The sequence below is a fragment of the Companilactobacillus nodensis DSM 19682 = JCM 14932 = NBRC 107160 genome, from assembly GCF_000615905.1.
Classification (GTDB): Bacteria; Bacillota; Bacilli; order Lactobacillales; family Lactobacillaceae; genus Companilactobacillus; species Companilactobacillus nodensis.
Map to the genome: position 1 here is coordinate 1 of NZ_BAMN01000008.1, position 57,671 is coordinate 57,671.

A 57,671-nucleotide genomic window follows, 5' to 3' on the forward strand; every position below is an offset into this window, starting at 1 on the left:
CGTAATTGCTGTACCAATGGCTGCAGAAGAACCTAAGCCGCGTTCTATCGGCAGGCTGCTGTCAATACTGATTGCGTAACTTACATGTTCAACATTTAATTCTTGGTCTAGTAGGTTGATCAAGTATTTAACTCCGGATAATGAATCTGGGAGTTGGTGAATTTTACCAACGTAGTACTTAGATGATAAAGTACTTTCTTTTTGATCATTAATTTCATTGATGCGAACAATGACTGGAATACTGACCAAAGGGATGGCGATTGCGGGATATCCGTAGACTACGGCATGTTCTCCCATAATAATTGTTTTTCCATGACTTTTTCCGATTCCTTTAAGCATATGCACACCTCAGTTTCTCTAAAATTATATTTTATACATCTCAAGCTTTGATTTCCACTGTGATTACCTCAACTATGATAGAATTTTTTCAGGAGAATGATTATGACATTAAATTTTGTACTCGGTAAAAACAAACTCGACCATCAAAAGAAAATGATGGAATTATTCAAAGATGATTATCAAAAAATCCCAATGGACAGTTCTTTTTTCTAGTTCCTAACCATATTAAATTCGAATCTGAAATTAATACGTTAAAGGCACTAGGGCAGGATAATGGAAATGAAGATGAACTAATTGCGACAAGCAATGTTCAGACGTTCTCATTTTCACGTCTAGCGTGGTATTTTTTGCGTGGCCAAAGTATTTATAACACAGATTCCTTAACGGAAACTAAATCAGCCATGTTATTACGCAATATTATTTTACAACATAAAGCTGAATTAAAAATATTTTCAGGAATGGTCGGTAAACCTGGATTCATTGATCAATTGTCGACACAGTTCACTGAACTACTGAATGGACAGGTGGAGCCAGATGACTTGGAATCCGTTTTGAGTCAAGATGATCCCGAAGTATTTACAGATAAGATTCAAGAATTAGATATTATTTATCAAGATTATTTTAACCAAATTCAAGGTTTAGCAACTAATACTTTTCAATTGGATGCTTTAAGCCAGTTTTTTGATGAAGATTTACATACAAATAATTATTATTTTTATATATCCGGTTTCTCATCCTTTACCGCCGCAGAATTAAATCTGGTTAGATCGATGATCCTGAATTGTCAAAATGTGACGATTTCCTTTGCATTGGAACAACCTGCCATGAAGATGGATGAAGTTTCAGATTTTTATTATCGTTCAGCGAATACTTACAATCAGCTGTATCAAATTGCCCAAAAGGGACAAATTGTGTTTCATAATTTCTTTGCGGGTCGATTAAGAGTCTCCGAAGATATTGGCAAACTAGAAGATTATTGGATTCAATCTAGTGAATATAGTGAGAGAATTCAAAATACTTCATTGAATGATAAAAGTTCCGTGCAGATTTGGAAATGTACTGACAAACAAACAGAAGTTTCATCGATCAGCACTTATATTCGTCAATTAGTCGCTAATCAAGGTTATCGATATAAGGACTTTTTGATTTTGACGCGAGACTTAGGCCAGTACAGTTCATTTATTGAATCGTTTATGGAAAACAATGAAGTTCCATATTTCATTGATCTTCAAAACAAAATGACTGATCATCCCTTCAAGAAAATGGTCGATCTACTATTTGCCTGGGTCAATCGGGGAATGCAGAGTAGCGACGTTATTGCCTTGTTGAGAACAGAACTATTGATACCTGAAGTATTTGAAAAAACTGACATTTCGATTTTTCGTGAAGCAGTCGATTTAACTGAAAATTACGCACTCGCTAACGGAATTACTAGACGTGTATGGTTGGGTAAGAATTTCACTCCTGATGCCAGGCTTGATAGTAAGGTCGATGCTGAAAAAATTCGTAGTTATCGCTTAATGAATGCCATCAAGGACTATGTTTCAGCACTCTACACCGAGTTAAATGATTTCTTTGAACACACACATACAACTGTCGAAGCAGCTGCTTTTATTTATAACTTCTTGGTTGATCATGGAGTATTTAAACAATTAATTGAATGGCAAAAGTTGTCAACAGAGCATAATGATTTATCACAAGCAGATCAACCGCAACAAGTCGTCAATAAATTTAATGAAATACTGGATGAATATGTCAATGTCTTTAGGGATGCTGAATTCAGTAGTGAAGACTTCATTGAGATACTGGATGCTGGTTTTGAGACTGCCACGTATTCGCAAGTTCCGTCGACATTGGATGCTGTAAGTATTTCTGAAATTGGTATGATTCAACCTAATGATCGTAAAATCACGATTATTCTTGGTTCAACGGTCAATAACATGCCAGGGACATCCGTTTCAAACAATATTATTTCGGACGATGAACGACAAGCCATTTCTGGAGCATTGGGCGAGGGTAAGTATTTGAAAGATTCAGACGAAGTTGTTAATAATTCAGAGCCGTTCCTGCATGATGTGGTCTTCACCACGGCTAAAGAACGACTGATCTTCACTTATCCCAACTTTACCGACGATAATAAGCAACAAGAATTATCAAGCTACGTTGTTCGTATCATGAACCATTTTGAATTACCTGAACAAAATGTTCTACTTAATCCAGATTCTAAAGACGCTGAAGAGAATCAGGTCATCAGATATATTGGTTCGAAGACGTCTAGTCTTAATTATTTGATTCGTGTATCACGTTCAGCGTTGGATAATAAGATTGGCTTGTCCAGTCAATGGAATTATGTTCGCAATAGTTTGCTGAACGATGATCCTGATCAGACAAAGTTTGTTATGAGTTCGTTAGACTATAAGAATATTCCACACGATCTGCGTCCTGAGACAGTTGAACGTCTATATGGCAATGATATGAATATTTCTATTTCACGACTCGAGACATTTTATGAGAACGAATACCAGTATTTCTTGAAGTACGGATTACGTTTGAAACCGAGACAATTATTTGAGATAACACCAGCACAGACTGGTTCACTATTCCATGCTGTTCTGGATGGTTTGGTTAAATATACCAACCAGGAAAAGGTCAAGATTCAAGATTTGACTGATGAGCAATTGTCGAAACTAGTTAGTGATATTTTTAAGGAAAAAGTTAGTTATCCTGAAAATAAAGTATTTCTAGCTTCCGCAAGAATGGAGTTCATTGCCGGTCAGATCGAAAAGACTTTGCGTCAGCTGGCTTTGGCTATTAAACGTCAATTGTCACGAAACAAATTTATTCCGAGAGCTTCTGAAGTCACTTTTGGCCGCATCAATAACCAAGAGAACTTGCCAGGATTGTCGTTCAGAATTCTCGATAAGCATTGGATCAATGTTCGTGGTAAGATCGACCGAATTGATGAGATGCTGGTAGATGGCACTGATTATTTAGCTATTATTGATTACAAGTCTAGTGAGAGAGATTTTAATTTTTCAAACTTTCTTGAAGGACTAACGATGCAGATGCCAACGTATCTAGAGAGTCTCAATCAGAATTTGGACATCTTAAAGTCCGAAGCAGGTGCCGGTGAAGCCAAAGTGGCTGGAGCCTTTTACTCACAGATTTTAAATCCAAAATTAAAATTAACTCGTAGTGCTATCACCGACACAGACTTGTTAAAAGAATTTAAGCTCAAAGGATTAGTTATTGATGATGAACAGTTGCTTCAGAACATTGATACTAAGCTGATCGGTAGCGGTAAGTCACCAATCGTACCAGTGAAGTATAAGAAGGATGTCGGTGTGCTGGGTGAACCAGACAGCATCTTGAGTCAGTCGGACTTCTTCAAAATATTAAATTATAATCGTCATTTGATCACCAAGGCTGGTGAAAAAATCTATTCTGGAAAATTGAATCTTAATCCATATCGTGATTATCAATTGAAGACTGGTTTGACGTACAGTGATTACCAATCGATTTTCCAATTCGATGCGATGTTACCAGAAAATGATTATCATGAGATTATTAAATATAAAAAAATCGATGTATTAAAACGTATAGCAGATATCTTAGAGGATGGTGAAGAAGATGCCTAAATGGACTGATGATCAAAACAAAGCTATTTTTCATCATGGACATGATATTTTGGTTTCAGCCGCAGCAGGTTCTGGTAAAACGACGATTTTGATCGAACGAATCATTGAAATGTTAAAGAACGGTGAAAATATTGATAATCTCTTGGTGTCGACCTTTACTGAGCTGCAGCCATGGAGATGAAGGACCGTCTAGTCGCTCGTATCAAGGAGTTATTGCAGGATAAGGAATTGAATAAGGAAGTTCGAGAACATCTTCAGAAACAAATTTTCAAGATTCCTATCGCTAATATCAGTACGCTGCATGCTTTTTGCCTGAGCGTTATTCAGAAGTTCTATTATGTGATCGACCTTGACCCTAATTTCAGATTGATCAGTGATGATACTGAGAAGTCAATGTTGCAGGAACAGGCTTTTGATAATGTTAGAAATAAATACTATGAAAAAAATGACGAAGAGTTCATGCGAATGACTGAGAACTTCTCCGATGACCGAAGTGATGACGGCTTAGTTGATGTTGTATTTAAGTTGTATGATTTTGCAATCACTAATGCTAAGACTGACGAATGGCTGGATGGCTTGAGCTCAATTTACAAACTTGATGCGCCATTCAATCAGACTGAGTTTTATCAAAAGAAGTTTTTACCTCAATTCAATAAATCATTAGACCAAATTATTTCTATGTCACAAGGTGCTATCAATACAGCATTGGACGATGAATTAGGATCACTGTATATCAAAATGTTCAAAGAGATGATTGAGCAAGTTGAACTAGTTAAAAAAAGTGCAGCTGAAAAATCATTTGATGATCTAAAGGAAAGTGTATCTAAACTTAAGTTCACATCGGTTCCACGTGTCTCCGCTAAACAAAAAGAAGGATTGGATACTACTATTCTGGATTTTGTTAAAGGGGTTAAAGACAACATCACTAAGAGGATTAGAGATGGTCTGATCAATGATTACTTTATTCAAAATGAAACTGACACATTAGCCTCAATGAATACTTCTGCTAAGATCATTGATAAATTGGTTGAAGTTGAACGTCGATTCATGAAGGAATTCACACGAATTAAGTTAAGTAGTCATGCTTTGGACTTCAATGATTTGGAACACCAGGCAGTTCAGATTTTGTCAGCCAAAGTTGACGACAAACAAATTGCTTTGGACTACTACCAAAGTAAATTTCATGAAATCATGATCGATGAGTATCAAGATGTGAATGCAATGCAGGAAAATATCATTCAATTATTGTCGAATGATGACAATAATATTTTCATGGTGGGGGATATCAAGCAGTCGATCTATGGTTTCCGTCAAGCTGCACCATATATTTTTGCCCACAAGTATGACGAGTTTCAAAAGGACGATAATCCTAATGAATTGATCAATCTTTCGATGAATTTCCGTTCATCGGGATCAGTTGATACATTCGTTAATGATATTTTTAAGAAGATATTTGATCGAACAATCGGTGACATTAATTATGATAAGAATTCTCAACTGGTTGAAGGAACTGATTTTCCGGATGATGCAGATACGCAGAATGAGTTGTATATTTTGACCAAAGAACACAATATCAATCAAGTTACTAAACGTCAGTCACAGATTGAATTTGCGGCCAAGCGGATCAAGAAATTAATGGATTCTAAGTTTCAAGTCTATGACAACAAGCATAAGGAATATCGTGACTTGAAGTATTCAGATATTGCTATTTTATCGAGAACTAAAGGCAATAATACCGATTTAATCTCGTACTTTTCAAAGGCTGAAATACCTTTGATGGTTACGGATGCACAAAATTATTTTCAAACAACTGAGTTACAAATTATGATGGCGATGTTACAAATCGTTGATAATCCTCGACAGGATATTCCTTTGGTAGCTGTATTACGCTCACCGATCGTTGGTTTGAACGAAGAAGAATTAGCCAGATCCGTCTAGCTGATAAGGGTGATGATTACTACACTGCAATGAATCTTTATGTTGAAGCTGACACTAGTGATCAAAAACTAGCTGAACGACTCAAAGCATTCTTCATTCAACTTGAGACTTATCGTGACTTTGCTAATAAAAATAGTATTGCACGCTTGATTTGGAAGATTTATCAAGAGACTGGTATTTTGGAGTATGTTTCAGGGATGCCCGGTGGTAAGCAACGTGCAGCTAATCTTCATGCCTTGTACCAGAGAGCAAGTGGCTATGAAGAGACTAACTTCAAAGGACTACATGCCTTTATTGATTTCATTCAACGAATGGAAAAAATGAATAAGGATCTTTCACAGCCTAACAGTATTGAAGTTGTCGATGATACGGTCAAAGTAATGACCGTACACGCATCTAAAGGATTAGAGTTTCCAATCGTTATCTTCTTGGATCTCAGTCACGGATTTAATAAGCAGGATTATATTGGCGGGACATTGTATGATGTTGACCTCGGTATAGGTGTGACACTGCTCAACACTGACAGTCGAATTACGATTCCCACCATTCAGAGAGCATTGATTGCTACTAAGAAGAAAGTTGCAACTGTTTCTGAAGAAATGCGGCTATTGTACGTTGCATTAACACGTGCTAAGCAAAAGCTGATCATGATCGGCTTCGAAAAAGATACTGGCAAGATGTTCAGCAATTGGGACAGTACGATTGTTCAAGATAGTGGTGTGATCGATGAGGCCTCACGTTTGGGTGCAGGTACCTATCAGAACTTGATAGGGATGAGTACTCTATCAGATAATGAGCGTTTGCTGGCAGATGGAACAGATCATTATGAGAATCGTGATGCGCACGTTGAATTAAAAGCTGTCCAAGAAGATGAAACTCAAAAGACTTCTACAAATAACAAAGTGATTCAAATTGCAACGGAGCAGCCTTCGAAGCTATTCCGTGATACTGTCAACAATATTTTGAACTTCAAATATCAACATCAAGAAGCTGTTGAAACCACAGCTTATCAGTCAGTTTCTGAAATCAAAGGACTGTTCGCTGATCCCGATGACGATGAGATGGCAGATGACTTGTTGTCAGATAAGGGAAAATATATTCAAGATAGTTTTGCTAAGCCAAAATTCATGGCTGAAACTAAGTCAGTATCTGCTGCCGAAGTAGGTAGTGCCACTCACTTATTACTTCAAAAAATAAGCCTTGAACAAACACCAACGCTTGAAACGTTTGATAAGTTATTAACTGACTCAATCACTGATGGAACGATCGAAGAAAATGTCGGCAAACGAATTGATCTGCAAAGTCTGGCAGACTTCTATCAGAGTGATTTAGGACAATTGATTTTGGAACATCAAGCAACAGTTTCACGAGAATTTCCATTCTCAGTGCTGATGCCAGCAAAAAGATTGTTTAAAAACACAGGAAAAAGTGATTCGAGTGAGGATAAGATTTTGGTTCATGGTATTATTGATGGAGTGATTGAACTAGAGGACGGAATAATTCTCTTTGACTATAAGACCGACAATGTGAATAATAACAATCTCGATGAAGCAATCGAGAAATATTCAGGACAATTGAATCTTTATGCGCAAGCAATATCAGTTATCCGTCACAAGCCAGTCAAAGAAAAATATCTGTACTTCTTGAAAATTAATCAAGCAGTAAATTTAAGTAAAAATATTAACTAGGATTAGTGGTGAACTATATTGAAAAATTCCTACGCTGTTGTTGACCTTGAGACAACTAATGCCAATTGGCATGACAACGGGCGTATCATTCAATTTGGCTGTGCACTCATAGAAGATGGCGAGATCGTAAAGATCTATAATCAGAAGATCAATCCGCAGGTACCGATTCCAAGTCGAATCACAGCCTTAACGGGATTAAGCGACGAAGATGTTCGAGATTCACCCACTTTTGAAGAAATGGCACCAAAGATTTTTAAATTATTGAAAAACAAAGTATTTATTGCTCACAATGTTAATTTTGACTTTACATTTTTGAATCGTGAGTTTAAGCGGATTGGTATGAATGAATTGAATATCAAAGCAATTGATACGGTTGAATTATCACAAATACTTTTTCCGACTATCAGTAGTTATAAGCTACAGGATCTGACGGGATATTTGAGTATTCAACATGACAATCCGCATAGTGCCGATAGTGATGCTTTGGTTACAGCTAAGTTATTTTTGATAATTATTAAACGATTAGAAGAATTGCCAATTCAAACTTTGAAGTTGTTGGCTGATTTTGGCAAAGACACGATCCGTGATACGAATATGGTCTTCAAACAAGTAGTTCATGAAGTGGAAGGTAAGAATAATGTCTTACCGGATTACTTGTATGAACGAAATGGTTTGATCCTTCGTAAAAAAGATCTCCATGTTAGTGAAACTATTGATCGGACATCGAAGTATCCTGACACCAAACTTGATAAGCAAAAGATGCTGGAAGGTGTCTTGGATTATCGTAAGAATCAGGCTAAGTTGATGGACGACATTTATCAAACTAGTCAACATCGCAATAAGCATAAGAAATGGAACTTGATCGAAGCTCCAACTGGCTCTGGTAAAACGTTAGGTTATTTATTGCCATTGTCGTATGTGGTCAATAATAATCAGAAGTTAGTAATTGCGACAACCACGAAGGTATTGCAACAACAGATCATCGACCAATCGATTCCATTACTGAATCAGGTTACTGGTAATAGTTATCACGCTGAGGTTGTTAAGAGTAGTTATAATTTTATCGATCTCGATCGATTCTACGAAGCGTTAGATAATTATCGTATGCATAGTCACACAGCTATTCTAAAAATGAAGATCATTGTTTGGTTGACGATGACGACTACTGGTGATCTGAGTGAATTACATTTGACCAACTATAACAGTCCGCTGTTTACGATTATCAGACATCGTGGTGAACAAAAGGAAAATACACTATTCAGTCGAGATGACTTCTGGATGTATCAACAAAATCGTTATCAAGAATCATTGATACTAGTTACGAATCAATCCTATCTGGCGAGAAATATCGATAGTTCGATTTGGGGTGGAAATTCTTATCTTGTAGTTGATGAAGCTAATCACTTCGCTAATAGCTTGAGGGATGTTGCTTCACCAAGTGTTGATTTCTTGAAGCTGAATGAATATGTCAAAAAAATCAGTGACATTTTATATCAAAATCGTGTCACACTTCGTTATGCTTTTACGGAAGTAACGACACAGCTTTGGAATTATCAGGATCTTCAGGATATGGAGAGCCACTTCCAAGCGACTGATGAACTAATTGAGAGATTGGAATTCAATGTTTTTGAAAATTACGTTCAGGATAATGTTTCGTTTAAGAATCGTGAACAATTCGTCTCGATAATTGATAGCGGTCAGAAGTTTGGTAAGGGCAATTCTGAATTGATCGACTTACTTTCGGACCTGATTGTTGAATTGTCGCTGATCGTTAATCGAATCGATACATTATTTGACCAATATAATTTTCAGAAGAATTTTATTTCGGTTGAATTGTCAAAAATTATTTCGAATCTGATCATTGAGAACAGTAAACTACGCGGAATTCTAGCGAACGTCGATGAATTGCTACAGTCATTGCAAGGACAAAATCAAGAATTCGGTGTTGAATTGGAAATGCGTGATTACTACGAACCCAATACATTAAAAATCAGTTGGCGTCAATTTGACATTAAGAATCTCATCGATCAGGTAACCGAAAGATTCAGCCAAATCGTTGCAATCGGTGCCGCGATAACGATTCAAAAAGACTTCTCGCATTTCATCATGGATCTGCAATTAGATGAAGAACAGATCAATCAGATGAAGATCTTGCCAGATGCCAATAATATGGCTAGAAATAGTAAAATCTTCTTACCGTCTGATGTTCCGGATATCTTTTCACTTGAAGAAGACGAGTATTTTGATATGGTTACGCGTTACATTGTTGAAATCCTAGACAATTTGGATCATCAGACTATGATCCTTTTCAATTCCTTGAATACTCTCAGTAATGTTTATGATCGATTGATGAGAACCGATGTAAAAGAAAAATGGGAGATTCTAGCACAGGGTGTGACTGGAACTAATGAGAAAATCAAAAAGCGTTTTGCAATAGGTAAGAGATCTGTCTTACTTGGTGCCAATTCTTTCTGGGAAGGAGTCGACTTTCCTAAGAAGATGCTGGAAATCTTGATTGTAACCAGAATTCCATTCGAATCTCCAGAACAACCGGATGTGAAGATCCGCCAAGATATTTTACGCGAACGAGGTTTGAATATTTTTAAGGCAGACGCCTTGCCTAAGGCGATTTTACAATTGAGACAAGGCTTAGGTAGATTGGTCAGAAGCCTGAGGACAAAGGGGTTATTCTGCTATTGGATAATCGTATCTTGACTAAGAATTATGGTAAAGAGATATTGAATTCATTGCCTAAGGGATTGCAAGTTGTTGACGAAAACATAGATTTAATTAAAAAAGATATAAATGAGTTTTTGAATTAAGTAGTAAGTTGATATAATATTATTGCTGTACTATTTTAGTTGACTAAGACAAAGGAAGAATTATGAATAGAAGCACAAAAATTTTACTTGCAATATCACTAATTGCACTAGTTATCGTTTCGGCATTGACGTACATTAATCTTTCTGCTGCACCGAACTCAAGTGCTAAGTCACAAGCTGATAATATTGCAGAACAAAAAGCGGGTATTACTCAACCGGATTACTTTGGTAATTTCACTCGTGAGAAGCAATATTACTCAGTCGGTGGTTTAACGAAGACTGATAAATACCGTTACGTAATTATTAATGCAAAGAGTGGTAAGACCAAGACAATCAATTTGAATAATGCACCTGTTCGTAAGGATGTTATCCAAGGGGTCGCTGACAGATATAGTGCGACTAAGATTTTGCACATTAACCTCGGTATGTATAAGAACAAACCTACTTGGGAAGTGGCCTTCAAAAATAAGAAGGGTACTATTGGCTATAACTTAGTTGACTTTCATACAGGCAAGAGCGTTCAAATTATAAATAACTTATAAAATATTGTGATTAAAGAATAGCATTCAGGACGTTGTTTACTTGGTAAATGGCGTTCTTTTTGTACGTAACATTATTTACTACTTGATAGAAGGATGTGAATTTAATGAACGAGAATACTTTTGATGAATTTTTGACCAGTGGGAATACAAACATTAGTAATTTGATTATTCAAAATTACAGTAAGCTGGGCATGACTGAAAAGGACTTGATAGTATATTTGGAATTGTCTCTATATGCGCAAAAGGGAATTCAATTTCCAATGGCATCTAATATGGCCAACGACACAGGCATGGACGAATCAACGATCTATACGATTATCCAGGGTTTGATCAAGCTGGGCATCATTGAATTAAAAACAGTGATAGATCATCATCAGCAACGTGATATTTATTCATTGACACCAATTTTTAAGCGACTAGAAGTTTTACTGACGCAGCAATCAGACGAGAATCAAAAGAATCAGTTGATGTCTGCGACCGAAGAATTATTCAAAAAGATCGAAGTTGAATTTGGTCGTCCAATTTCTCCAATAGAACAGGATCAAGTGCATCAATGGATCGATGATGATCATTATTCGATTGAGCTGATTGATTTAGCATTGAAAGAGGCCATCCTCAATCAAGCCTATTCAATGAAATATATGGATCGTATCCTAATCAGCTGGGAAAAGAGTAATATTAAGACAGCGGAACAACTCCAAGAAAGACGAAAGAAGCTGGGATATTAATGTTAAAAGATGAACAGATTGTCTGGGCTATTCACCAGATGGAAGAAGATATCGGACCAGTTGGTCCATCACTGGATTCAAGAACACCATTTCAATATCTTGTATCGGTTATTTTAAGCGCACAAGCGACAGATGTGTCAGTGAATAAAGTTACACCTATTTTGTTCAAACTCTATCCAGACCCTAAGGATTTGATGAATGCGGACGTCGAGAGTGTCGAACGTGTTATTAAAAGTGTCGGCTTGTTCCATAATAAAGCCCGAAATATTATCAAAACCGCCAAAATCGTTCATGAGGAATTGAATGATGTTGTACCGACAGATCGAAAGGGTATCATGGCTTTGCCAGGTGCCGGACGTAAGACGGCCAATGTTGTGTTGAGCGATGTCTTCAATGAACCAACGTTTGCAGTTGATACACATGTTTCTGCTATTTCTAAGAGATTACATTTTGTAGATCAAAAGGCATCCCCACTACAAGTTGAGAATAAAATTGTTGGTGTAATGAAGCCCGAAGAGTTACATCAAGCACATCACACAATGATTGAATATGGCCGCAAGTATTCGATGAAGTTAGCTCCAGAAAAAGAAGTTTGCCAGTTAATCATTGATTGTGACAAATTAAATGAAGAAAATGAAGCTGAAATATAAAAAAACATCAAAATCGAAATTTCGATTTTGATGTTTTTTATTTGCTTATTTAGATGAAGCAGTACCGCTCTGGGTAGTTGTGGAACCACCTTGAGTAGTTCCACCTTGCTGCCAGTGTCACCACCAGTTGTACCGCCGCCATTAGAACTACCATTGCTATTGTTATCATTGCCAGTAGTACCACCACCGTTATTACCAGTACTATTATTGCCATTGCTGTTACCAGTATTTCCAGTGTTGTTATTATTGGAATTAGTGTTACCTTGATTGTTCTCATTAGAATTACTGTTACTGTCGTTGCCGGTAGTACCGGTACCAGTCGTAGTTGAATTGTTTTCGCTGGTATCGTTATTTTCATCAGTAGACTCTGAATTGCTACTTGATGGTCTAGTTGTTGTCACATCATTAGAACCAGATTCAGAAGTACTATTCGATGATGATGAATAACTTTCAGTACCTTTATAAGGATTATTTGGAGCGTATCCCTTAACGAACAATTCACTCGTTGCACCACTTGATGAAGGGGCAACTATGGCTGATGTCGATCCATTGTCGAGGATATTCAATCTGACAACGGAACTAGGTTTCTTCCAGTTAGGTTGGTACTATCAGATCTATCCTGGAGGTATTCCATCATTTCTTTGTAGACCTTACCTGGAACACTCTGGTATGTCATTGCAATACCTTCACTATTAGGTGAATCATATCCAGTCCAGACGCTCATTGAATAGTTCTTAGTAAATCCATTGTACCAAGCATCTTTAGCCGTTCCACTGAGTGCTGAATTAGATGAAATGGCACTGTCATCATAATTAGTTGTACCAGTTTTACCAGCTTGATGAAGTCCTGATATATTAGCATATGTGGCATACTCAGTTGGTACACCTTTGAGCATATCAGTAATCATGTAAGCCGTTGATGATTTCATGACACGTTTGCCTTTAGAACTGTATCTATGAGTAATACCGTCGGCAGTTTCAATCTTAGAGACGTAAGTTGGCTTGTAGTAAGTTCCACCATTTGAAAAGGCGGAGTAGGCTGAAGCACCTTGTAAACTAGATGCCTCGGCACCAATACCGACACTCAATGGATCACTGTTCTTGAGATCCATTCCAAGATTATTGGCAAATCCCTTGGCCTTGGATAATCCAACATCACTAAGGGTACGGATGGCTGGAATATTTCTGGAGTTTACCAGTGCGTCACGCATACTGATCTGTCCTTCATATTCCTCATCCCAGTCTTTCAATTCAATGTCAGTTCCAGCGTAAGTATAAGCAGTATCTTCAACTTGATGGTAAGTTGACCAATTCAAGTATTCGATCGCGGGACCATAGTCTAGAATAGGCTTCATCGTTGAACCATTGCTACGCGAAGTTTGAACCGCACGATTGAGACCGAATTGAATATTTGAAAGATTTCTACCACCGATCATTGCAATAACTTCTCCGTTATTAGGATCGACGATAGTGGCTCCAACTTGTTCTTTGGAATCTTGGAAACGAACATTTCCTGAATTAACGATGCTATAAAGTTTTCTTTGAGCAGCGTAATCCATATTGACTGTAATCTTTAAGTTATCACGATAGGGGTCGAAGCCTTTTTTCTTAACTTCAGTTATAGCTTCCTTGATATAAGGATCAGAGACGATACGTTTTGTATCGTTACTGTTGCTGACCTTTTTGTATGGTTGTAAGCCATCGTCGATCGGTGTGTTTAAAGCTTCAGTTTCTTCGGCTTTAGTAATCTTGTTATTCTCATACATAGCGTAAATAACGAGGTTACGACGATTCTTAGCTGCCTCAGGATGAACATATGGATCGTAGTTACTTGGGGCATTTGGAATACCGGCAAGCATTGCGGTTTGAGCAATTGTTAGCTGGTTCAATGATTTACCATAATAATACTTAGATGCGGTTTTGATACCACCGATACCATTATTGAAGTATTCCTTATTAAGGTAGAACTCAAGAATCTGTTGCTTGGAAAATTTTTGACTGACGCGCATTGCTAGATAAGCTTCTTGCATCTTACGCTTAAAAGTTTGATCCTTGGCATCAGTTGAGAAGACTGTTAATTTGATCAATTGCTGAGTCAAAGTACTAGCACCTTGTAATGTACCTTTAGTAACATTAGTTATTGCTGACTTGACAATTCTAACTGGATCTATTCCTAAAGGTTCGTTATAGAAGTTTTTGTCCTCAATAGAGATGACAGCATCTTGAACTCTTTGGGGAACTTTGTCGATTGTTACGTAATTTCTTTTATTGGCACCTAGTGAGGCGATAGTCTTGCCATTAGTGTCTACAATAGTAGAAGAACCACCACTTTGGAGGTTTTCTTGACTGACAACAGGAGCACTCATTGCATAGTAGATAAAGACTACAATGAATAATCCGACTAGCACACCAATGATTGCAAGGATCCATTTAAAAATAGATTTGCTGATCGAACTAGATGAAGGAGCGTTGTTTTTCTTTTTACTCATTTTTTCTCCCTCCCACTTTCTATAAGCTGTTGAACAGCGTTAATATAAGGTAAAGTAGGGTTATAATTGGGACTTATTTCAATTGAGCAATCAATGATCTGCTGCAACTGAATCGACTTGGCACCATCATGCCTTTGTCCATCCCAATATTCAAATAAATTATCTGCTGGCATAATGAAATACCGTTTCAGAGCAACGTACTTGATAATAACGAAGCATATTCCACCTTGCTTTTGACAAGCTTTCAAGTGGTCGATTTGATGTTGATGAAAGTTCTTCAAAGGAAAGGTATTCTTATGCTTCGTTTCCTTAGCCTCAAAGTCAACGTAATATCCTTGATAGACACCATTGTAATCAGTAGTTGAAGCTTGAACGAAATAAGCTTCTTTGATCACAGCACGGCTTCGTTTGGGATAATCTACTTTGACAATTTGTATAGGCGTTGGTTTTTTATAAATTACGGCAACGTCATGACTACGATAATATTTGTTGCTTTCATTTATTTCCTCCTCTAAGGTCATACCACGGTCACCAAAAATCAGTTTCTTTTTGGCGGAGGTATCAGCTGAGAGCTTGGATGATGCAGGTGATGATGGGCTGTTGAATTGCCGACCATCAGGGTAATTAAATTTCAAAATATCAACTCCTACTTGAGCATTATACCATGATTGAGTAGAGGAGAAAGACGGGGCGCCTTCGGTCTACTCTGTTTTAATTTAGAACATTATACAGCAATATATCAGTAACATATTCAAGGAGATTTATTTAATGATAAAAAATTTATGGATAACCGGATATCGTTCATATGAGATTGGTTTGTTCAAACCGGATGATCCCAAAGCAAAAGTAATTCAAAAGTTTTTTGCGGAACGATTAACCAACTATGCCGAAGACGGTATGAAATGGGTCTTGACCGGTGCTCAATTGGGCACTGAACAAATTGTCGGCAAGGCAGTCAAAGATGTAAAAGATAAAGGATATGATATAAAACATGCCGTCATGTTGCCTTTTTCTGAGTTTGGTGCAAAATGGAATGAGAATAACCAGCAATTACTAAATATTTTTTTAAGAAATGCTGACTATACTAACAAATTATCTAATATGAGTTATCATTCAAGTGTACAGTTGCGAACATGGCAAAGTTTTATGTTGAAACATACCGATGGTGCGATGATTTTTTACGATCCGGATAGCGGTGGCAAACCAAAGTATGATTATGAAGCTATCCAAAATTATCGATCTGCGGGTAATGACTATCAGTTAGAACTTGTAGATTTTGACACAATGCAGGATTTTGCTAATATAATGTTTGATAACTAGCCTAAGAGTTACTTCTTTTGGTATAATTAACTAACACAAATTGGGGTGTTCAATATGAATAATATGAATCAAATGAATGGATTTAATCAAAATCCACAAGGAAATGACAATAATTTTGTTTTAAACTTCCAACCAAATGATATTTTGCAAAAGGAATTTAAGACAAAGATGAGAGGATACGATCCAACCGAAGTTGATCAATTCTTAGATGGAATCATCAAGGATTATGAAGCTTATTCAAATGAGTTGAATCGTCTTCAATCAGAAAACGAAGGTCTTAAAGCTCAACTTGGTTCAAAGGGTCAACAACCACAACCAAAGCAAGCTCAACAACAGATGCCCAAGAATCGTGTTTCAAGACCACAAATGAATAATCAACCAACAACTAGTTCTATTGCTGAATCTTCAACAAATTATGATATTTTGAGAAGACTTTCTAATCTGGAGAACCGTGTCTTTGGTCATGACTTCTCAAAGGGTCTTCCTGACGAAAATAACCAAGAAGTAAAACAATTTGCTTCAGCAGCCGTTCCTAACAACATGGCTGGAAGCAGTGTGGAAAGCGGACATAACGAGATCAATCCTCGTATGCAACAACAACCACAAATGAATAATCAACAACAAGGATTCAATGATCCTAATCATTTCCAAGCTAATCGTCCAAACCAAAATATGAACGGTTTTAACGGAAATAATGGAAATATTAATAATAATGGTAATTTTAATCAATTTTAGTGTATAATAAGTTCATCGGTAAATTTTGAGTAATCGCGGCTTAGTTATCTAAGCTGAGGAAAGTCCACGCCCGCACGAGCTGAGATGCTTGTAGTGTTCGTGCTTGGCCCAATAAGCAAGGTACCTTTTGGTAACGGCAGCGAACGCACTAAAGTTTCGACCATGTGTTACTAGCTTGAAAGTGCCACAGAGACGTAGTATTACGGGAAACCGTAATAGTGGAACGAGGTAAACCCCGCGAGCGGGCAACCCAAACTTTGGTAGGGGCGCTTCATAACGAGAAATGAATCTACTGTGAAGGCGTAATTGTAGATAGATGATTACTAACTGTATCGGAGTGCCTAGCCGGTACATGAACAGAACGTGGCTTATAGAAATTTACTAAGGTAAGGGACGACTTGTTCGTCCTTTTTTTGTATAAAAATTTAACTCATGAAGAGGTAGAAATGAAATTAATTGCAACAATGTCAAGCGGTTTTGAAGCTATAACCGCACGTGAATTACAAGATTTAGGTTATGAGACTCAAACAGAAAATGGCAAAGTATATTTTGAAGGTGAATATGAAGATATTGCCAAGGCTAACCTTTGGTTGCGTAGTGCCGATAGAATTAAGATTCTGATCGGTACTTTCAAGGCAACAACCTTCGAAGAATTATTCGACAAAGTTTATGCAATAGATTGGGATCAGTGGTTGCCATTGAATGCGGCATTCCCAATAAAAGCTAGAACTGTTAAGTCTGCACTTCATTCCGAACGTGATATTCAAGCAATTACAAAAAAAGCCATCGTTAATAAGATGGCTGATATTTATATGCGTCGTGGAAGATTGCCAGAATCTGGCGCAACTTTCCAAATTGAAACACGTATTCACAAGGATGAAGTTGAAGTAACTCTTGATACAACTGGAGCATCCCTCTACAAACGTGGATATCGTGTCGAGCACGGTGCTGCTCCATTGAAGGAAAACTTTGCGGCCGCAATGATCCTATTAACAGTTTGGCATCCTAATATGCCATTCATCGATCCAACAACTGGTTCAGGAACGATTGCGATCGAAGCTGCTCGTTTAGCTAGAAATATTGCACCTGGTATTCAACGTCACTTCTTGTTCGAAGATTTCGATTGGTTCGATCCTAAGATCATCAGTAATTTGAAGGAAGAAGCTAGAGCCGGTGAAAAAGATGTTGAGCTAAATATCTTCGCCAGTGATATTGATGGTTCAATGATCGATATTGCTAAGCTCAATGCTCATGATGCCGGGGTCCTTCATGATATTCAATTCAAGCAGGTAGCTGTGAAGGATCTGAAGATCGAAGGTGATGACGGCGTCATCATCGCTAACCCTCCATACGGTCAACGTATGAGTGACATGGAGAATGTTAGAAAACTATACAAAGAAATGGGAGAAGTCTTTAGGACCGCTCCCACTTGGAGTAAGTATATTCTAACTAGTGATCTGGAATTTGAAAAATACTACGGTGAAAGAGCTACTAAGAAACGTAAGCTCTACAATGGTTCAATCAGAGCTGATTACTATCAATACTGGGCTACTAGACGTCACTAATTTGGTTACAAACTGTTGCGGCGATGAAGATCCCACAATATCATTAGAATCATGATTGCGGTAATTGCAAGTGAGAAGAACCATGACCACCACTTGTCAGCGACTGGTAACTTCATATTCATACCATAAAAACCCGATACGATCGTGGGAATACTTAAGACAATTGTGTAAACTGTCAGTATTTTCATGGTCGTATTTGTTTGGTTATTCAAAATATTGTTGTATGTATTAGATATTCTGTCGATGATGTCAGAACTCAAACTGGCTTGATCACGAATCTGTTCGATCTCAACGATCGAGTCGTGTAAATGTTCTTTTGATTTCTTAGATAAACTAATATTTTGAATTTTACCCGATGAGATGATTTCGATTTGCTTAACAACGTTGAAATTACCATTAATGGCAGTACTGATATAAGTAATCAAATCTTCAAGCCCAGCTAGTTCCAAAATTTGGTTTTTGGAAGAACGGCTGTGTTTGATGTGTTCTTGGATTTTGTTACGGTCTCGATTGATTTCACTCATACGGTCATTGTAGTCACTTTAGACCTGGTCAAATGTGTTGAAGATGATTTCCCATATGCGGTCGTCCAAGTCACCTGTGAAGTGGTTATCGGCCTTAGTAATGTAATCTATCAAATAATGAGTGTCGTTGTTGGTAAACAGAAATAGTTGGTCGTCTTTGATGGCAAAAGAAACAGGTAGGGTAATATCTGACAAACTGTCATCAATTACGGTTTCTCTTTGAACGTTGAAGACAATCAAGAAGGTATTAGTATGTTCGTCAAATTCGAGACGTGCACGTTCGTTGGTATCATCTGCGTAATCGAGAATCTCATTAGTTAATTCGTATTTCTCGATCAATTCAGTACGATCCTTGTCACTTAAGTTTTCTTTGGAATGAATGTCGATCAAAGTTAGATCTTGACTCAATAATTGTGAATTTATCATAGTTGTTCTCCCTCGGAAACAATAATAGCATAAAAGCAATTCTGCCTATTTATAAAATAAATTAAAAAATTATAATTTTTCTAATAATCCCTCTGGTATAGCACGTGCTTTAATCCTATACTAATAAGCAAAGAGGGAGTGAACGTAAATGAAAAATACAAGTTCTGATTGTACTGAAATTCTAGTTGGTAAAGCTGCTAGTATGGATGGTTCCACTATTGTCGCCCGTAATGAAGAGGTTATGGTCCAATCAATCCGATTAAGTTTGTTGTTCATGAAGCAAAAGATCAAAAGAATGCTGAGTATGTTTCAATAACGACTGGTGTTCATGTACCGCTACCTGATCACGCTTTTCGTTACACCGCTACACCACAGGCTGATCAAAGTGATGGACAATATGAAGAAGCAGGTATCAATGAATACAATGTGGGAATGAGTTCAACCGAGACAACCGCAACTAATGCACGAGTTTTGGGTTATGATCCACTAGTACATGATGGTATCGATGAAGAGGCAATGCTGACGATCGTCTTGCCATACGTTAAGACAGCTAAGGAAGGTGCTATTCGTCTGGGTGCTTTGTTAGAGAAGTACGGTACTGGTGAATGTAACAGTATTGCTTTCAATGATAAAGACGAGATTTGGTTATTAGAAACTGCTGGTGGTCACCACTGGGCAGCAATGCGCTTGCCAGAAGATACATATGCTATCGTACCTAATCAAACGGTTATGCAAGAAGTCGACATTAATGATACAGATAACTTCTTAGTAGCAACTGACTTAGTTGAGTTCGTTGAAAAACATCATTTGAACCCACAACCAGGTCATTTCAATTTCCGTGGGATTTTTGGCACACAGAGTGAAGCTGATGCTTATTACAACACACCACGTACGTGGTATGGTCAAAAGTTATTTAATCCTGAGATTGAACAAGAACCAACTGCTCAAGATATACCATTAACTAGACAACCAAGTAAGAAGATTGCGATCGAAGATGTCCAATACTTCTTGTCATCACACTACAATGGAACGAAGTACGATCCATTTGGTACTTTTGCATCTGGAACGGCTGCCGAGCAACGACAATTCCGTTCAATCGCAATGGATCGTAACCAAGCCTCATCAATTCTACAGATCAGAAATGATGTTGATGCTAAATATGCTGGTGTACAATGGCTATCACTTGGATTCTTTGCATACAGTCCTTATGTACCGTTCTACACGAATATTACTGATACACCGGTCGATTATAAGAACACTACTAACGATGTTGATGTCAACAATGTTTATTGGTTGGAGAAGACACTTTCAGTTATGATCGAACCACATTATCACGAATATTCAGATATGATCCACGCGTATTTGGATGACTGTCAATCCTATGCTCGTCAACGGATCGAAGATACGGATAATGAAGCCAAGTCTTTTGACGGGGATGTTGCGGAACTCTTAACTAAGAACAGCTTGGAAACAGCTGCTACAGTTTCTGGTCGTACGCATAAGTTATTTGATGCGATCGTTAAAAAAGGCTTGATGCTTTCTAAGACAACTTGGGAAAAGGGTCAAAACTTATAGTAAACAAAAAATCTTCTTGGTCATTTCTGATCAGGAAGATTTATTTGTTTACAGACATTTAGTTTTTATGGAGTAAAGAGATTTAATAATTCAGTTTGTGGGATGCCTTTGAAATAGTCATCTAAGTTGAATTTATCGAGTACAGCAAGAATATCATCGCGGTCAAACTTCGTACCGATTAGTTTACTCTTAATGTCAGTAACATCTTTCATACCGAAGTAGTCACCATAGATTTGAGCATCCTTGATTTTACCATCGGAAACATTGTAACGAACATCAACAGTACCATATCGAAGTGTTTTCTTTGTTTGGCAGTGAATTCAGGTGATTTACCATATACCCAATCCCAGTTATAGTAGTACTTCTCTTTGATCTTATCGATTTCTTTTTGATCTTCAGGAGTTACTACATATTCATGGCCTTTGATCTCATCCAATGAGTTAGCGTGGAATAGTTCCAATAATAATTTGTCACGGAATTGTTCTGTTGTAAGGTTTTGATATTCTGGAGCAAGGTAAGGGCGAACATTAGTTACACGACTTCTGATAGATTTGATACCTTTTGAGGCAATCTTGTCTTTTTGAACGTGTAGAGCTTTTGTTAAAACGTCCAAGTCAACATCTAGTGATAATGTACCATGTGAGAATGTCTTGCCATTTCTTGAGTACATAGCGTTACCAGAGAACTTCTTACCATCAACTAGTAAATCATTTCTACCTGAAACTTCAGCAGTGGTTGCGCCCATTTGGTGTAATGCGTCGATAATAGGTTGTGTGAATGATTTGAAATCACCAAAGTTCTTATCGTCAGAGTCAACCATAAAACTGAAACATAGGTTACCAAGATCTTGATATACGGCACCGCCGCCAGATAGACGACGAGTAACGGTAATATTATTGTCTTTGATATAGTCTGGATTGATTTCTTCCATTGTGTTTTGGTTACGGCCAACAATGATACATGGTCCTTCAATATAGAAGAGTACAAGTGGTTCGTCGAATTCAACATTGTTCATTAAGTATTGTTCTGTGGCCAAGTTGTCACGAATATCTCGGTCCTTCATTACAACGTAATACATGAAAAAGCCCCCTTGAGTATTTTTGTAAGCGATTTAATAATATCACATTTTTCACAAATCTTACATCAAAAACCTTTCACTTGCGCAATTTTATCAGCTCATGGTGAACTAAGCTGTGTGCGGATCGATTATCTTTGTCTGCGATATGTTTCACAAAGTATGAAGGAAAGTTTGTGAGTTGTTTTAAAATATCGTCTAAGATAGTTTGATAATGTTTAGAATACTTTTTGTCTATACTATCTGTTAGAATTTTACTATCAGAATGGATGAATAGTATGTCAGAGTTCCAGTTATGCTCTAAAAGCTCATCTAGTGCTAATTTTAATGCCAAGAATTCCAGATAGTGGTTATCAGTCGGATTTTGTGGCTGAACACGATTGATTGTTTGGTCATTATATTTTATAACATAGGCGGTAGCGGCAAGATTTAAATTAGAATTTAAACCGGCGTCGGTGTACAATTTAATCATCTTATTAAAAACCTTTCAGGAGTAATTATGTCAAAGAAATATTTCATTCAACCACGGGTTCATGGGGGATCATCATGTGGTCGCTCGCACTGAGTATTTTGTGCTTAGGCGTTGTGCTGCAATTAGAAGTATTTAGTTTTAGTATACTTCCATTTTTAGCGTGGATTTTAGGAATCGTTCTCGTAATTTATATTATAACTAATTCATGGGTAAAATTTGATAACGGTTCAATTATTATCAAAGAACCTAACTATTACAAAGCCAGAGTTTTCAAACAGTCTGACGTGAAGTTGAAAAACGATAGTAAATGGACACTCGAGTTCATTTTTGAGAATCATGATTATTTTCCATTAAAGATTACTTCAACCAAGAAGATTTTGAACAGTATTAAGAAAGAAGCGGGTGATGCAGATGTCATTTCCAAGTGATATTGAGATAGCTCAGATCAATGAGCATGACAAAATGAAAAACATTAATGAAATTGCCGCAAAATTAGGTCTGACCTCAGACGATGTAGAGCAATACGGTCATTTCAAAGCTAAGATTGCTTCTAGTGGTATTCGTAAAGCAATGAAAAATGATGATGGTAAGCTGATTTTGGTAACTTCGATCAATCCAACTCCAGCTGGAGAAGGTAAATCAACTTTAGCAATTGGTTTGGCAGATTCACTGCAAGCAATTGGTAAAAAATCTATTTTGGCTTTACGTGAGCCTTCCCTTGGTCCAGTTATGGGGATGAAGGGTGGAGCTACTGGTGGTGGCTATGCCAAGTAGTGCCGATGGAAGATATAAATCTTCACTTTACTGGTGATATGCATGCCTTGACTAGTGCTACTAATACATTGGCAGCCTTGATCGATAATCATTTACACCAAGGTAACCAATTAAATATCGATCCTCGCCGTATTATTTGGAAGCGTGCCTTGGATATTAACGATCGTGCTTTGCGTAATATTACTATCGGACTAGGTGGTCCCGCTAATTCGATCCCTCGTCAGGATCATTTTGAAATTACAGTTGCTAGTGAATTAATGGCTGTTTTGTGTTTGTCACAAGATCTGGACGACTTAAAGGAACGTATTGCCAACATTCTGATCGCCTATACATATGATAAGAAACCTATTTATGTTCGTGATCTGCATGTCGAAGGTGCAATAACGATGTTGCTGAAGGATGCTTTGAAACCCAACTTGGTTCAAACACTTGAGAATACACCAGCTATTATTCATGGTGGACCTTTCGCTAATATTGCCCATGGATGTAACAGTATCTTGGCTACTAAGTTAGCAATGAAGCTTGGTGATTATACAATTACTGAAGCAGGCTTTGGTGCTGATCTCGGTGGTGAGAAGTTCATGGATATCGTTGCTCCAAAGCTTGATCATGCTCCAAATGCTATTGTTATCGTGGCAACGATTCGAGCTTTAAAATACAATGGTGGTCAGGCATTGAAGAATCTTGAAAACGAAGATCTAAATGCTTTGAATCTTGGATTCAAAAATCTTAAGCGTCACGTACAGAATATGCGTTACTATCATGTTCCTGTAGTTGTTGCAATCAATAAGTTCGCTACTGATACTGATAATGAAATCAAGTTGCTGGAGACACTGTGTGATGAGTTAGGTGTTGAAGTGCAAGTTGCTGATATTCATCATCATGGTAGCAAAGGCGGTATTGAGTTAGCCAAGATGGTTGTTAAAGCTGCTGATAAGGATGCCAATTACACGAGATTATATGAAGACGCTCAACCAACGATTGAAAAAATCGATACGATTGCTTCTGAAATTTATGGAGCAAACAATGTTGGGTACAGTCCCAAGGCACAACGTCAGTTACAAACACTCAAGGATAACGTTTGGGATGATCTACCGGTCTGTATCGCTAAGACACAGTATTCACTAAGCGATGATCCTAAAAAATTAGGTAGTCCAAGAGACTTTACTTTACATGTCAAAGAACTCGTTCCTAAGTTAGGCGCCGGATTCATCGTTGTATTGACTGGAAGTATTTTGACGATGCCCGGATTACCAAAAGAACCAGCCGCATTAAACATGGATGTTGATAATGATGGCAGAATAAGCGGGCTGTTCTAGTGCCAGTCGTGTATGTCGTACTATTCGTCGCACTGATTGCCGGTGATCAAGCATTGAAGTATTATGTTGCTACCAACATCCCTACAATGAGCTTTCACGAATTTATACCCGGTATTTTGTCTTTGACACACATTACAAATACCGGTGCAGCGTGGAGTATGTTAGAAGGAAAAATGATTTTCTTCTATATTGTTACCATTGTGGCGGTAATCATTTTACTTTATTTGTTTGTTAAATCTGATAAAAAAGATTATATTTATCGCTTTTCTCTGTTATTCTTATTAGCTGGAACTATTGGAAATGCAATCGATCGTTTTACACGTCACTTTGTGGTTGATATGTTTAGTTTCGATTTCATAAATTTTCCAATTTTTAATTTAGCTGATACTTATATTACGATTGGCGTGATATTAATAATTATTTCCTTGATATTTATGACGGAAGGTGAAAAAAATAGCAAATGATCCCATACATTTAGTTTTCGACGGAGAAAAGAAGACTAGATTAGATAGTTTTGTGAATGATAGTTTAGAAGACTTAACTCGTTCACAAATTCAAAAGTTTATTAAAGATAGTAACATTTTGGTTAATGGCGAACCTGCTGCCAAAACAGGAATGAAATTAACTTCAGGAGACAAGATCGATATTACAATTCCTGAGGAAGAACCGATCGAAGCCATTCCACAAGATATTCCAATTGATGTTGTTTATGAAGATTCAGATGTGCTTGTTGTGAATAAGCCTCAAGGGATGGTCGTCCATCCCGCTGCTGGCCATCGTGACGGTACTTTGGTCAACGCTGTTCTCTATCATAGCAAGATCAATGACGACGACATGATTCGTCCAGGTATCGTTCATCGTATCGACAAGGATACTTCTGGTTTATTGATGATTGCTAAGAATAACTTAGCTAAACAGTCACTGATGGAACAATTGAAGGCTAAGACGAACTTGCGTGAATATCTCGCAATCGTTCATGGTAACTTCGAAGAGGTCAATGGTAAGATCAATGCACCACTTGGACGTTCAAAAATCGACCGCAAGAAACAAGCATTTGTTGATGACGGACGTCACGCAGTCACACACTTTACTGTTTTGGAACAATTTGAAAATTATTCGCTGCTCAAATTAAAATTGGAAACAGGACGTACTCATCAGATTAGAGTACATATGCAATATATCGGCCATCCAGTGGCTGGTGATCCATTGTATGGTCCTAAGAATACTTTAGCTGGTAATGGACAATTCCTTCATGCACAGACACTGGGATTTGAACATCCTCGAACACACAAGTGGATGGAATTTTCTGTTGAACCTCCAAAGATCTTTCAAGAAACATTAGAAAAATTGCGGACTAATCAGCTTTGACATTGTACTCTGGTCTAAATTTAGTTAGAATCTAGTACAGTGAGAAATAAATTAAGGCACTCACGTCGTGAGTGCCTTTTTTAAAGAAGAGGAGAAAGTTGTAATGGCTAAAGAGATAATTGACGGACAAACTATGACACGAGCATTGACTCGCATTACATATGAAATTATCGAACGAAATAAGGGAATTGATGATTTGGTATTAGTAGGGATCAAAACACGCGGTGTTTACGTCGCACACCGAATCGAATCACGTCTGAAGCAATTGGAAAACATCAGCATTCCTGTCGCTGAATTAGACATTACTCCGTATCGTGACGATGTGACACATGAAGAAAAGAACCCGGCTGATGTAGTGCCACAGCCATTAGGTGTTGACATCAACAATAAGCACGTTATCTTAACTGATGATGTCTTGTATACTGGTAGAACTATCCGTGCTGCCATGGATGCCTTGATGACCGTTGGACGTCCTAAGAAGATTTCTCTGGCTGTATTGGTCGATCGTGGACATCGTGAGTTACCAATTCGTGCTGATTTTGTTGGTAAAAATATCCCTACTTCTCAAAAAGAAAAGATCAAGGTTTCTATGAAGGAAATCGATGGTGAGGATAAAATCGAAATCGAGTAATCATCCAATTTGATTTATGGAATGATTTTTTAGGAGTTGCTTTTAATGAAGCGTTATTTAATTTTAGAAGACGGAACAGTTTTTCCAGGTGTAGGTTTTGGATCAAGTATTATTACAACTGGACAATTAGTAATTTCAAACAATCGTACCGGTATCGAACAATCAGTGACGGACCCCGACGCTGAAGGCCAGATACTGGCTTTTGCGATACCATCGATCGGTAGCTCAGGAATAAATCGTGATTTTTATGAATCCATCAATTCTCAATGCAAAGGTGTCGTCATTGGTTCATCAAGTCCATCGACAATTGATGGTTCGATTTCTTTTGGTGACTGGATCGCTAGTTTAGGAATTCCCGGTATTAAGAACGTCGATGTCCGAGAACTATCCAAGCACATTGCTGAACACGGTGAGATGAAGGCTAGTATTATGGACACGCATGATGAGCATGCTATTGACCAGATCAAAGCGTTAGTCTTGCCTCCAGATTTGGTTAAGCGCGTTTCAACTCGACAATCATATCCAAATCCTAATATGGGGATCAAAATTGTGGTTGTGGATCTGGGATTGAAGTATTCAATTTTGCGTCAATTATCATATCGTGATTGTAATTCCGTTATTGTGAACTACAACGCCACACCAGAAGAAATCGAAAATCTACATCCAGATGGAATTATTTTTTCAAATGGTCCAGGATCTCCGAGTGATATCCCGCAGACTATTAAAACAATCAAAGCACTACAAAAGAAATATCCAATTCTCGGTATTGGTTTAGGAAATCTGTTAATAGCATTAGCCAATGATTGCAAGATCATCAAGCTGGCACAGCCACATCATGAATCATCTCTAGCAGTTAAAGAAGTCGCCAGTGGTAAGATCGATTTTGTTAACCACAATCATTCTTATACCATCGATCAAAAATATATTGGCTCGTCTGATTTCATCGTGACTAATATCTGCGTTGCTGACGGAAGCATTGAAGGTATTCGACACGAATACTTACCGATCATGTGTGTCTTGTTTGAGCCAGAGGCTGCACCTGGACCTAATGATGGATATTATGTATTCGATGAATTCTTAGATTTGATCGATTCAATTAAGTTTCAAGATGATGGAGGTGTTGATCAGTGGTAGAAAGTGAACCACACAGTATATTAGTCATTGGTCCGACGACCAGTGATAAGAATGTCGATTTGTCGACAGCAATGTATGATACAGTCGAAATTTTACATCAATTGGGATATAAGACTTCTGTCATCGTTGAAGATCCAACATCGTTACTTTCTTCTGGGAAATACTTCGACCGTATCGTAGTTGCTCGAGTTACTGGTGAACATGTATTGCAATACGTACATGAATATCATCCAGATGCAATTTTACCAACGGTTGGTGATCGCAATGCCTTAGGAATCGTCTCAAGCTTGAATGGTAAAATTGGTAGTGTGAAAATATTAGGTTCAAATTACATGGCTTCCTTAGCAACATTCAAACGTGAGCTATTTATTCAGAAGTTAACCGAGAGCCAGTTACCAGTGATCAATTTTGTTTCGTCAGATGATGAAAAAGAAATCTATAGTTTTATTCGTTCAATTGGGTTTCCAATTATTGCAAGAAGACGTTATTCTAATCGTCACTCGAGTGGTTGGACTAACATCAACAACTTGTTTGAACTCGACAACTTCATGGCATTGGAAGATATTGAAGATTCTCGAATTGAGATCGAACGTAGTATTCGTGGGTTCAGTGAATATTCATTTACCGTTGTTCGTGACAAGTTTGATAATTCAGCTTTGATTGGAACGATCGAGGATATTGAACCTATTGGTATTCACCATTTGGATTCCAATTTGATTTCACCAGCGATATCTTTGAATGATTCCAAGTTACAAAAGATGCGCACAGCTTCATTGAAGCTCGCACAGGCTTTCGATATTGTTGGAGTCTGTACCGTCCACTTCGCTTATAATCACAAGACTAATGAATACTTCATTACCGAGTTCATTCCTCGCTTAAGTGAAGAGACAAAGTTCTTGGAATACGCGACAAGTTATCCGATTGCTACAGCGGTCGTTGAGTTAAGTTTGGGTTACCACTTGGACAAACTACAACTAGATGGTGGACGCGGCTTTAACGGTGCGTCTGAACCATTTGTAGACCACATAACATCACGTTTCCCTCAATGGTCAGCTAAGGGACAAAAGTACTTAGGACCAAGTAAGACGTCTGATTCAAGTATTGTCGTTAATGGTTTCAGTATTGAGGAAGTCTTCAACAAGGGTGCTTTGAATGATAAGTTGAATCATAATGTAGAGCGCCGTGAGCAATTAAGCAAGTTAGATGATGATCAGTTATTTGAAAAAATCATTCACCCAACTAACTGGATGCTGGATGTTTTAATAGAGGCTTTGAGACGTAAGTTTGAAATGCCGGTATTGTCAGAAATAACTGGTATCAATATGCCTTACTTGACTGTGCTAAAGAATCTACTTGATATTAGTAACTTGATTGATGGTGATGAAGTAAGTACTGACAACATTGAACGCTTGGTTGAAATGGGTGTAAAAGGCGTTGGTCAAAGCGAGTTGTTACTAGATAGCGACGACGTTGTTACGAAAACAGTCGTTAAGAGTAAACGTTCGATCACTGTCTCGAATCGAAATTATAATAATCAAAACTTTTTCGTTACTGCGGGTATCAAAAGTGACCTGAAGTTAAGTGATAAGAATAAAATCATTGTTAGATCACCGATTATTACCTCTAAGACGGATATTATGGTTCGCCAGTTTGTCCTCATGCAGTTGGTTCAATCAATTGCTCAGAATGGACTGGAAGCTATTGTCATCGGACGTGAGCCATGGACAGCACCGTTGTCTTCTAGAGAAAAGGTTATTGAGATAGATGATCCGTACATGGAGATGAAGTCACTTGATTTAATACCTGAGGAAAGTATTTTTAAAGTGATTGATTTTTCGAAGCACCTGAATGAAGATGACCAAGTTGATAATGTTTTTCAGATTAATGCTAAGCAATTGAAGAACGTTGAGATGCCTGGAGAGATTTCTCTTCGAGCAATGGTTGTGACTGACGGTAATAATTACTTAGTTCCGTCGGTTATTTATCGTCAAGAAAGTGATGGACATTCGTTTGAGATCAGCTCGTACAATAACTTCTTACCGGTTGCGGATAGAAGTGCTATTTCCAAGTTGATTGAACAAGAGTTAGAAGATAATAATGAAGTGAATGTCTTTAACTTCGAATTCGTTAGAAGTAATGATCATTGGGTCGTTACTAAGTCGTTTGAAGGGATGACTGATGATATCATTCGCCATGAGCTGGCAAGTTCAGTCCATGTGATCGATACGTTGGTCAAACTGATTCTTGGTAATAAGATTGAAGATAATAAGACTCTTGAAGAGATTTTCAATAATCAGGACAATCGTTATTTGTTGACGGTCGATGATAAGAGATATAATTTACTGGATTTTGAAAGTACCAAAGAGCAACTTGCAAAATTGCTCAAATAAAAAAAGAAGATTAGCCAAAGGGCTAGTCTTCTTTTAGTTTGTTCACTAAATCTCTGTCAGGATCGACAAGGATCGTTTTTTGACCCTCGAAAATAACGAAACCAGGTTTAGCACCATTAGGTTTACGAATATTTCTGATTTGGAGATAATCAACGGGAACCTTTGATGATTCACGTGCCTTAGAATAGTATGCAGCAATTGTTGCGGTCTCAGTGATTGACTGTTCGTCAGGATCACTAGTCTTCAGAATAACGTGTGAACCAGGGATGTCTTTAACGTGGAACCAGTAATGGTTCTTCTGTGATAGTTTCATAGTTAATTGATCATTCTCAAGGTTGTTCTTACCAACAACTATCTCAGTGCCATTAGTTGTCTTGAAAGGTTCACCGATCTTCTTCTTACGTTTCTTACGACCGTTCTTTTTGCGTTTCTTGATATATCCAGAGTCGATCAGTTCTTCAATAATTCCATCAACATCTTCAATATCAACGTATTCTAGGGATGCTAGAACAGACTCAAGGTAGTTGATCTCATTAGTAGTAATCTCTAGTTGTTCATTGATATGTGGGATGGAATTTTGTAACTTACGATATTTTTTATAGTATCTTTGTGCATTATCTGAAGGTGACAGCTCAGGATTCAGCTTAATGGTTACTTCCTCATTGTTGTAGTAGTTAGTCAATGTAACTGACTTAGAACCACGTTCAACTTGTGACATGTAAGTTGTTAAGAGTTCGCCATAAAGTTTGTATTCACTCATGATGTTAGTTTGTTCAAGTTGCTTGTTTAACTTTTTGACTTTTGACTTATCCTTTTTGAGGATTATGTCTAATCTATTAGTTATTGATTTGGTCTGCTGCTCAATACGATCGATTCTTGCACGATCAATATAATAACTATCCAACAGGTCACTTAGGGTAGGGTAGGTATTAACCACTTCGGATGTATTAGGGAAGAGGATAGGCATGTAGCCTAGCTTCTTGTTGGAATTCATCTTGGCTGTGTTTGGGTGAATATCATCGTAGTGATTGATGAACTCAGGGATGCTGTCAGACTTTGCCATTTCATTGGAAGTATCGATTCCAATACCTTCAAACTTCTGTCTGATATCCTTGGCGTCATTCAAACCTGAGAATTCAGAATCAGCAGCAGTGAAGGGATTAATTTTATTTTGTGCAGGTGGCAATTTATAATCATCACCTGGTAGCAATCCACGGAAACTATTGTTTTCTGGAGAAACTCGCTTAATTAGATCGACGATTTTCCCAGTTTCTTTGTTGATCAAGAAAATATTACTGTGACGAGCCATGATTTCAGTTGTTAATGTAAATTCATGAATATCTCCTAGTTCGTTTTTGGCACTTAAGTCAATCATCACAACACGGTCATTGTTCAACTGACGAATATCTTGAACAATGGCACTAGTAATATATTTTCTCAGTGACATTACAAAAGTAGAAGGTTTTGCTGGATTAGCAAATGGTTGCTTAGTGATTTGTACACGAGCGTAGCTGGGGTGTGCCGAAAGTAATAGTTGCTGATTCTTACGATTACTTCTGACAGTCAGTATTAGTTCGTTGGCAAAAGGTTGTTGAATCTTTGCAATTCGTCCACCCTTTAGATTTTGATTTAATTCGTTTACCATTGCATGGGTAAACATTCCATCAAATGACATATGTATGATCCTTTCTTATCTTGCAAATAAATGTAAGACTATTGTATAATTTCTGAAACAAATTTTGATTTTTTCATCGTAGTAAAAATTTCCCGAATGAATATGATATAATCAAAAGGTTATACAATCATTATACGTAAACAAACAAGGAATTGATAAATTTATGAAAATAGCCATTGTAACAGACAGTACATCATACTTACCACAAGAAATAGTCGATAAATATAATAATATAACAGTCGTACCGATCGAAGTAGTATTTGATAATAAAACTTATCGTGAAGATATTGATATTACTACATCAGAGTTCTATGAATTACTTCAAAATTCACCAGAACTACCATCAACTGCTCAACCTTCGATTGGTGAGATGATGAAATTGTACGATAACTTGGCTAAAGAAGGCTATGATACCGTAATTTCTATACATTTAGCAAGTACTATCTCCGGATTTGTTAATAATCTTAAGACAGCAGCCAAAACAATTGAAGACATTGACGTTGCCGTATACGACTCATGGATAACTGTACGCCTTATGGGCTACATGGTTCAAGAAGCAGCACGTATGGCACAAGATAACAAGACAAAGCAACAAATAATCGACCGCCTTGATATTTTGCGTAATTCTATGGGTGAATCGTTCGTTGTTAATGATCTTAAGAATCTTGTTAAAGGTGGTCGTCTTTCGAACACCTCTGCAGTCATCGGTACAATGTTGAATATTAAGCCTCTACTTGAGTTTGATGATAAATCACACAAGATAGTTGCCTATGACAAAGTTCGTTCCCTTAAAAAGGCTAAACTAAAAGCCGAAGAAAAGCTACAACGAGCCATTCAAAAGTCAAAAGAACCTCTTAGATTGTTAGTTATTGATGCTGACGACAGAAGATCTGGAGATGAATGGGCGGAACAACTACAGGTTGAATATCCTGACCTAACTATTGACCGATCATACTTTGGTCCAGTTATCGGTGCCCATCTTGGTAAAGATGCTCTGGCCATTGCCTGGATGCGTGATTTTGACAAATCTTAATTATAAAGGCCGTAAGGCTTTTTTATTTTATCCCAATGTTTTAAAATAATAGTATTAATTAAGTCTTTATTTAATTTTTATTTAGGGTAAAATTTAGTTTAGCTATACATGAAGAAAAGGGGATTATTATGTTTTCTAACACGAAAAAAGTAGCCTTACTTTTAGCAACAGGTGTATTGTTAAGTACTAGTTTCGGTGGCACCGTTGCATTGGCTGATACAACCTCAACCGATACAAATAGTGACACGACAGTATCTACCGCAACTAATAGTCAAAATGACAGTGATAATCAAGTTGTCAAAGATACTAATACAAATAGCACTGCAAACAGTAATACATCTACTTCTACAGCAAGTTCGACCGCTGCATCAACTAATGGATCTGCTACTGTTCAATCGGTTCAAGATATTGACCTTTCAGCTGTTAAAAGTGCCATGTTGACTGAACTTAATAGTTTACGTGCACAAAACGGCTTGAATGCATTGGCTTCAGTTGATGTTTTGAACACATACGCACAGACGAGAACTGATAGCTTCACTTCTTCAGGTGTTGATGATCACGCTGGTTGGAATTCAGCTAACATGTATCCATATTATTTGGATGCTGAAGAGAATATTGCTCAAATGCCATTTACTATGCTTGGCACTACTGATCCAACCGTAATTGCTCAAAAGATTACTGCAGAATTCTATAGTGAGAATTATGATCCACAACCAAATTATGGTCACCGTAAGAATATGCTTAATCCATATATCAATTTCGTTGGTATTGGTGTAAGTGTTGGTTCTAATGGTATGGTTTACTTCTCACAAGAAATGGGAAATGATGCTGAAGCACACAGCAGATATGCTGCCAGTGACTTATACAGTTATTACCTAACTAATGAGAATGACTACGCTAATGTGTCACAATACAACCTAGTTGATTCTAAGCGTAAGAGTGCCGACTACAAGGCTAGAGATGGTTACGTAGTTGCTGACTTACGTGGTGGTGTGACTACTAAGAGTACTCCAGTTTCTGTATATGATAGATATGGTCAAAAGACAGATTTAACACTCGCTGAGAATACATCTTGGGCATCAGATATTATTGCAATTATGGACAATACTTTTTATTACCATGTCAGCAATAATGGATTCGTACTTGCCGATGATGTAACACCTTGGGCAAGCTTCTTAGCTGGTACCGTAGTAACTACTACTGATAATGCTATGATTTATAGTGATAATGGTACAGCAACAGGTACAAGAGTTCCTACAGGTACAATGTGGAAGACAGATAGACGTTCAACGAATTCTAACACAGGCGTTAAAATGTATCGTATCGGTACTAACGCATGGTTGTTGAAGACCGATTTAACGGGTGCTTAGGATTTTACTCAACATTTGAATATTATTGAGAGATGTCTAAATAGACATCTCTTTTTTTATGGGGAAAAAGGGGAAACATATATGAATAACGATGATGAATTTTTTACCTTCATTAAAACTACGGTTAGGCTCGCTAGAGCAATTCAATCGGAAATGTATGTAGGAGCAAAGAATCAATACATAACTAAGCTGGAGGCCGATATATTAATGGTTATATGGGTGTCTGAGGGACATCAGTCAACACCGTCAACAATAATGGACTTTTTAAAAATCACGAAATCACAGTTGAGTAGATCACTATCGGCATTATGGGGGAAAGGCTTTATCGAAAAAAACAGAAATTCAAAGAATAAAAAGTTCTTGATCGTTACACTAACAAACGATGGGAAGAAATTAGTTGTACGTAATGCTGAGAATATTAAGTCAGCAATGCAAGATGAAATTGAAAAATTGTCTAGCAACGAACGTAAAATTTTAAATGAAATTATTAGTTTTTGATTCAGTTATAATATATGTTTTACGAAAACATAGCCAAAAGTAACAAAAAAAAACTAATACACCAAAACCGAGCAAAACGCAAAAAATAATCCAAATAATTCAAAAGAGTTTTTATTCCAGCAAAAGTAGTTATTAAACACGTAACCCAAGTTCACCCGTTGCTAAAGTGGAAAAACAATAAAACAGATGATCGAGGATTGTACAACGTATAGATCCCGAAACTACAACACCTCAAAGAATAAGACCAATAAAACTATCAAGTCCACAGATCAAAAACACATGCTTTAAATTCCAAGAAGTTCCGGCAGCATGCAAGTTAAGATTAGCAATCAGGATTTGAATTTACGTGACCACGTTTATTCAATTGCCACAAGTCACAAGTTTAAGATGAATAGAATCTTACGCAACATAAGAAAATATATTGCTGGATCTGAAACTTTAAAACTCATTCTTAATAGAACGTTCAATAGTTATTAATATAATTAGCAATTTAGTTTTTTTAGTACAATTATGATAAACAACAAAAAGAACCCAAATCTCAAAATTACACAATAATTAAGAGAGGAGAGTTCTTTTTTGATGATTAACTAGAATATTAAATCTAAGGTTACATAATATATATTATGCGAAGTGCTATTTTAAGAGTAGCAAAACGCATACTACTCAAAGTTCATCAATTGTTTATAGAATTTCATTGCTTGCGACTTATAATCATGCATCTTCATATATTTCTTCAACTCAGGTTGATTGTGCGTGTATGCAATTCCTTCAGTGAATAGCTTCTTATACAACTCAATGTACGGCAGATTCATATTTTTAGCTAACTCTAATTCATGATCGACATCATATGCGATCTTTTTAAACTCTATATCCGCATAACCATACTCATCAACATCAATAATTGCATACTGAGCACGTCTGTCAGGTCTAAACTTAATTCGTTCAGTATATGGTTGTCCAATTGACCCTGGGTTTATGACTAGTTGATCCTTGCTGCTGGTACGCATTATCTGGTGATGTGTATGACCGTATACAGCCAAGTCATAGTCTATATCACCGAACAGGTCGTCAAAATGCGCCTGTGATTGATATGGCAGCAATTCATGTCCAAAATTACGCTCTTTGGTATTGTGAGTCAAAAGAATCTTGCTGCCATTAATATCTACGGATTTATATATTTGGGCATTCTTCAATCTCTCAAGATATTCAGGTTTGGTCTTGTTTAGAGTATACTTCATTAACATTAGTATATAAGGTGTTACAGGGTCCTTTAGGTCACGTTCAGTGAGTTTGCTGACGTCCTCAAACAAGAAATTATCCCAGTTACCACGTAGCAATATAGTGGTATTCACTGAATCGAGCATTTCAAATAGTTCATTTGTACCAGGACCTGGCATTAGAAGATCTCCAAGGTACCATGATTCTTCAATTTTTTCCTTTTTTAAATCGTCCACGACTGCTCGTAGAGCAGTAATATCTCCGTGAACGTCTGATAATAGTGCGATTCTAGTCATTTTTTCATCTCATTTCACTTAAAAGTATAGAGGTCGTCGAACGTTTGGTCAATTGTGGTTGATTTTGTTTCTTATGTTTTCGTAAAACATTTAATTTTACAAATTATACAAAAAATCGGCTTTTAAATCAAAAAATAAGAGATTCTTAAATCTCTTATTTCGATTAATTTTTAACTTCATCTTGTTCATTTTTATAAGTTTTGATCAATTCAATAAATCGTTCACCATATCGTTCAAGCTTGGCATTACCAACTCCGTTAACTGCTAAGAACTCATTTGCATTCTCAGGCATTTTCTGTGACATATCACGTAGTGACTTATCAGAGAAGATAACAAATGGTGGCAGATCTTGTGCATGAGCAATATCCAAACGTAATCTTCTAAGACGTTCGAATAATTTCTCATCATATGTGCCGTCATTAGCAATTTCTTTAACTTGATCAACACGAATCGTAACGGTTTTACGTGCCACTGTTGCCTGTCCCTTGAGGACTTGGGCACCCTTTTTAGTTAACCTCAGCAATGGATATTGGCCACTGGTAGTTATCAAGTAGCCGTTAGCTGTTAAATATTCAATAAACTCATTGATTGACTTCAACGTCCAATCATGCAATATACCAAACGTCGATAATTTACCGAAATTACGCCAATCACTTGCCACATCAGCCTTCCCAGCTAACACTCTTCCTACTGTCTTCTTACCATACTTCTGTTCCATTCTAACAACACAGCTTAATACCTTCTGTGAATCGTCAGTCACATCAGTTGTTTCACGATTATCTAGACAGTTAGAACAATGGCCACAATTTTCTTCGGTTATTTCTCCAAAATATCGCAGAATATAACGCATTAGACATACTTCAGTCATTGCGTATTGATTCATTTCACGTAATTTTTCCGACAAACTCCGTTTGTAGTCATCGTCTGCTTCAGACTGCTCAATGAAGAACCTATGCAATCGTAAATCCGCTGGTGTATATAGCAAAATAGCTTCTGCTGGCAGTCCATCACGCCCTGCCCTACCCACTTCTTGGTAGTAACTCTCAATTGTCCCCGGAATCGTAAAATGAATGACATAGCGAACATTGGTCTTATTGATACCCATTCCAAATGCATTCGTTGCAACAATCACATTGACTTCATCAAATAAGAAGTCTTCCTGCTGCTGATGACGTTCTTCATCATCTAATCCAGCGTGGTAACGGCCAGCTTTGATGCCGTGTTCATTTAAATATTCATAAATAGCATCAACATCTTTACGACGGCCAGCATAAATAATTCCCGATTCATTCTTGTGTGACTTCACATAATTCAGAACATAGGGAAGCTTACTGACACCACGTTCGATTTTTAGAGCAATATTATCTCTAGCAAAACCAGTTTTGACAATATTATCATCTGGAATATCCAGAATCTTCACCAAGTCATCTTGAACACGACTTGTAGCAGTTGCAGTTAATGCCAACCACGCTGGTTGACTAGGCAATTGATTCAATGGGTCAATAATATTCAGATAACTAGGCCGAAAGTCATGGCCCCACGATGACAAAACATGCGCTTCATCAATAGCTACTAAGTCGATTGGTAATTGACACAGCCAACTGTAGAACTCTGGATTCTCAATTCGTTCTGGAGCAGCATACAAAAGTTTAACCGCACCAGACTCAATATATCGCATGCGTTCTTCTTGATCCCGATAATCGAGGTACTGTTAATAAAAGTGGCCGGTATATTCATTTCATTCAAACTATCAACTTGATCCTTCATCAATGAGATTAGAGGACTAACGACTAATGTTAATCCTGAAAACATGATTGCTGGAAGTTGATAGCAGACTGACTTACCGCCACCTGTTGGCATAATTCCTAGTGTTCGATCACCATTTAATACGTGATTAATTATTTTTCGTTGTCCTGGGCGAAAATGATCATACCCGAAGACATCTTTCAAAACTGACTGCGAATCCAATTTGAATGCTCCTCAATTAAAAAGTACATTTACTAGCATATCACGATATTGCATACCCGCAAACTAAGAAATATTATTTTGAAATCGAACGAATAACAGCAGACTCAATTCTCATGAGGTTTTGATCAATTTTCTCATCAGAAGTGCCTGGTAACAGCTTTTGAGTTTGAATGAAATAGAAAATCAATTGACTAGCAATCGTACGTAATACGAATAACAAATCAATATCATCCCTTAACTGACCAGTCTCTTGCATCCCTTTCCAGATTACATCAACGAACTGACCTTTCTTCTCATTCACAAATTCTAGTGCCATTTCCTTAATATCGTCATTTATCAGCAATTCTGAAATAAGAATCATAACTGCACTTTTATTGTTAACCAAGAAGTTAAATCTATCTCGGATAATGAAATGTATCATCTGTTCCAAGGTCGCGCTATGATCAGAGACATCGTTAATAAACTTACCACCGTATTCGGGCAAGAGATGTTTAATGACTGGCTCAATGATAGACTTGAGCAAAATATCCTTAGTCTTAAAATACTTAAAAATAGTCGCCTGACTCATCCCTGATTCCGTAGCAATTTCTGCCGTCGATGTACCATCATAACCTCGTTCAGCAAACAGTTTGATGGCGGCCTTCAATACATTACGCTTGCCATTTGGCATTTTACTATGTTCGATCCAATCATTAAGATCCTTAAATACTATATCTTCACTCATCCTAATTAACCTTCCTGTATCACATTAATATTGATTATTGGCATTATAAATGGCTTCCGCCTTTAAGAAAACTTCTTCGATCGAATTAACTTGATAATATTGCTTCAATGAATATGGATCACTATAGGCAATAATACTACCACCAAGTAAAAGGGCGACTTCGTCCACCAGCTCTGCCTCATCCATGACGTGAGTCGTGACCATGATCGTCTTACCCTGATTACGCAGATTCTTTAGCTCGTTCCATATGCTTCGACGAAGTGCGGGATCAACACCAACAGTCGGCTCGTCTAATATCAGTACATCATTATTACCCAACAAGGCAATTGCCAAAGAAAGACGACGCTTCATACCACCAGAATAGCCGCTAACACGCTTGTCCAGATCAGGTATCAGGTCCACTACTTGCGCCACATGATTGATCTGCATTGCTGCACTACGTTTGTTCAATCCTTTCATATCTGAATAGAATTGGAGGTTCTCACGTCCACTCAGTGACTCATACAGAGCATCTGACTGTGCCATATAGCCAATCCTACTCAGCAACTCACGATTGGGCATGGTTTTACCGAAAACAGTCGTACGGCCTGAATCTGCTAATTCCATACCAAGAATAACTTTGATAACTGTCGACTTACCAGCACCAGATGGTCCAATCAATCCGACAATTTGTCCAGGATATATCTGCATATTGACATGATTGAGCACCGTCTGCTTACCAAAACTCTTTACGACATTATTTAAAGCAATTACACTCATATTATTCATATATAAGTCTCCTCAAATTTGGTGAGTGAGTATTCACTAACTTAATAAATAAATTTTACTTCATGTTCATAAGGAAGTAAATAAAAAAACTCCAACATTAATTGAAGTTTTAAATCAACTCTAAATCTTTACAGGCATTCAAAATCCCATCATCATAAACACCAGTTGTCACGTAGTCAGCAACCTTCAAAACATCTGGATTGCCATCACCCATAGCTACCGAAAATCCAACCTTATCGAACATCGGTAAATCATTGACCTCATCACCAAAAGCAATTGTTTCCTCTGCTTTGATATCCATGCTCGTCAGTATTTCTTGAATACCAATAGCTTTACTTGATTGATTCATAGTTACGTCATAGACATTACGAGCAACTTTCAACATTTTAATTCCATCTACCGGAATAGTCTCTGGTACATCGTCATCATTCATAACGATCAATTGAATAATATTATCAGGGATAATTCCGTCAGGAATTTTCTCTAATTCCATGGAACCATCACCAATAAAATGTGAGCTTTCATAAATGTATAATTTCTCAACTGTTTCAAAACAAAACTCAATTTGGTTATCCATGAAATAATTTACCACTGCCGTTAGATGTGCTTCATCAAACGTATCATGTGCAATCGTCTGATGATCAAAGACAACATAGCGACCGTTATTAGCAATAAAACTATCAACATCTAGGTCAGCTAAAATGTCCTTGATCATTCCGTAGTTTCTTCCAGTGGCTATGACTGGCTCAATCCCAGCTCGACGCAATTGCTTTATTGCAACCTTAGCGGATTCTGGAATTCGACTCAAAATGGTATTATCCTCTGATGTCTTATGACCCGCTAACGTGCCGTCAATATCAAAAAAAGCTATTTTATATTGATTCATACTTCTGTACATCCCTCTCTAATTGCAACAAATCTGACTTCATAGCTAACCCACCGCGATAACCACCTAATGTGCCGTTTTTAGCAAGCACACGATGACATGGAATAACTAACGGCACTGGATTCCTGCCGATTGCTGTTCCGACGGCGCGCACCGCCTTAGGTCGATTGATTGCATTGGCTATCTTCGAATAATTGGATACAGCTCCATAAGGTATCTTGCTACAGCTTGCCACACAGATTCTTGAAACTTCGTACCCGATATATCTATCTTTAAATCAAATTTGGTCCTTTTACCCTGTAAGTACTCCATGACTTCATTCGCATATTCCTGAGTACGCATTTTATCTTCAACAAAATCGGCTTTGGGGTAAAAAACTGACATATCAGATAACGTCTCATCCCTCAATCCGACATACGCTAATCCCTTATCAGTTACCGCAATAATATATTTATGGTTTCTAAACTCAATTATTTGATAATAAAGTTCTTTCATAATTAACACCTACTTTTGTATATCCCTAGTATATGCTACAATTCACTTAAAAATCTTGCTCTCAAATTATTAGGAAGTCAAAAAATGAAAAAATATCCTCTAACAGAATATCGTTGGCAACAGATAATCCATAATGACGTTCACAGTGACTTCTACTATGGTGTAACAACTACGAAGATCTTCTGTAAGCCATCCTGTCATTCACGTGAGCCCTTGAAGAATAACGTGTTGATTTTCAAGGAAACCAACGAGGCAATTAGCGCTGGCTTTCGTCCCTGTAAAAGGTGTCAGCCGACTGGTTCAGTCACCAACACTGATTGGGTAGCAGAAATAAAAGCTTATTTGAACAATAACTACCAACAGAAGTTGACTCTCTCAACCATTGCGGCTGAATGTCACGGTAGTCCATTCAATCTACAAAGAACTTTTAAAGCTGAGAGTGGCTTGACACCCCGACAATACCTAACAGACCTGCGTTTGAATAAATCAAAAAAGTTATTACGAACAACCGATCTATCTATCAAATCAATCGCGTTAAGAGTCGGCTTTTCTAGTGATACTTATTTTATAACTGTTTTTAGAAGGCAATTTATGCAAACGCCAGACAGTTTTCGCTTACAAAAGTTATGATACTATAATCAATTGTCAAAATATATGGATATATTATTCAAAAAATAATATCATATATTTAAGTTAACGTTTTCACTAAGGAGGAGCACATGATTGGATTCTCTTTTTACCTGGACCAAACATTAGATGATGAAACTTTACGATACTTCAAGAGTATGAAAAATTACGGTTTTTCAGAAGTATTCACATCGGCTCACATCCCTGAAAAAGATCCACAAAAATATCTTCAAGCTTTCGATAAATTGATTACAACCGTTAATAGTTTAAACTTAAAATTGGTTATCAATATTGATAAGCCGTCATTACACATACTCCATAACAGATTGAACGATGCTGACATCGTCTTACGTCTTGACGATAGCTTCTCGTGTGATGATATCGTTGCACTAAGTAAGCAGACGACTGTTGCACTCAATGCTGGCACAATTGATGATGCTGATATTACTGAATTGAAGAAGTCGGATATTGACTTTCACACACTAGAAGCCTGGTATAACTATTATCCTCATCCCGATACTGGACTCGACCTCACCTGGCTCGCACAGAAGAATCGCTGGTTACATAAGCTGGGATTCAAGACTCAAGCTTTCGTTGCCGGCAACAAGCCATATCGAGGTCCTTTAATGGAGGGGCTGCCGACATTGGAACGTCATCGACGCACCAGTCCATTTATCTCGGCCGTTGAGTTAGATAAGCTAAATACTGACGGTATCGTCATTGGTGATTCATATCTCAACATTGACTTGAGAAAATCATTTAACGCTTATTTCATTGACGGGTACATACCACTGCACATATCCGATATTAAAATCGGTACACCGAGTTACTTATTCACAAAGGTATTTCACAACCGCAAAGATCCGGCTCGTGATGTGATTCGTTTGACTGAGAGCCGAGAAATGAACCATCGTAACATTGGTCCCACTAATAATATCGAGCGCGTCTTCGGATCCGTAACAATTGATAATCGTAATTACGGTAATTATATGGGCGAAATTCAAATCGTCTGCCGACACCTGCCTGCCAGTCAAAACGTTAATGTACTTGGTACGATCATTAAAAGTGATCTGAAATTACTATCATATATCGATTCTGGTTCAGCATTCAAAATCACCAGGATCCATAATCAATTTTGAAAGGAAGAGATTTTACATGGGACTTTTTTCTCATAAAAAAATCGAAACTATCGTTGCCCCCGTATGCGGTCAATTGATAAATCTTGAGAAAGTAAGTGATCCTGTCTTCGCCAAAAAAATGATGGGTGACGGTCTAGCCATCATCCCTGATGGCAGCACTATCGTATCTCCAGTTAACGGCATTGTCGTCACTATCTTCCCCACCAAGCATGCCATCATGCTTAAAAGTAAGCACGGACTTGAAATCATGCTGCACTTAGGAATCGATACCGTTGAACTAAACGGTGGACCATTCACCATGCCGTCCGAGAAGGTACCAAAGTCACCGCTGGCCAAAAGTTAGCCGAAATGGATCTAAAAAAGATCAAAGCTGCTGGCAAAGATGATACAGTAATGGTTATTATTACTGATACAAACGAAATTAAAAACAAGATAAGCTACACTGAAAGAAACATAACTACTGGCGATCCAGTCTTTGATATTGAATTATAAAAACGATCATTCATTTTTATGAATGATTTTTTTAATACACCAGAATACGATTGTATCAACATTTACGGTATAATTATACTAATATAAAGGAGGTTTCATATGTCAAAAATCCCATACTTGACTGGCTTTAATGCTACTTAAAAACTCGTCATATTTCACCACGAGCTCACACTGAATATATGAACTCTCTGAATGACTTTTTTTCTTACACGATTCAACACAATGATGAATACAAGATCACCGAGGATATCAAAGATGTTCACGAGATGGACGTTCGTAACTTCAAGAACTTTATGCTGGAGAACTTGCACCTCAGTCCCAGTACGATAAATAAGGTCATCAGTAATTTGAATGTCTACTTCAAATATCTCTTCAGTTTAAAGAGAACGCCAGAGATACCCACACTTAACATAAATAGTGTCGTTGTTCCCAAACAAAGCGACTTCCCGATAGAGGTATTCCAAAATCTTCCGAAATATTTGAATTCAGATCTCAGCATCTATACCCGTTTACTAATTCTAATAATCTCCAAAGGATTCAATTACAAAGAAGCAATGGAACCAGATTTTTACCGAACTTTTAATGACTTAAAATTTTCAACTTTGGAACAGAAGTTTATCGAAAGCTATCAAGCTTTATGATGCCATTAAGATCACAGTGGAACAATCAGAATTTGTTCCTCAGCCGCAATAAAGGTGCCAATTCACCCTTGTTGACAGTTCCTGCTCTACATCGTGATCTCAAACGTGACAGTGAAAGCACAGGTTTGGACTTAGCTCCCAAAAAACTCTACACGACCTTCATCTTGATGGCTTTGAGCACCAAAGATTTATCTGAAGATCAAGAACGTGCCCTTGATGCACTTGAAACTGCATCCCTTTTGTATTATCGTCGTTTAAAACGTGAATTGAACTTCATGAATGATTAAATAGAAAGCGTGACTTATTTGAAAAATATTGCTGTATACTGTGGTGCTGCCACAGGTAATGATCCCATCTATATTACTGCCGCCAAAAACTTGGCACATTGGATAACTCAAAACAATTATGGATTGACCTATGGAGCGGACGCTTTGGTTTAATGGGTGTTCTCGCCGAAACAGTTTTATCTGACGATGGCTACGTCCATGGAATTATCACTGAGAGCCTGGCATCACGTAATTTGTCACAGACTGATCTATCTAAACTAGATATCGTCGACAGCATGGATGCTAGAAAGCGAGCCATGTTAGATAATTCGATTGCCAGCATCGCCCTACCTGGTGGTCCCGGCACACTAGAGGAAATCTCTGAAGCTTACTCATGGACTAGAATTGGTGATAATAATAATCCTTGCATCTTCTACAATGTAAATCATTACTACGATGCACTCGAAACATTCTTTGATACGATGACTGAAAATGAATTCTTAACAAAAACTGATCGTGATAAATTACTATTTAGTGACTCACTAGATGAAATCAAAGAATTCATCGACACATATACACCACCAAAGTTGCGCTCATTTAAAAATGCTAAATAATAAGTTTCCTAAAGCCATCACTTGGCTTTAGGATTTTTTATTATCTTTAGTGGACAAAAGCCACTAGTTAGAATATAATGGCTTTTGTCCACTAAAGGAGATGCAACATGTTAAATAAAAACGAAATTGGTTTAATTAGAAAATTCAATCGTCAATATACAAATACATTAGGACTACTAAATAAGCGCGTCTTTAATACTGAACTCAGTTTTCCCGAAGCTCGCGTACTGATGTCCATTACAGATGGATCAACACCAATGAATATTGCTAAAAGGTTAAACCTAGATGCTAGTTACACTAGCCGCATCATCAAGAAATTAACCAAATTAAATTATATCGAAAAATCTGCTTCAGCTACCGATGCTAGATCCAAAGATATTTCATTAACAAATAATGGTAAAAAATTACTAGCAAAAATCGATACTGATTCAGATATTCAAATTCAAAATTTAATTGAAAGCTTGTCCACTGAAAAACAATCAGAGTTATACCAAGCCTTTGAAACAATCAATAATATTTTATTCGAAACCGATGGTGAGTAATATGTGGCACGTAAAAAGATTCAATGAATTGAGCGCACAGGAATTGTATGACTTAATGTATCTAAGAGTTAAGACTTTTGTTGTCGAACAAAACCGTGTTTACCAAGAAGTAGACGAAAATGACCTCCATGCAATTCACATCTTCAGATATGAAGACAAAAAGATAGTTGCCTATGCACGAATTTTTGAAGAAAATGGCCACATCACCTTCGGTCGAGTCGTCGCTGACAAGAATCATCGTGGAACTGGCTTAGGGGCAAAGCTAGTCGAAGAGATCATCAAAGTTATTAATGAAAATCATCCTCATCAAGAAATAGTCATTGAAGCGCAGACTTATGTTGAAGATTTCTATAAAAAGTTCGATTTTCATAGTGTCGGCGAACCATTTCTCTTCAATCACACCCCTCACATAAAAATGATTAGGAATTAATATAAAAAAATAAATACTCATTTCAAGACTTTTATCTTTTACTATTTAGCAAAAGGTACTATATTAACGGTGTCAGATAGAGGTAGCTAAGTACCTTCTACCTGATGGATATTTCCTTAGATTATCATTTTAATTGATTGTGGTTTCCCACTAATGAATATTAAATATGATACCCCTCCCAATTTTAAAATTAAATATACGATAAATTTAAAATACGATATAGATCAACTAAAAAATTCCATCAATTCCCTGATACGAAAACACGCCAGATTTTAATCTGACGTGTTTTTTATTACTATTTTTGTGCATCAATCACTGCTTGTCTAGCTGGTATTGAGGGAAACGCTCCTAATTTTTGAACAGTTAACGATGACGCTCTACTTGCATAAGTAACTGCATCAAACAAATTAGAAAAATCCGTTTCTAACACTGATGCCAAGGCACCGATGAAGGTATCCCCAGCCGCGGTGGTATCAACTGCATCGACTTTGAATGCCGGTACTATTTTACCGGTACCGTTGAGCGACACATATGATCCATGTTCACCAATCGTGATGATGACATTCTTGATACCAAATCTTTCGTAATATCTAGCTGAATCTTCCATCGATTGTTCATCCGTGATCTTAATTCCAGTGATCAATTCACTTTCAGTCTCATTTGGTACGATCAAGTCTGTCAGTGATAAGAGATCAGCTGGTATTTCATCATTTGCGGGTGCTGGATTCAGAATCGTCTTCTTCCCTGCCTGGTGAGCGAACTGAAAGGCGATGATTCCTGTGTCCATTGGTGTTTCAAATTCTGAAATAACAAAATCACTTGTCTGAATGGTCTCCATTGCATTTTGGATGTCAGTTTGGTTTAGTTCAAAATTAGCTCCAGCTTGAACGATAATTGAGTTTTGCCCAGATTCTTGAAGGAGGATATAGGCTTGACCGGTATTACTACCTGTGACTGTTCTAATGTTGTCAGTATTGATCCTGTTATCGTTCAATTGTTTGAGCATGAACTCACCGTTGCTATCATCACCAACACATCCGATGAAATAAGTTTCGGCATCTGATCTAGCTGCGGAAACAGCTTGATTAGCACCTTTTCCACCTGCAGCTTTAGAGAATGATTGCATCCCTATGGTTTCACCCGGCTGCGGTAATTGTTTTATATGTAGAATACTATCAACATTGATACTGCCAACTACAGTTACTTTATTCATAATAATAGATCTCCCTTACTGATAATTAAAAGGTGACTGGCTATTATTTATTCAAGCTTTCTGTAGTAACAAGTTTCAATGGTGATTCAATGCTCTTCTTAACTGTCTTACCATTGAAGTGATCATATGCAGCTTGAAGAGCCAATCTACCCATTTCTTCTGGTTGTTGGGCAACTGTAGCGGCCATCTTACCTGATTTAACAGCTTTAATACCATCATCTTCACCGTCAAATCCAACTATTGTTACTTCCTTACCCGCAGCCTTAACAGCTTGGACTGCACCAAGAGCCATTTCGTCATTTTGTGAGAAGATACCAACGATGTCGCTGTTACCTTGAAGAATATTTTCTGTTGTACTTAGACCCTTAGCACGATCGAATCCAGCAGTTTGTTTTGCGACAATATCTAATTTATCTTTAGCAGCATTGTCAAAACCTTTACCACGTTCACGTGTTGCTGAAGCTCCTGGGATACCTTGTAATTCCGCAATCTTAGCATCATTACCTAGCTTGTCGATCATGAATTTAGCAGCCATTTGACCACCCTTTGTTGAATTTGAAGCAACTAATGAAAGAACCTTACCACCATCAGCTGAACGGTCAACTGTAATAACTGGAATTCCTGCATCATTAGCATCTTTAACAGCAGGTGTGATAGCACTTGAATCAACTGGGTTGATGATCAAAACATCAACCTTCTTAGTAATTAAATCTTCAATATCATTGTTTTGTTTGGCTGTGTCGTTTTGTGCATCTGAGATTTGTACCTTAGTACTCTTCTTGTCAGCCAAACCTTGAATACCTTTTTTAACTGAAACGAAGAATGGATTTGATTGTGTTGAGAGTGAAACCCCAACTTTCAAATCTTTAGGACTCTTTTTCTCGACTTTGGAATTACCTGAATCTCCAGAGTCTAGTCCTGACTTACCACATGCGGCAAGTGCAAAAATTGCGATAAATGTAACACTAATAAGTGCAATGATACGTTTCAAAGATTTATTCATTGTATTTAATCCCCTTAAGATTATTATTTGTCGTTAGATTTGCGATCTAATAATACAGCGATAATAATTACGATACCTTTGACGATTTGTTGATAAAAACTAGAAATACCTAATAAATTCATACCGTTGTTCAATGTTCCGATGATCAAAGCACCGATCAAGGTACCGAAGATACGACCTTTACCACCTGCAAGACTCGTACCTCCCAATACAACCGCAGCGATAGCATCCATTTCGTAAGATGTACCGGCATCCGGTTGTGCCGAACTCAAACGTGATGTCAAAATAATTCCGGCAATGGCGGCCATCAAACCTGAGATCGTGTAGATCCAAATTGTGACCATCTTAGTCTTAACACCAGCGATGAATGCAGCATTCTCATTACCACCAAGTGCATAGGTCTTACGACCGAAGGTTGTCTTGTGTAGTAACAGATATAGTACTAGATAGACGATTGCCATAATGAAGATTGGGAATGGGATACCGAGAAGATAACCTCTACCCATGAATTGGAACAAGAAGCTATCGTTCATCTTAGCCCCAGTGATCGGATTACCATTAGTGAACACGTAGGTGGCACCACGGAAAATTGTCATGGTAGCCAATGTAGCAATAAATGGAGCTGCCTTACCATAGGCGATCAATAGTCCATTGACGAATCCAAGTAGTGAGCCCAATGCAATTCCGGCTAACAGCGCGATCACAGGTGAGATTCCTGCCGACAGTAATGTGGCGGTAACTGCTCCTGTCAAAGCTAAAATAGAACCAACCGACAAATCAATTCCACCAGTCAAAATTACGAACGTCATCCCAAATGCAATAACGGCATTAATGGAAACTTGACGCAACAAGTTCAATAAGTTGTTAGGCTGAATGAATCCTGGACTCAGCACTGTTACCAAAATCACTAAGACGATCAGTGCTAGCAGTGGACCCATCTTCCCAACAAATTTTTTAAAATCAAATCCTTTTGCTTTTTCAGCCTCAACTGACTTAGTTTGCTCTTGCATTATCTGCCCCTCCTGTCGCCAATGTCATTACTGATTCCTGAGTGGCACCTTTTGTGTCTACAATCCCCGAAATCTTTCCTTCATAAACGACTGCAATCTTATCGCTCATACCAAGGACCTCTGGCAAATCACTCGAGATCATGATAATAGCAACATTCCTATCAGTTAGTTCGTTCATCAAATCATATATTTCTCTCTTTGCTCCGACATCAACTCCTCTTGTTGGTTCGTCTAAGATCAAGATCCTTGATCCAGATCCGACCCACTTCGCTAAGACAACCTTTTGTTGATTACCACCACTCAAGCTGCCGGCAGTAACTTGCTCATTCATAGCTTTAACTGTCAGCCGCTTCATCAGCAGATTAGCAAAATCATCGACCGACTTATCATCGATCAAGCCATGCTTGACGAAGCCATTGATTGAAGGTAAGGCAATGTTGTCTCGTAGTGAATCGGCTAAGATCAATCCCTCATCCTTGCGATTCTCAGTCAAGAAACCAATTCGATGTTTAATAGCTGACTCAGGATCCTTGATCTTGACCTTCTTGCCATCGAGATATATTTCTCCGGAATTATAATGATCGATACCGAATATCGCACGCATAATCTCCGTACGTCCGGCACCCATCAATCCCGAGAAGGCAAGAATCTCTCCCTCATGCACATCAAAACTTACATCTTCAAAAACACCTTTTTCCGTAAGGTTCTTAACTGACAATATTGTTTTACCAAAATGAGGATCTCTATCCGGATAGAAGTCACCGATCTCACGACCAACCATATCTCGGACTAGCTGTTTCATATCAACATCCTTGGTCATATATTCATTGACCGAAATACCATCACGCATGACGGTGACCTTATCAGCAATTTTGAATATTTCTTCCATTCGATGAGAAATATAAATGAAACCTACACCTTGCTTCTTGAGTTCATTCACGACACCGAATAACTGTTCAATCTCATTTTCTGTCAAGGCAGCAGTCGGTTCATCCATGATGATGATCTTGGCATCGGTCATAATCGACTTGGCAATTTCAATCAATTGTTGGCGACCAACGCTTAAAGTACCGATAGGCTTATCAACGTCGATATTCGTACCCAATTTACTAAGATATTCACGTGCCTGCTTGCGCATCTTATCTTCATTGATCATGCCGAACTTATTCTTGATTTCTTTGTTCAAGAACATATTATCGACAACTGACATTTCCAAGAAGTTATTCATTTCCTGATGGATGAAACTAATACCATGTTGTTCCGCATCTAGTGGACCTGAATAACTAGTTGGTTGTCCATCAACTAATATTTCTCCACCATCATCACCGTATAACCCCGTCAGAATATTCATGAGCGTCGACTTACCAGCACCGTTCTCACCCATCAGGGCATGTACTTCTCCGGATTCAACGGCAAAATCAACACCCTCGAGAACTTTGTTAGCACCGAAGGCTTTGGAGATATTTTTCATCTCGATCTTCATTTTTTCACCCCCTCAGGTTTAAAATGTGACACCACTTTCTAGAATGATATTCGAATATGGAGTTACTTCGCCAGTTCTAATGAATGCCTTGTTAGTTGCTAGCCGCTTCTTCATTTCGTCATGTGGAACGAACTCGACTGGAACATCAATAGCTGCTTGAATATTTTTAAGTTGTTCTGGATTTTGGGATTTAATTTCTTCGGCTAAATAGATTTTTTGAACTTCAAGTTCAGTTAAAACATTCTTCAGAACGTCAATGAATTTTGGTAAGCCTTTTTCAACCGCCAGATCAATCTTCTTTGTACCAGCTGGAACTGGCATGCCAGCATCTCCAATTGATAAAGTATCAAAATGTCCCATGTCAGCGATAACTGCAGAAATTTGACTATTTAATACAGTTCCTTTTTTCATTTTCACATCTCCAATTTTTTTGTTGAATCCCGTATTTTTAATTTCACATCTAAAATCACCGATTGGTGTTCAGCAGTTGGATCAGTCATTTTACCGACTAACATTTGAACTGCCTGCTCACCGATCTTATCGATTGGCTGTTCAACTGTCGTTAGACGTGGTGTTAAGTAATTTGTTAAATTGATATTATCGAAACCAACGACTGAATAGTCGTCGGGAATACTTTTGTGATGTGCTGATAATCCTCGATAAATGCCGATGGCAACATCATCATTAATCGCAATTATCGCTGTCGCATCGGTCTCAACGATTCTTTCAACTGCATCGACACCGCCGCTAGGATCAAAATTCGACTGAAAAACTAAATCTAATGGAACCGCAACATGATGAAGTTTAAAAGCTAATTTATATCCATCAAATCTGTGTTTTAAATTTAATGTCAATCCAAACGGCAAAACAATAGCAATCCGTGTGTGACCCAGATCCAAAAGGTGACTTGCTATAAGCTCACCAGCCTTTAATTCATCAATCAATACCATGTCGTAATTACCACTCAAGTCAGCCTGGTCTGTCAGGACCATCGGCAAACTGTTCGAAATTGCCAGTTTATCGACGATTTCCTGCGAGGCACCCGGTGCCGCCAAAATCAGTCCTTTTTGAGTTCCGGAAATAAATTGCTCAATAAAATAATCAATATTCTCATGGAATCCATTAACACTAAACACCTGAGGAAATATTCCTTTTGGGATTGCAGCATTCTCTACACTTAGAACTAAACTGGCAAAGAAGGGATTCATGATATTGGGTATCACGATGCCGATCGAATTACTACGCTGTCCAACCAAACCACGAGCATAAAAATTAGGATGATAGTTCAGAACTCGTTGAGCTTCTTGCACTTTGCGAATTGTTTCATCACTGAATCTGTCACCCTTACCATTCAAAATCTGTGAAACTGCTGTAACTGATATGCCTACGTACTGTGCAACATCACGAATCGTTGTACTCTTACTTGCCCCATTCAATTCATCCCTCCTAATTGAGTAAAACGTTTTACCGCTCCTAACTGATTTTCATTATACATCCGTTGTGAAAGCGCTGTCAATATATTTTTTATGAGTGGTTTAAACATAATTATGAGTTATATATAAATATCAATATCGTTATATGATATTACCATGCCAAAATGGCAAAAAAAAATCACGTATCCTGAAAAAGGATACGTGATCAATTATTTTATAAATCTATTTAATGAAGGCCGTAACGATTCCGGCAACGACAACTAACAATAAGCCTGATAAAACAGCAATCATTTCTTTTTTTGTTTTACTTTCATGAAGAATATAAATTCCACCAAGAGTGGCAATTACAACGTTCATTTGTGAAAGTGTAAATCCTGTAGCTAATCCATTAACATCTGGTCTTGAAGAAATCAAGTATGTCAATGCAGCCAGTGCAAATGAAAATCCACTAATAAGATTAGTATAAGAACTCTTAGTTGCGAATGGCTTCGTTTTACGATTTGTTTTGGAAATCAATGCGAATAATGTTGAGAAAACTGCCATACCTAATGCTTGTGGCAAGAATGCTTCAAATCCATTAACTGTAACTGCCTGTGGAAAGGCTGAGTAACCTAAGTAACCCACTGCTGCAACTAACACTAAAAGAACACCACGTGTGACATCACCATTAGCGACATCAGTTGAACTTGTTTTTTTCTCACTATATGTTGTCAAATATACACCAAAGATAATCATTGCTATTGATAAGAATCCAACGATCTTAGCAACGTTTGAACTCCAGTTACCTAAGATAAATACTCCCCATAATGAAGTACTTACTAACTGAAATCCCGTAGAGATAGGCATTGTTCTTGAAACTCCCATTACTGAGAAAGCATAGAACACTAATACTTGTCCTAAGGACCAACTTGCACCTGATAAGAATGTGAAAAGAAATTCCTTACCACCAATCATAGGTGTCTGGTTGATCAACGCCACTACGATTGCCGCAATCAACGTACCATATGTAGTTCCAAGAATTTGGTTGACTGGTCTACCGCCGAATTTGCCTGTCAAGATTGGCATAACTCCCCAACCTATCATAGGCATAAGACCGATCAATAAGTTAACTGCACTCATTTGAAAAAACTCCCTTTTGTAATATAAACACCAATAAAAAACTGCCAGATCAAAAAACAACCCAGCAGTTTTGATGATGTAAAATATTATACCTGTTGACGGTAACGTTTTCAAGAAAACAGATTCATATTTCACAATTTATTTTTGCGTTTTCATAAATGAAACGCTTTCATAATTTTATCTTTAGAATTTTTCGTTTAGTGGTGGAACGATTTGCTTCTTACGTGAAACAACACCAGGTAATGATGCTTTATTATCTTCTACCTTAGTATTAAGCGCATTTTCGAAAACAGAGACAGCTTTTTCATCACCTAAAACCAAACCAGTAGTGTCACTTGTCAAAATATTAGTAATCAATAGTACAAACAAGTTGTAACCTTCAGCTTCGTTTTCAGCTTTGATGTCAGCAGTAAAGTCTGCTTCTCTCTTCAATGTTTCTGGAACATCAACAGTGTTTACTTGAGCAATACGAACACTATTGCCATTCATATCAAAGCTCTTAGCATCCATGTCAATAAGTTCTTTAGTTGACTTGCTATCAAGATTTGTACCAGCTTTTAACATTTCCAAACCATATGATTCATAATCGATACCGGCAGTCATAGCCAAGCTTTCAACAGCAGCCTTGTCTTGGTCAGTAGTTGTAGGTGACTTCAATAGAAGTGTATCTGAGATAATAGCTGATGCCATCATACCTGCAAGGTTGGCAGGAATCTCAACATCTTGTTCAGCATACATCTTCCAAAGGATAGTACTTGTACAGCCAAGTGGCTCTGCACGGTAGTACAAAGGATTAGCAGTTTCGAAATTAGCGATTCTGTGGTGATCAACAACATGTGTAACATTTAAATCAGCAATGTCGTCCAAGCTTTGTTGGCTTTCATTGTGATCAACAAGCATTACAGACTTAACTTCACCATTAGCAGCAGAGATAATTCTTGGGAACTTGTAATCAAACTTGTCAAAGACAAATTTTGTTTCATCATTAGGTTCGCCCAATGCAACAGCTTCAGTATTGAAGCCTCTTTCATTTTGTAGATGTGAATATGCAATAGCAGCAACAACAGCATCTGTATCTGGATTTTTGTGTCCGAAAACTAATTCTTTTTCCTTAGTCATTCTAAATTTCCCCTTTTTTAATTTATCTTGAAGACTTCAAACGATCGATATAATTCTTATCATTTAAGAAATTATCCCACTCGTCGAGAAATTCCTTGATTCGAGGAATCTTCTCTTTATCTTCCCGATATACAAATGATAATTCACTTGATACCGAAGGTTCAAGTGGTGTTTGATAAAGTTTAAACATTGATGCATGTGCAATACAAAAACTCAAAGGTAGGACCGTATAAATATCCTCTGAACCTTGTGCAAATTTAAGCAATTGATATGGTGAAGAGAATCTGGCAACCACAGTTGGCTGATCTACCAAAGCATTTCTAAATCTTTCTTTTAACAAGTCAGATAAATAGTAATCCTTTAAATAGGCAGCCCATGGTTTTTCGATGGCATCCCTATAACTAGCGGTACCCTTCTTATAAATCTTCTCGTCATTGTGTACTAAAACGATATTATCATTAATGATTTTCTTTGACTTGTAGATTTTCCAATTCTTAATATTCTTATCAGGCAAGTACATAATTGCCAAATCAATTCGGTTGTTCTCAATATGATCCCAAATTTCCTTACGAGTAAGGAGGTTAAGGTCAATTTCTACGTTAGGATTGATGCGATTATACTCAACAATAAAATCTTCAATGACTACTGATTCTGCAGTGGATAATAAACCAATACTGATCGTACCAGTCTTATCAGACGACTCTTGTTGAATCTTGTCTGTAACAGAGTTGATAACATCAAAGATCTCATGCGTTGCCTTCAAAAGTGATGTTCCTGCATCAGTTAGATAAATTTTCTTACCCATACTGTAAAACAACGGAACACCAACAACTCGTTCGATCTTTTTGATCTGCTGAGTCAACGCTGGTTGTGTAATACCTAATGATTGAGCAGTTTTTGTGTAGCTCATATTTTTTGTTAATTCGTCAAAATAGTTCAATGCTTTAGAACTAAATACGCGTCTTGATTTTTCGTCTAACAATAAGACGTCCTCCTAATCATTGTGAAAAGATATTTCTAATTCCATGGAACAATCATACTATACAAACTAGAAATAATCTTGTTGTATTTATTATTTTTCTATTACATTTTTCACAAATCTGATTGGATTTCCGTCAGTCTCTGGATCCATGACAAATGATCCGTTCGAATATCTATCGGCGTTTTGATGTGAACTCTCATCTAATGAGATTTCTTGATTAGTATCAGTAACAACAGATAACTGTTCATCACCTGAAATATTAGTTACCAATGAAACTCGGTGTGGAGCACGCTTTAATTCACGTAATGTTAAGACTCCTCGTCGAGCACGACTAGTTGATGGAATCTCTGATAATTTCATTTGTTTATACGATCCACGTTGTGTCAACAACGCAATCTTGTCACTTTCATCGGTTGATAAGAAATAACCGGCTAGTTTGTCATCATCTTTAAGACTGACAAACTTAACTCCGACAGCTTTACTACCGACAACTGGGACTTCACTAAGTGGAAAGGCTGAGGCATATGAATGCTCTGTGAAGACATAGATCTGTCCGTTGCCATCCTCAGGAATGTAATACACATCCATAACCTTGGCATCATCAGTCTTCAACTTGCTATAACGGCTGGCACGTGACTTATAAGTTCTACCTGGCAACAAGTCGCTAAAAGCAACTTGCTTAATGTAGTTCTCACTCGTACCGATTAAGAAAGTACCTTTTTCTTCCAAGTTCTTAAAGACGAACGCTTTGAGGATCGATTCGTCATTTGCCAAACCAATTTCTTGTGACAGGTGAGAACCCGTATCCTTCCAACGATTGTCATCGACTTCAAAAATTTGTCGATAAATCATATTACCATTATCAGTAAAGATAAATAAATGATCTAATGTATTAACCTCTTGATCAAGGATTGGATAATCCTCGTCCTTCAAGCCATTGTCACCAGCATCTGAAGCTTGGTATGAACGTAAACTACTACGTTTTACATATCCATCATGACTGACTAACAAACGAACATCTTCACTTGCAACTAGAACGCTTGTGTCAACTTCGATATCAGCAATCTTAGCTTCGATCTTAGTACGACGATCATCAGCGTATGTATCACGAACTTGACGAAGTTCCTTTTTGATGACCTTCATCAGAGTTCCGTGATCATTAATGATTGTGTCTAGTGACTTAATTTGATCAGTTAACTCTTTATCTTCTTTTTGAAGTTCAGTCACATCGGTATTAGTCAAACGATAAAGTTGCAATGACACAATGGCTTCAGCTTGATCTTCACTGAATTGATATTCCTTAACCAAATTATTCTTAGCATCGGACTTATTCTTACTACCGCGGATAGTTTTGATAACCTTATCCAAAATAGACAGAGCTTTGATCAGACCTTCAACGATGTGTAGGCGTTTCTTGGCCTTTTCCATATCAAACTTACTACGTCTTAAAACAACATCTTCTTGATGCTTAACGTATTCAGTTAAGATTTGAACCAGACCAACTTGTTGTGGGCGCATATCAGCGATAGCAACCATATTAAAGTTATATGATATCTGCAAATCAGTATTCTTAAATAAATAATTCAAAATACCCTGTGCATCAACATCTCGCTTCAATTCAACAACGATAGACAATCCTTGGCGGTCACTTTCATCACGAACTTCAGCGATTCCGTCGACCTTTTTAAGAACACGCATCTCATCCATTTTTTTAACCAAGAGTGCCTTATTAACTTCGTAAGGAATCTCAGTAATAACGATTTGTGATTTGTGTCCTCTTATTTCTTGGATCGATGTCTTAGAACGCAGGTATACCTTACCTCGTCCTGTTTGATAAGCCTCACGGATACCTTCAGCACCTTGCAGAATACCACCAGTTGGGAAGTCAGGTCCCTTAACGATTTCCATCAAATCATCCAGTGTAGCACTAGGCTTGTCGATCAACTTAATAGTTGCATCAATGACTTCACCCAAGTTATGTGGCGGGATCTCGGTCGCATAACCAGCTGAAATACCAGTTGCACCATTGACCAAGAGATTAGGAAATCTAGCCGGCAATACCTTGGGTTCTTTTTCGGTATCATCAAAGTTCCATTCCATATCAACTGTAGCTTTGTTAATATCACGTAACATTTCTGTGGAGATTTTACTTAACCTAGCTTCGGTATAACGCATGGCAGCCGGTGGATCACCATCCATTGAACCATTGTTACCGTGCATTTCGATTAACGGATCACGTAGTTTCCAATCTTGAGATAAACGAACCATTGCTTCATAAATTGAAGAGTCACCATGGGGATGGAAGTTACCCATGACATTACCGACACCTTTAGCAGACTTTCTGAAGCCTTTGTCAAAAGTATTTCCATCAACGAACATTGAGTACAAAATTCTTCTTTGTACTGGCTTCAAACCATCCCTAATATCAGGTAACGCTCTTTCTTGAATAATTGATTTTGAATATCTCTCAAAACGATCTCCCATTA

General features: G+C 37.6%; 46 protein-coding genes, 1 other RNA gene and 10 pseudogenes (1 of these 57 running past the window's edge). 32 read left to right on the top strand and 25 right to left on the bottom strand.

Annotation, left to right across the window (positions count from 1 at the left end; genetic code table 11):
* A partial coding sequence (locus JCM14932_RS07100) for a mevalonate kinase family protein (RefSeq protein ID WP_025024280.1) occupies window positions 1–339 on the bottom strand: 339 nt, incomplete at its 3' end.
* A 224-nt stretch (window positions 340–563) separates the two neighbouring features.
* Here JCM14932_RS07100 and JCM14932_RS07110 point away from each other — a divergent pair.
* The 9 genes and pseudogenes from JCM14932_RS07110 to JCM14932_RS07140 all read left to right on the top strand — a co-directional run bounded on the left by JCM14932_RS07110 (window position 564) and on the right by JCM14932_RS07140 (window position 12,345).
* The gene (locus tag JCM14932_RS07110) at window positions 564–3,977 is read left to right on the top strand and encodes a PD-(D/E)XK nuclease family protein (RefSeq protein WP_369342825.1); all 3,414 of its coding nucleotides are present in this window, start codon (window positions 564–566) and stop codon (window positions 3,975–3,977) included.
* A pseudogene (locus JCM14932_RS17555) lies at window positions 3,970–5,270 on the top strand (UvrD-helicase domain-containing protein); the annotation flags it as partial. The gene JCM14932_RS07110 and the pseudogene JCM14932_RS17555, both read left to right, overlap by 8 nt.
* Before the next feature lie 99 nt (window positions 5,271–5,369).
* Window positions 5,370–5,915 carry a 3'-5' exonuclease gene (locus JCM14932_RS17560; RefSeq protein WP_235700562.1) on the top strand — a complete coding sequence of 182 codons (546 nt, stop codon included), beginning with the start codon at window positions 5,370–5,372 and terminating at the stop codon, window positions 5,913–5,915.
* A 29-nt stretch (window positions 5,916–5,944) separates the two neighbouring features.
* On the top strand, window positions 5,945–7,603 hold the full coding sequence (locus JCM14932_RS17100) for a 3'-5' exonuclease (protein ID WP_051528083.1): 1,659 nt from the start codon (window positions 5,945–5,947) through the stop codon (window positions 7,601–7,603).
* 18 nt (window positions 7,604–7,621) lie between these two features.
* A pseudogene (locus tag JCM14932_RS07120) lies at window positions 7,622–10,299 on the top strand (helicase C-terminal domain-containing protein); the annotation flags it as partial.
* On the top strand, window positions 10,300–10,425 hold the full coding sequence (locus JCM14932_RS17430) for a hypothetical protein (protein WP_268870364.1): 126 nt from the start codon (window positions 10,300–10,302) through the stop codon (window positions 10,423–10,425).
* Window positions 10,426–10,487: 62 nt separating this feature from the next.
* A complete protein-coding gene (locus JCM14932_RS07130) occupies window positions 10,488–10,967 on the top strand; it encodes a cell wall elongation regulator TseB-like domain-containing protein (RefSeq protein ID WP_025024283.1) in 480 nt (159 codons plus the stop codon).
* Window positions 10,968–11,071: 104 nt separating this feature from the next.
* Entirely contained in the window at window positions 11,072–11,695 is a 624-nt protein-coding gene (locus tag JCM14932_RS07135) for a DnaD domain protein (protein WP_025024284.1), read from the top strand.
* The gene (locus JCM14932_RS07140; RefSeq protein ID WP_025024285.1) at window positions 11,695–12,345 is read left to right on the top strand and encodes an endonuclease III domain-containing protein; all 651 of its coding nucleotides are present in this window, start codon (window positions 11,695–11,697) and stop codon (window positions 12,343–12,345) included. The genes JCM14932_RS07135 and JCM14932_RS07140 overlap by 1 nt, the downstream gene beginning before the upstream one ends.
* Here JCM14932_RS07140 and JCM14932_RS17105 read toward each other — a convergent pair.
* From JCM14932_RS17105 to recU, 3 genes are read right to left on the bottom strand one after another with little or no spacing between them, the layout of a single operon-like run.
* Window positions 12,228–12,911, bottom strand: a complete 684-nt coding sequence (locus JCM14932_RS17105; protein ID WP_235700554.1) for a hypothetical protein — start codon at window positions 12,909–12,911, stop codon at window positions 12,228–12,230. The genes JCM14932_RS07140 and JCM14932_RS17105 overlap by 118 nt on opposite strands.
* Window positions 12,908–14,833 (bottom strand): transglycosylase domain-containing protein, encoded by a 1,926-nt coding sequence (locus tag JCM14932_RS14860; RefSeq protein WP_051528085.1) that lies wholly within the window; start codon window positions 14,831–14,833, stop codon window positions 12,908–12,910. The genes JCM14932_RS17105 and JCM14932_RS14860 overlap by 4 nt, the downstream gene beginning before the upstream one ends.
* The gene (gene recU / locus JCM14932_RS07150) at window positions 14,830–15,468 is read right to left on the bottom strand and encodes a Holliday junction resolvase RecU (protein ID WP_025024286.1); all 639 of its coding nucleotides are present in this window, start codon (window positions 15,466–15,468) and stop codon (window positions 14,830–14,832) included. Before recU ends, JCM14932_RS14860 begins: the two co-directional genes overlap by 4 nt.
* 133 nt (window positions 15,469–15,601) lie before the next feature.
* Between recU and JCM14932_RS07155 the strand changes: the two genes are divergently transcribed.
* From JCM14932_RS07155 to JCM14932_RS07165, 4 genes and pseudogenes are all read left to right on the top strand, one after another.
* A complete protein-coding gene (locus JCM14932_RS07155; protein WP_025024287.1) occupies window positions 15,602–16,153 on the top strand; it encodes an SLOG family protein in 552 nt (183 codons plus the stop codon).
* 72 nt (window positions 16,154–16,225) lie between these two features.
* Window positions 16,226–16,615: pseudogene (gene gpsB / locus JCM14932_RS17110) on the top strand (cell division regulator GpsB); the annotation flags it as partial.
* 294 nt (window positions 16,616–16,909) lie between these two features.
* An RNA gene (gene rnpB / locus JCM14932_RS16310) (RNase P RNA component class B) lies at window positions 16,910–17,264 on the top strand.
* Between the two features lie 70 nt (window positions 17,265–17,334).
* A complete protein-coding gene (locus tag JCM14932_RS07165; RefSeq protein ID WP_025024289.1) occupies window positions 17,335–18,453 on the top strand; it encodes a THUMP domain-containing class I SAM-dependent RNA methyltransferase in 1,119 nt (372 codons plus the stop codon).
* A 5-nt stretch (window positions 18,454–18,458) separates the two neighbouring features.
* Here the strand turns inward: JCM14932_RS07165 and JCM14932_RS14870 are convergent.
* A pseudogene (locus JCM14932_RS14870) lies at window positions 18,459–19,403 on the bottom strand (magnesium transporter CorA family protein).
* Window positions 19,404–19,551: 148 nt separating this feature from the next.
* Between JCM14932_RS14870 and JCM14932_RS14875 the strand changes: the two are divergent.
* Window positions 19,552–20,978: pseudogene (locus JCM14932_RS14875) on the top strand (C69 family dipeptidase).
* A 65-nt stretch (window positions 20,979–21,043) separates the two neighbouring features.
* On the opposite strand, the pseudogene lplA reads toward JCM14932_RS14875, so the two are convergent.
* Window positions 21,044–22,056, bottom strand: a pseudogene (gene lplA / locus JCM14932_RS14880) (lipoate--protein ligase).
* Between the two features lie 76 nt (window positions 22,057–22,132).
* Window positions 22,133–22,525 (bottom strand): reverse transcriptase-like protein, encoded by a 393-nt coding sequence (locus JCM14932_RS07185; protein WP_025024290.1) that lies wholly within the window; start codon window positions 22,523–22,525, stop codon window positions 22,133–22,135.
* Between the two features lie 74 nt (window positions 22,526–22,599).
* Here JCM14932_RS07185 and JCM14932_RS14885 point away from each other — a divergent pair, with 74 nt between their 5' ends.
* The 7 genes and pseudogenes from JCM14932_RS14885 to JCM14932_RS14895 all read left to right on the top strand — a co-directional run bounded on the left by JCM14932_RS14885 (window position 22,600) and on the right by JCM14932_RS14895 (window position 30,141).
* Window positions 22,600–22,953: an EbsA family protein gene (locus tag JCM14932_RS14885; RefSeq protein WP_235700555.1), complete on the top strand. Its 354-nt coding sequence runs from the start codon at window positions 22,600–22,602 to the stop codon at window positions 22,951–22,953.
* Window positions 22,937–24,618: pseudogene (locus tag JCM14932_RS14890) on the top strand (formate--tetrahydrofolate ligase). Before JCM14932_RS14885 ends, JCM14932_RS14890 begins: the two are co-directional and overlap by 17 nt.
* Window positions 24,618–25,082, top strand: coding sequence for a signal peptidase II (gene lspA / locus JCM14932_RS07200; protein WP_025024291.1), 465 nt, complete (start codon window positions 24,618–24,620; stop codon window positions 25,080–25,082). Before JCM14932_RS14890 ends, lspA begins: the two are co-directional and overlap by 1 nt.
* Complete coding sequence (locus tag JCM14932_RS07205) at window positions 25,063–25,986, top strand: RluA family pseudouridine synthase (RefSeq protein ID WP_025024292.1); 924 nt, start codon at window positions 25,063–25,065, stop codon at window positions 25,984–25,986. The genes lspA and JCM14932_RS07205 overlap by 20 nt, the downstream gene beginning before the upstream one ends.
* A 103-nt stretch (window positions 25,987–26,089) precedes the next feature.
* The gene (pyrR, locus tag JCM14932_RS07210; protein ID WP_025024293.1) at window positions 26,090–26,617 is read left to right on the top strand and encodes a bifunctional pyr operon transcriptional regulator/uracil phosphoribosyltransferase PyrR; all 528 of its coding nucleotides are present in this window, start codon (window positions 26,090–26,092) and stop codon (window positions 26,615–26,617) included.
* A 45-nt stretch (window positions 26,618–26,662) separates the two neighbouring features.
* Window positions 26,663–27,751, top strand: a complete 1,089-nt coding sequence (locus tag JCM14932_RS07215) for a carbamoyl phosphate synthase small subunit (protein WP_025024294.1) — start codon at window positions 26,663–26,665, stop codon at window positions 27,749–27,751.
* Entirely contained in the window at window positions 27,745–30,141 is a 2,397-nt protein-coding gene (locus JCM14932_RS14895) for an ATP-binding protein (protein ID WP_034542821.1), read from the top strand. Before JCM14932_RS07215 ends, JCM14932_RS14895 begins: the two co-directional genes overlap by 7 nt.
* A 22-nt stretch (window positions 30,142–30,163) precedes the next feature.
* Here JCM14932_RS14895 and JCM14932_RS07225 read toward each other — a convergent pair whose 3' ends face one another.
* A complete protein-coding gene (locus tag JCM14932_RS07225) occupies window positions 30,164–31,816 on the bottom strand; it encodes an Rqc2 family fibronectin-binding protein (RefSeq protein WP_025024295.1) in 1,653 nt (550 codons plus the stop codon).
* 163 nt (window positions 31,817–31,979) lie between these two features.
* On the opposite strand from JCM14932_RS07225, the gene JCM14932_RS07230 reads away from it, so the two are divergent.
* From JCM14932_RS07230 to JCM14932_RS07240, 3 genes are all read left to right on the top strand, one after another.
* On the top strand, window positions 31,980–32,849 hold the full coding sequence (locus tag JCM14932_RS07230; protein ID WP_025024296.1) for a DegV family protein: 870 nt from the start codon (window positions 31,980–31,982) through the stop codon (window positions 32,847–32,849).
* A 128-nt stretch (window positions 32,850–32,977) separates the two neighbouring features.
* A complete protein-coding gene (locus JCM14932_RS07235; protein WP_025024297.1) occupies window positions 32,978–34,219 on the top strand; it encodes a CAP domain-containing protein in 1,242 nt (413 codons plus the stop codon).
* An 81-nt stretch (window positions 34,220–34,300) separates the two neighbouring features.
* Window positions 34,301–34,717, top strand: coding sequence for a MarR family winged helix-turn-helix transcriptional regulator (locus JCM14932_RS07240; protein WP_025024298.1), 417 nt, complete (start codon window positions 34,301–34,303; stop codon window positions 34,715–34,717).
* A 659-nt stretch (window positions 34,718–35,376) separates the two neighbouring features.
* On the opposite strand, the gene JCM14932_RS07250 is transcribed toward JCM14932_RS07240, so the two are convergent.
* The 7 genes and pseudogenes from JCM14932_RS07250 to JCM14932_RS17120 all read right to left on the bottom strand — a co-directional run bounded on the left by JCM14932_RS07250 (window position 35,377) and on the right by JCM14932_RS17120 (window position 41,072).
* Window positions 35,377–36,231, bottom strand: a complete 855-nt coding sequence (locus JCM14932_RS07250; RefSeq protein WP_025024299.1) for a metallophosphoesterase family protein — start codon at window positions 36,229–36,231, stop codon at window positions 35,377–35,379.
* Between the two features lie 163 nt (window positions 36,232–36,394).
* Window positions 36,395–38,091, bottom strand: a pseudogene (gene recQ / locus JCM14932_RS14900) (DNA helicase RecQ).
* A 181-nt stretch (window positions 38,092–38,272) separates the two neighbouring features.
* The gene (locus tag JCM14932_RS07260; RefSeq protein ID WP_025024300.1) at window positions 38,273–38,923 is read right to left on the bottom strand and encodes a TetR/AcrR family transcriptional regulator; all 651 of its coding nucleotides are present in this window, start codon (window positions 38,921–38,923) and stop codon (window positions 38,273–38,275) included.
* A 24-nt stretch (window positions 38,924–38,947) separates the two neighbouring features.
* Window positions 38,948–39,682 (bottom strand): ABC transporter ATP-binding protein, encoded by a 735-nt coding sequence (locus JCM14932_RS07265; protein ID WP_025024301.1) that lies wholly within the window; start codon window positions 39,680–39,682, stop codon window positions 38,948–38,950.
* Window positions 39,683–39,800: 118 nt separating this feature from the next.
* Window positions 39,801–40,577 (bottom strand): Cof-type HAD-IIB family hydrolase, encoded by a 777-nt coding sequence (locus JCM14932_RS07270; protein ID WP_025024302.1) that lies wholly within the window; start codon window positions 40,575–40,577, stop codon window positions 39,801–39,803.
* On the bottom strand, window positions 40,564–40,812 hold the full coding sequence (locus JCM14932_RS17115) for a methylated-DNA--[protein]-cysteine S-methyltransferase (RefSeq protein ID WP_162149788.1): 249 nt from the start codon (window positions 40,810–40,812) through the stop codon (window positions 40,564–40,566). Before JCM14932_RS17115 ends, JCM14932_RS07270 begins: the two co-directional genes overlap by 14 nt.
* Complete coding sequence (locus JCM14932_RS17120; protein WP_051528086.1) at window positions 40,758–41,072, bottom strand: methylated-DNA--[protein]-cysteine S-methyltransferase; 315 nt, start codon at window positions 41,070–41,072, stop codon at window positions 40,758–40,760. The genes JCM14932_RS17115 and JCM14932_RS17120 overlap by 55 nt, the downstream gene beginning before the upstream one ends.
* 84 nt (window positions 41,073–41,156) lie before the next feature.
* Between JCM14932_RS17120 and JCM14932_RS07280 the strand changes: the two genes are divergently transcribed.
* From JCM14932_RS07280 to JCM14932_RS07310, 8 genes and pseudogenes are all read left to right on the top strand, one after another.
* On the top strand, window positions 41,157–41,702 hold the full coding sequence (locus JCM14932_RS07280) for a bifunctional transcriptional activator/DNA repair enzyme AdaA (protein WP_025024303.1): 546 nt from the start codon (window positions 41,157–41,159) through the stop codon (window positions 41,700–41,702).
* Window positions 41,703–41,791: 89 nt separating this feature from the next.
* Entirely contained in the window at window positions 41,792–42,838 is a 1,047-nt protein-coding gene (locus JCM14932_RS07285; protein ID WP_025024304.1) for a MupG family TIM beta-alpha barrel fold protein, read from the top strand.
* 16 nt (window positions 42,839–42,854) lie between these two features.
* Window positions 42,855–43,330: pseudogene (locus JCM14932_RS14910) on the top strand (PTS sugar transporter subunit IIA).
* Between the two features lie 179 nt (window positions 43,331–43,509).
* Entirely contained in the window at window positions 43,510–43,971 is a 462-nt protein-coding gene (locus JCM14932_RS17125) for a site-specific integrase (protein WP_235700556.1), read from the top strand.
* Window positions 43,968–44,258 (top strand): hypothetical protein, encoded by a 291-nt coding sequence (locus JCM14932_RS17130; RefSeq protein ID WP_235700557.1) that lies wholly within the window; start codon window positions 43,968–43,970, stop codon window positions 44,256–44,258. The genes JCM14932_RS17125 and JCM14932_RS17130 overlap by 4 nt, the downstream gene beginning before the upstream one ends.
* Window positions 44,259–44,276: 18 nt before the next feature.
* Window positions 44,277–44,851 (top strand): annotated as a pseudogene (locus JCM14932_RS14920) (LOG family protein).
* Window positions 44,852–44,958: 107 nt separating this feature from the next.
* Window positions 44,959–45,393 (top strand): MarR family winged helix-turn-helix transcriptional regulator, encoded by a 435-nt coding sequence (locus tag JCM14932_RS07305; protein ID WP_025024305.1) that lies wholly within the window; start codon window positions 44,959–44,961, stop codon window positions 45,391–45,393.
* Window position 45,394: 1 nt separating this feature from the next.
* The gene (locus JCM14932_RS07310) at window positions 45,395–45,823 is read left to right on the top strand and encodes a GNAT family N-acetyltransferase (RefSeq protein WP_025024306.1); all 429 of its coding nucleotides are present in this window, start codon (window positions 45,395–45,397) and stop codon (window positions 45,821–45,823) included.
* 295 nt (window positions 45,824–46,118) lie between these two features.
* Here JCM14932_RS07310 and rbsK read toward each other — a convergent pair whose 3' ends face one another.
* From rbsK to parC, 10 genes are all read right to left on the bottom strand, one after another.
* A complete protein-coding gene (gene rbsK / locus JCM14932_RS07315; protein WP_025024307.1) occupies window positions 46,119–47,039 on the bottom strand; it encodes a ribokinase in 921 nt (306 codons plus the stop codon).
* 40 nt (window positions 47,040–47,079) lie between these two features.
* A complete protein-coding gene (locus JCM14932_RS07320) occupies window positions 47,080–48,039 on the bottom strand; it encodes a D-ribose ABC transporter substrate-binding protein (protein ID WP_025024308.1) in 960 nt (319 codons plus the stop codon).
* 23 nt (window positions 48,040–48,062) lie between these two features.
* On the bottom strand, window positions 48,063–49,049 hold the full coding sequence (locus JCM14932_RS07325) for an ABC transporter permease subunit (protein WP_025024309.1): 987 nt from the start codon (window positions 49,047–49,049) through the stop codon (window positions 48,063–48,065).
* The gene (locus JCM14932_RS07330; protein ID WP_025024310.1) at window positions 49,033–50,532 is read right to left on the bottom strand and encodes a sugar ABC transporter ATP-binding protein; all 1,500 of its coding nucleotides are present in this window, start codon (window positions 50,530–50,532) and stop codon (window positions 49,033–49,035) included. The genes JCM14932_RS07325 and JCM14932_RS07330 overlap by 17 nt, the downstream gene beginning before the upstream one ends.
* An 18-nt stretch (window positions 50,533–50,550) precedes the next feature.
* The gene (gene rbsD / locus JCM14932_RS07335; protein WP_025024311.1) at window positions 50,551–50,943 is read right to left on the bottom strand and encodes a D-ribose pyranase; all 393 of its coding nucleotides are present in this window, start codon (window positions 50,941–50,943) and stop codon (window positions 50,551–50,553) included.
* A gap of 2 nt (window positions 50,944–50,945) precedes the next feature.
* Window positions 50,946–51,968 carry a LacI family DNA-binding transcriptional regulator gene (locus JCM14932_RS07340; protein WP_025024312.1) on the bottom strand — a complete coding sequence of 341 codons (1,023 nt, stop codon included), beginning with the start codon at window positions 51,966–51,968 and terminating at the stop codon, window positions 50,946–50,948.
* Window positions 51,969–52,187: 219 nt separating this feature from the next.
* Window positions 52,188–53,084, bottom strand: a complete 897-nt coding sequence (gene rbsU / locus JCM14932_RS07345; RefSeq protein WP_025024313.1) for a ribose/proton symporter RbsU — start codon at window positions 53,082–53,084, stop codon at window positions 52,188–52,190.
* 183 nt (window positions 53,085–53,267) lie between these two features.
* A complete protein-coding gene (locus JCM14932_RS07350) occupies window positions 53,268–54,203 on the bottom strand; it encodes a manganese-dependent inorganic pyrophosphatase (protein WP_025024314.1) in 936 nt (311 codons plus the stop codon).
* A gap of 22 nt (window positions 54,204–54,225) precedes the next feature.
* Window positions 54,226–55,185 carry a LysR family transcriptional regulator gene (locus JCM14932_RS07355; protein ID WP_025024315.1) on the bottom strand — a complete coding sequence of 320 codons (960 nt, stop codon included), beginning with the start codon at window positions 55,183–55,185 and terminating at the stop codon, window positions 54,226–54,228.
* Between the two features lie 90 nt (window positions 55,186–55,275).
* A protein-coding gene (gene parC, locus JCM14932_RS07360; protein WP_025024316.1) for a DNA topoisomerase IV subunit A crosses the window boundary here: on the bottom strand, window positions 55,276–57,671 show its 3' portion. It continues 46 nt past the right edge of the window; the window shows 2,396 of its 2,442 coding nt (coding positions 47–2,442); its start codon lies off the right edge, out of view; its stop codon occupies window positions 55,276–55,278.

Coding starts and splice junctions, on each gene's coding strand:
- JCM14932_RS07240 (WP_025024298.1), top strand. CDS start 34,301: ATGAATAACGATGATGAATTTTTTACCTTCATTAAAACTACGGTTAGG.
- JCM14932_RS17560 (WP_235700562.1), top strand. CDS start 5,370: ATGAATTTCCGTTCATCGGGATCAGTTGATACATTCGTTAATGATATT.
- JCM14932_RS07265 (WP_025024301.1), bottom strand. CDS start 39,682: ATGAGTGTAATTGCTTTAAATAATGTCGTAAAGAGTTTTGGTAAGCAG.
- JCM14932_RS07155 (WP_025024287.1), top strand. CDS start 15,602: ATGATAAAAAATTTATGGATAACCGGATATCGTTCATATGAGATTGGT.
- JCM14932_RS07215 (WP_025024294.1), top strand. CDS start 26,663: ATGAAGCGTTATTTAATTTTAGAAGACGGAACAGTTTTTCCAGGTGTA.
- JCM14932_RS07350 (WP_025024314.1), bottom strand. CDS start 54,203: ATGACTAAGGAAAAAGAATTAGTTTTCGGACACAAAAATCCAGATACA.
- JCM14932_RS07310 (WP_025024306.1), top strand. CDS start 45,395: ATGTGGCACGTAAAAAGATTCAATGAATTGAGCGCACAGGAATTGTAT.
- JCM14932_RS17130 (WP_235700557.1), top strand. CDS start 43,968: ATGATGCCATTAAGATCACAGTGGAACAATCAGAATTTGTTCCTCAGC.
- JCM14932_RS17120 (WP_051528086.1), bottom strand. CDS start 41,072: ATGAAAGAACTTTATTATCAAATAATTGAGTTTAGAAACCATAAATAT.
- JCM14932_RS07280 (WP_025024303.1), top strand. CDS start 41,157: ATGAAAAAATATCCTCTAACAGAATATCGTTGGCAACAGATAATCCAT.
- rbsU (WP_025024313.1), bottom strand. CDS start 53,084: ATGAGTGCAGTTAACTTATTGATCGGTCTTATGCCTATGATAGGTTGG.
- JCM14932_RS07250 (WP_025024299.1), bottom strand. CDS start 36,231: ATGACTAGAATCGCACTATTATCAGACGTTCACGGAGATATTACTGCT.
- JCM14932_RS07135 (WP_025024284.1), top strand. CDS start 11,072: ATGAACGAGAATACTTTTGATGAATTTTTGACCAGTGGGAATACAAAC.
- JCM14932_RS07130 (WP_025024283.1), top strand. CDS start 10,488: ATGAATAGAAGCACAAAAATTTTACTTGCAATATCACTAATTGCACTA.
- JCM14932_RS07225 (WP_025024295.1), bottom strand. CDS start 31,816: ATGTCATTTGATGGAATGTTTACCCATGCAATGGTAAACGAATTAAAT.
- JCM14932_RS14860 (WP_051528085.1), bottom strand. CDS start 14,833: ATGAGTAAAAAGAAAAACAACGCTCCTTCATCTAGTTCGATCAGCAAA.
- JCM14932_RS07235 (WP_025024297.1), top strand. CDS start 32,978: ATGTTTTCTAACACGAAAAAAGTAGCCTTACTTTTAGCAACAGGTGTA.
- JCM14932_RS17100 (WP_051528083.1), top strand. CDS start 5,945: ATGAATCTTTATGTTGAAGCTGACACTAGTGATCAAAAACTAGCTGAA.
- JCM14932_RS07140 (WP_025024285.1), top strand. CDS start 11,695: ATGTTAAAAGATGAACAGATTGTCTGGGCTATTCACCAGATGGAAGAA.
- JCM14932_RS07185 (WP_025024290.1), bottom strand. CDS start 22,525: ATGATTAAATTGTACACCGACGCCGGTTTAAATTCTAATTTAAATCTT.
- JCM14932_RS07285 (WP_025024304.1), top strand. CDS start 41,792: ATGATTGGATTCTCTTTTTACCTGGACCAAACATTAGATGATGAAACT.
- JCM14932_RS07305 (WP_025024305.1), top strand. CDS start 44,959: ATGTTAAATAAAAACGAAATTGGTTTAATTAGAAAATTCAATCGTCAA.
- JCM14932_RS07270 (WP_025024302.1), bottom strand. CDS start 40,577: ATGAATCAATATAAAATAGCTTTTTTTGATATTGACGGCACGTTAGCG.
- pyrR (WP_025024293.1), top strand. CDS start 26,090: ATGGCTAAAGAGATAATTGACGGACAAACTATGACACGAGCATTGACT.
- JCM14932_RS07330 (WP_025024310.1), bottom strand. CDS start 50,532: ATGAAGATCGAGATGAAAAATATCTCCAAAGCCTTCGGTGCTAACAAA.
- JCM14932_RS07260 (WP_025024300.1), bottom strand. CDS start 38,923: ATGAGTGAAGATATAGTATTTAAGGATCTTAATGATTGGATCGAACAT.
- JCM14932_RS17125 (WP_235700556.1), top strand. CDS start 43,510: ATGAACTCTCTGAATGACTTTTTTTCTTACACGATTCAACACAATGAT.
- JCM14932_RS14885 (WP_235700555.1), top strand. CDS start 22,600: ATGTGGTCGCTCGCACTGAGTATTTTGTGCTTAGGCGTTGTGCTGCAA.
- rbsD (WP_025024311.1), bottom strand. CDS start 50,943: ATGAAAAAAGGAACTGTATTAAATAGTCAAATTTCTGCAGTTATCGCT.
- JCM14932_RS07165 (WP_025024289.1), top strand. CDS start 17,335: ATGAAATTAATTGCAACAATGTCAAGCGGTTTTGAAGCTATAACCGCA.
- JCM14932_RS07320 (WP_025024308.1), bottom strand. CDS start 48,039: ATGAATAAATCTTTGAAACGTATCATTGCACTTATTAGTGTTACATTT.
- JCM14932_RS07230 (WP_025024296.1), top strand. CDS start 31,980: ATGAAAATAGCCATTGTAACAGACAGTACATCATACTTACCACAAGAA.
- JCM14932_RS07325 (WP_025024309.1), bottom strand. CDS start 49,049: ATGCAAGAGCAAACTAAGTCAGTTGAGGCTGAAAAAGCAAAAGGATTT.